The sequence below is a fragment of the Ideonella azotifigens genome, from assembly GCF_021043325.1.
Taxonomy (GTDB): Bacteria; Pseudomonadota; Gammaproteobacteria; order Burkholderiales; family Burkholderiaceae_C; genus Ideonella; species Ideonella azotifigens.
The window spans coordinates 676,331-732,898 of record NZ_JAJNKD010000001.1 but is presented as its reverse complement, the minus strand read 5'-3'; the positions used below and the strand labels follow the sequence as shown (position 1 = coordinate 732,898).

The following is a 56,568-nucleotide window of genomic DNA, read 5'->3' as shown; positions in this document are numbered from 1 at the left end:
GGATGACAGCCAGCGATTGCGCGGCAAACGCTTCGTTCAGCTCGATCCAGCCGATGTCCGACAGGCTCAGGCCGCCGTTCTTCAGCGCAGCGGGGATCGCGGCGATCGGGCCGATGCCCATGATCTCCGGCGGCACGCCACGGCTGGCGAAGCTGACGAAGCGCGCCAGCGGCTTCAGGTCGAACTGCTTGAGGATCTTTTCCGAGACCAGGATCAGCGCGCCGGCGCCGTCGGAGGTCTGTGAGCTGTTGCCAGCCGTGACGCTGCCTTTGGCGGCGAACACCGGGCGCAGCTTGGCCAGGCCTTCGAGCGAGGTGTCCGGGCGGGCGCCTTCGTCCAGGCTGACGGTGCGCACGTTCTTCGTGATCTCGCCGGTCAGCAGGTTGGGCACGCGCTCGATCACGTCGACCGGGCAGATCTCGTCGGTGAATTCGCCGGCGGCCTGGGCTTTCAGCGCCTTCTGGTGCGAGGCCAGCGCAAACGCGTCCTGGTCTTCGCGGCTGACCTTCCACTGGTCCGCGACCTTCTCGGCGGTCAGGCCCATGCCGTAGGCAATGCCGACGTTCTCGTCCTTGGTGAAGATCTCGGGGTTGAACGAGGGCTTGTTGCCACCCATGGGCACCATGCTCATCGACTCGGCACCACCGGCGATCATCAGGTCGGCCTCGCCAACGCGGATGCGGTCGGCAGCCATCTGGATCGCGCTGATGCCCGAGGCACAGAAGCGGTTGACGGTGATGCCGCCCACCGTGTGCGGCAGGCCGGCCAGCGCCACGGCGATGCGGGCCATGTTCATGCCCTGCTCGCCTTCGGGGAAGGAGCAGCCGATGACCGCGTCTTCGATCAGCGCCGGGTCCAGGTTGGGCACCTGGGCCAGGGCCGACTGGATGGCGCGCACCAGCAGGTCGTCGGAGCGGGTGTTCTTGAAGTAGCCGCGGCCGGACTTGCCGATGGGGGTGCGGCTGGCGGCGACGATGTAGGCGTCTTGCACTTGCTTGGTCATGTCAATCTCCTTGTCCTCTACCCTGGATCAGGGCGCAGACCATGTCTTAACCGGGTAGACGCCGCGGAACCGGCTTTGCCGGGCCGCTGGTGTCGCCCCCTTGAGGGGGAGCGGCGCTAGCCGCTCGGGGGTGGGTCAATTCCGGACCGGCTTGCCGGTTTGCAGCATGCCCATGATGCGTTCCTGGGTCTTGGGATGTTCCAGCAGCGCACAGAAGTGCTTGCGCTCCAGCGCCATCAGGTATTCCTCGGTCACCAGCGTGCCGGCGTCCACTTCACCGCCGCAGACCACGTCGGCGATCAGGCTGGCGATGTGGAAGTCGTGCTTGCTGATGAAGCCACCGTCGCGCATGCCGACCAGCTGGGCCTTGATGGTGGCGATGCCCATGCGACCAGCAACCGGGATCGGCTTGGCGACCGGTGCGCGGTAGCCGGCGTTGGCCATGGCCTTGGCCTGGCTGATGGCGATGTAGAGCAGCTCGTCCTTGTGCGGCACGACGATGTCGCTGTCCAGCAGGTAGCCCAGCTTCTTGGACTCCAGCGCACTGGTGCCGACCTTGGCCATGGCCGCAGCCTGGAAGCCTTCCTTCAGGAAGTTCAGCAGGTCCGCGCCGGCACCGGCCACCGCGTTTTCAGCGGCACGGCGGGCGATGTAGGTCAGGCCGCCACCGCCGGGGATCAGGCCCACGCCAACTTCGACCAGACCCATGTAGCTTTCCATCGCCACCACGCGCTGGCTGCAATGCACGGCCAGCTCGCAGCCGCCGCCCAGCGCGATGCCGCGCACTGCCGCAACCGTCGGCACGCTGGCGTAGCGCATGCGCAGCATCATGTCCTGCAGCTTCTTCTCTTCCGGTGCAATCCCCTTGGCACCCTTGGCCATGAAGACCGGCATCAGGGCTTCGAGGTTGGCGCCAGCGGAGAACACGTCGTCCGGCGACCAGATCACCAGGCCTTGGTAACTCTGCTCGGCCAGTTCCACAGCCTTGAGCAGGCCTTCCGTGACGGTCGGGCTGATCAGGTGCAGCTTGGCCGTGATGCTGGCGATGACGACTTCGCCGTCCAGCGTCCAGACACGCACTTCGTCGTTCTTGAACAGCTCGGTGCCGCTCTTGAGCGGATCCACCGCGCCGCTGCCCAGCACGGCTTCGGGGAAGTGCTGGCGACCGTAGACCGCGAGCTTGGAGACCGGCAGGTAGGTTGATTGCGCAGCCGACCACGAGCCTTCGGGCGTGTGCACGCCAGTGCGGCCGTCGAACACCCAGGCGGGCAGCGGCTCCTTGCAGAGCGCCTTGCCGGCTTCGATGTCGTCCTTGATCCAGCCGGCCACCTGCTGCCAGCCGGCTTCCTGCCACAGCTCGAACGGGCCTTGCTTGGCGCCGAAGCCCCAGCGCATCGCGAAGTCGATCTCGCGGGCCGAGTCGGCGATGTCCTTCAGGTGCACCGCGGCGTAGTGGAAGCCGTCGCGCAGGATGGCCCACAGGAACTGGGCCTGCGGGTTGGTCGACTCACGCAGCAGCTTCAGGCGCTCTGCGGCCGGCTTCTTGAGGATGCGGTCGACGATGGCGTCGGCCTTGCCGCCGCCCGGCACATATTCGCCCTTGACCGGGTCCAGGCGCAGGATGTCCTTGCCGACCTTCTTGTAGAAGCCGGCGCCGGCCTTCTGGCCCAGCGCGCCCTGCTCGATCAGCTTGGCCAGCACCGGCGGCGTGGCGTAGCTGCCGTAGAACGGATCGTCCTTGAGATTGTCCTGCAGGGTCTTGATGACGTGGGCCATGGTGTCCAGGCCGACCACGTCCGCGGTGCGGAAGGTGCCGGAACTGGCGCGGCCGAACTTCTTGCCGGTCAGGTCGTCGACCACGTCGTACGACAGGCCGAACTGCGCGGCTTCATGGATGGTCGCCAGCATGCCAGCGATGCCCACGCGGTTGGCGATGAAGTTGGGCGTGTCCTTGGCGCGCACGATGCCCTTGCCCAGCGTGCTGGTGACAAAGCCTTCGAGCTGGTCCAGGTAGCTGGCCACGGTGGTCGGCGTGGGGATCAGCTCGACCAGGCTCATGTAGCGCGGCGGGTTGAAGAAATGGATGCCGCAAAAGCGCGGCTTGATCTCTTCAGGCAGCGCTTCGCTGAGCTTGGTGATCGACAGGCCAGAGGTGTTGGACGCGACGATGGCGTGCGGCGCGATGAAGGGCGCAACCTTGGTGTACAGGTCCAGCTTCCAGTCCATGCGCTCGGCGATCGCCTCGATCACCAAGTCGCATTCCTTGAGCAGGTCAAGGTGCTCTTCGTAGTTGGCCGGCGTGATGCGGGCCGCGTCTTCCGGCACGCCCAACGGCGCCGGCTTCAGCTTGGCGAGATTGGCAATCGCCTTCAGCGCGATGCCGCTTTTAGGGCCCTCTTTGGCCGGCAGGTCGAACAGCACGACCGGCACCTTGACGTTGACCAGATGGGCGGCGATCTGCGCGCCCATCACGCCGGCGCCCAGCACGGCAACCTTGCGAACCTGGAACCTGCTCATTGCTTCTCCTTGTGTGTCTTATTCGACACGAATCCATGTTTGGGTGCGGCCGAACAGCGGCGCACCGATGTAGCCCCGGACTTCCAGTTTCTTGCCACCGTCGACGGGCTTGAGCCGGACCTTGTAGACCTTGCCGTTGTTCGGATCGAGGATGTCGCCCCCGTCCCACAGCTCGGCGTCATCCGGGTTGTGCTTGACGGCTCGGATGATGGTCATGCCCATGATGGCCTGGTCCTTGCGCTCGTCGCTGCACTTCTCGCAGACGGCGTTGGCCTTGGCCGGATCCATCAGCTTCTCGATCTTGCCACTGAAGATTCCCCCGTTGTCCGTCACGCGCACCAGCGACTTCTCGGTCTTGGTTTCGTCGTCGATGGTCTTCCACAAACCGGCCGGCGTGGCCTGTGCGGATGCGGCCGCCGCAAAGGCGGCCAGTGACAGGGCGATCAGGGTGTTCTTCATCGGTTTGTCTCCAGGACAATGGCACGGTGGCCGGGGGTGATGCGGCGCCGCTCTGCGGCGGCGCTCGGTGGCTTCTGGAACCTGTGACTTTAGAAAAGGGCCTCGTCCATCTCCAGCGGGGCCAAGCCGGCCCGGCAGGTGCGGATCAGGCTGGCCGTTTCAGGCAGCAGCTTGGCGAAGTAGAAGCGCGCGGTGATCAGCTTGGCCTTGTAGAAGGGGTCGCCCGAGTTCTGCCTTTCCAGCGCGACCTTGGCCATGCGAGCCCACATGTAGGCGAACACCAGGTGGCCGACGACGCGCAGGTAGTCCACCGCCGCGGCGCCCACTTCGTCGGCATTGCCCATGGCCTTCATGCCGACTTCCATCGTCAGCTTGGTGACCTTCTCGCCCAGGTCAGCCAGCGGGTTGACGAATTCCTGCATCTCTTCGGAGATACCTTCGTCTTCCACAAACTGGGCCACCATCTTGCCCAGCTTCTTCATCTTCTTGCCGTTGTCACCCAGGATCTTGCGGCCCAGCAGGTCCAGCGACTGCACGGTGTTCGTGCCTTCATAGATCATGTTGATGCGGGCGTCGCGCACGTACTGCTCCATGCCCCATTCGTGGATGAAGCCATGGCCACCATAGACCTGCATGCAGTGCGAAGTGGCAATCCAGGCGTTGTCGGTGATGAAGGCCTTGATGATGGGCGTCAGCAGCGCGACGGCGTCCGCCGCTTCGGCGCGCACGGCCTCGTCCGGGTGGTGCAGTTCCTTGTCCAGCTGGACCACGGTGTAGGTGGCCAGCGCGCGGGCGCCTTCGGCATAGGCACGCGCGGTCAGCAGCATCTTGCGCACGTCGGGGTGCACGATGATGGGATCGGCCGGCTTGTCCGGTGCCTTCGGGCCGGACAGCGCACGCATCTGCAGGCGGTCCTTGGCATAGGCCACGGCGTTCTGGTAGGCCACTTCGGTCAGGCCCAGCGACTGGTTGCCAACGCCCAGGCGGGCGGCGTTCATCATCACGAACATGGCTTGCAAACCCTTGTTCGGCTGGCCGACCAAGGTGCCGACGGCGTTCTCCAGCACCAGCTGCGCGGTGGCGTTGCCGTGGATGCCCATCTTGTGTTCGAGGCCGGCGCAATAGATGCCGTTGCGCTCGCCCAGCGAGCCATCGGCATTGACCATGAACTTCGGCACGACGAACAGCGAGATGCCCTTGGAGCCGACGGGCGCGTCCGGCAGGCGGGCCAGCACCAGGTGGATGATGTTGTCCACCATGTCGTGTTCGCCGGCCGAGATGAAGATCTTCGCGCCGGTGATCTTGTAGCTGCCGTCGGCCTGCGGTTCGGCCTTGGTGCGCAGCAGGCCCAGGTCGGTGCCACAGTGCGGCTCGGTCAGGCACATGGTGCCGGTCCACTCGCCGCTGGTCAGCTTGGGCAGGTAGGTCTGCTTCTGCTCGTCGGTGCCGTGTGCGTGCAGCGCTTCATAGGCGCCGTGCGACAGGCCCGGGTACATGGTCCAGGCCTGGTTGCCGCTGTTGAGCATCTCGTACAGGCACTGGTTGACCGTGTGCGGCAGGCCCTGGCCGCCGTATGCCGGGTCGCACGACAGCGCGGGCCAGCCACCTTCGACGTACTGCTTGTAGGCTTCCTTGAAGCCCTTGGGCGCGCTGACTTCGTGCGTGGTCTTGTCCAGCGTGCAACCTTCGGCGTCACCGCTCAGGTTGATCGGGAAGATCACCTGCGAGGCGAACTTGCCGCCTTCTTCCAGCACCGCATTGATGGTGTCGACGTCCACCTCGGCAAAGGCCGGGATCTGCTTGAACTCGCTGGCGACATCAAACAGCTCGTGCAGCACAAACTGCATGTCGCGCACGGGTGGGTTGTACTGGGGCATGGAAGTCTCCTGATGGACGTCGATTAACGATGGGCCGCGCGCGGCGCCAGAGGGGAAAGCGTGGCCTCGGCCGATTCGGGCGAGGCGGCGTAATCGCGAACGATGCGGGCGAAGCCGGAGCGCGCACGCTCCACGGCACCGGGGTGGCGAAGAAAACGGGCGTCGTGATGCAGCGCCAGGATCAGGCCGTGCACCTCGAACAACATTTGGCTCGGGTCGGTGTCGGTCCGCAAGTGGCCGGTTTCGATGGCCAGGCGGATGGCCCGCTCCATTGCCGCCTGCCAGGCCTTGACCATGCCGGCCAGCGCGTCGCGCACCGGGCCTGGCCGGTCGTCGAACTCGACGGCGCCAGAGATGTAGATGCAACCGGAGTCGATTTCGACCGCCACCCGCTTGACCCAGTTCTCGAACAGCGCCCGCACGCGCGGAAGGCCACGTGCCTCGCGGATGGCCGGGAAGAACACCTCTTCCTCGAACTTCGCGTGGTATTCCTTGATCACCGAGATCTGCAGTTCCTCGCGCGAGCCGAAGTGGGCGAACACACCCGACTTGCTCATGCCCGTGACCTCGGCCAGCGCGCCGATGGACAGGCCTTCCAGCCCCATGTTCGAGGCCAGGCCCAGCGCCGCATCGAGGATGGCGGCGCGGGTCTGCTGACCTTTTTGCATGGTGCGGGCGCTGGCGCGGCGAGGAGCTGGCTGACTGAGCACGGTGCGGGATTGCGGCTGGGTGTCGGATCGGAATGAAACGAACGATCGTGCTATTTTGCAGAAATCAGCGCCGACACGCGAGTCCTTGTCCTGATTTTTTTTGGGGAAAAGCACTGCCAGCAACCCAGCGCTTCACGTTTTGCCCGGAGACGCTCGCGAATTTCGGGTTTACCCGCAACCGTCGCGACGGCGACTACGTCACAGCGCGACGCTGGCAGCCACACGCCGGGCAAGTTATGCTTGACGGTTAAGGAGCGCGCCACATCATGGAGGTGCTACAGCTGGACATCTCGGGTCGCCCGCAGGCGTGGATGACGGTCAAGGAAGCCGCCGTTCTCTATGCCAGCAACGCCATTGCCTGGACCCTGGGCGATGCCTTCCATGTGATGCGCGGCGGCATGCAGCGCACCACCGGCCTGCAGTCTCGCATCGAGCTGCACCCCATCATTGCCGTGCGCGGCGCCATTCCCTCCCGCGCCTGGCGCCAGGCGCCGGCGCTGGCCAATCCCAAGCTGTTTGCCCGCGACCGCCACGTGTGCGCCTACTGCGGCCACCGTTTCGCATTCGACGAACTGACCCGCGAGCACATCATCCCGGTGTCTCGCGGCGGGCAGGACAGCTGGATGAACTGCATCACCGCATGCCGCGGCTGCAACGGCCACAAGGGCAACCGCCTGCCCGAAGAAGCCCGCATGGGCCTGCTCTACCTGCCCTACGTGCCCAGCCTGCACGAGGACATGATCCTGCGCGGCCGGCGCATCGTGGCCGACCAGATGGAGTTCCTGCTCGCAAGCGTCCCGCGCAGCAGCCGCTTGCACGGCTAGACATGACGTACCCGGGCTCGCGGGTACGCGAGCCCACCCGCCGAGCGGGTTGCGCTGCCAGCTTGGGGCGGCCCGGCGCCGGCAGCGTTTGTTTGCACCCGGACTCGCGGGTACGCAAGTCCACCCGCCAGGCGGGTAACGCTGCCGCCTTGGGACGGCCCGGCGGCGGCAGCGTAAGAACGGAGCGCCCAGCAAAAAGCCGCCCGAAGGCGGCTTTTGTTTGGGAGCGGCGCTCGCTCAGACCGAGAAGCTGGAGCCGCAGCCGCAGGTGGTCGTGGCGTTCGGGTTCTTGATCACGAACTGGGCGCCTTGCAGGTCTTCCTTGTAGTCGATCTCGGCACCGCTGAGGTACTGCAGGCTCATCGCATCGATCAGCAGCGTCACGCCGTTCTTGCTCATCTGCGTGTCGTCGTCGTTGACGATTTCATCGAAGGTGAAGCCGTACTGGAAGCCGGAGCAGCCACCACCCTGCACGAACACCCGCAGCTTCAGATCCGGATTGCCTTCTTCGGCCACCAGGTCGGCGACCTTGGATGCCGCGCTGTCGGTGAAGACGATGGGGGCCGGCATGTCGCTGGTGGCATCAGCAACAGGGACGAGGGTTTCGGCGACGGCGTTCATGGCAAATCCTTGGAAAAAATCTAAGCGGGGCGGCTGGGCGGGAACGGGTAGAGCGGTTCTCAGACCTCGTTCGAGGCCGCCAGCTTCAGGGTCGGCTTGTCTTCTACGGCAGACCGAGGCCTCAATTCTCCATCGATGGTGGCACCCTGGTGCATTTCAAGGGCTTCATAACGCACATCACCGACGATTCTGGCCTTGGGTTGCAGTTCCAGCAACTCGCTGGAATGCACGGGACCGTGCACCTGCCCGTTGATGATGACGTGTCCAGCATTGACCTTGCCCATGACCCGGGCATTTTCGCTGATCACCAGCAGGCTGGGGCCTTCGCCATCGGCGACCACGTCCCCGTGGACTTCGCCATCGATGCGCAAGCCATCCTTGAAGCGCAACTCGCCCGAAACGATGTTGCCCTCGCCGATCAGGCTGCGGATCGGGGGCTGCTTCTTCTTGCCGAACAACATGAACTGACACTCCTTAGCGGTGTTTTAGTCTTCAGCCCCGGCCGGCGGATGTGGGTCGCCTGTCCCGTGAACTGCCCAACGCGTGGTGCCAACGGATGCACGAAGCGTGCTCAGAGTTTCAGCGTCTGCGTGGCGCGAACGCCGCCCGCGCTGTCCGTCACCCGCAGGACGACGGATTTGACCACGGCATGCGCCGGGCCGTCGACCCGCCCTTCCACCCGCACGTACTGCTTGACCTGCAGCGGCTGCGCACCACCGGGCAGCGTCAGGGTCCAGGGTTTGCCGTCCTCGGTGCCGGAAAAGGTCAGCTCGTAATGGCCGCTGAAAGCCTGCGCCTGGCGGCCACTCTGCATCACCAGCAACTGGTAGCGCCAGTGGCCGGGCGACTCCTGATCGACCTGCAGGCCGCGCACCTGCAGCGACTCCGCGCCGGCGCTGGCCGTTGTCGGCAGCAGGCGCTCGAAGAAGCCCAGGTCGGCCTTGAGGCTCATCTTCTCGGCTTCGGACTGCTTCAACTGCTCGACCAGGCGCTCCTCGGCGGCGCGTTCGGTCTTCAGCAGGCTCTCTGCCGTGTTAGCAATGGACTGGGCGTGTTCGCGCTCCTCGCGCAGTTGGCTCAGCTCGTTGCGCAGCCGAACCAGCTCGGCCTGGGCGCCGCGGTCCAGCCCGGCGATCTCCTTGCCGAACTCGAAGGCCCAAAGCGCAATCGCCGCCGAGAAGCCCAGCACGACCGCAGCAGCGACCCAGCGCAAGGGCCAGGCCATCTGGCTGCGCACCGTCATGCGTGGCGACGAGATCGACAAACGGCGGCGAATCAGTTTCCAGCGCATACAACACTCACCGCGACAAGCACAAAGTGGAACGGCATCGGCACTTCAGCCCATGCTCCCTGGCAGCTTTTCCGCATGGCGCACCCAGAAACGACAAAGGCCGCATGAAGCGGCCTTTGCTGTTCGGCTTTCCCAGGGACACCGGGAAAGACGTGTCGGATGGATCAGCGCTTGCTGAACTGCTTCCTGCGACGCGCGCCGTGCAGACCGACCTTCTTACGTTCGACTTCACGCGCATCGCGCGTCACGAAGCCGGCGTGGCTCAGGTCAGGCTTGAGCGCCGCATCGTAATCGATCAGCGCACGGGTGATGCCGTGACGCACTGCGCCGGCCTGGCCGGACTCGCCGCCACCGTGCACGTTGACCTGGATGTCGAACGTCTCGTTGTTGCCGGTCAGCAGCAGCGGCTGGCGCACGATCATGATCGAGGTCTGACGGCCGAAGTATTCGCCGACGGCCTTGCCGTTGACGACAATCTGGCCAGTGCCCTTCTTGATGAAGACGCGAGCAACCGACGACTTGCGACGGCCGGTGCCATAGTTCCAATTACCGATCATTCAGCGCTCCTCAGATTGCCAGCGGCTTGGGCTGCTGCGCGGCGTGCGGGTGCTGGTCACCGGCATAAACCTTCAGCTTCTTGATCATCGCGTAGCCGAGCGGGCCCTTGGGCAGCATGCCCTTGACGGCCTTTTCCAGGGCGCGGCCCGGATGCTTGGCTTGCATGTCCTTGAACTTGGTGCCGTAGATACCGCCCGGGAAGCCCGAGTGACGGTAGTACACCTTGTCGTTGGCCTTGTTGCCGGTGACGCGGATCTTGTCGGCGTTCAGGATGATGATGAAATCACCGGTGTCGACGTGAGGCGTGTAGATGGCTTTGTGCTTGCCGCGCAGTCGGAGTGCCACTTCGCTGGCAACACGTCCGAGCACCAGATCGGTGGCGTCGAGCACAAGCCACTCGTGCGTCACTTCGGCCGGCTTGGCGCTGAAGGTCTTCATGAGAGGTTCTCTTTGAAAGAGAGGAAACGGCTGTTCGAACGGCTGGCCATTCACCATCGGAACCACTTGGAGACTGCCTTCACCCCGCCGCTCACGTGAAGCACGTGGCAGACTGGGATGCTTGCAGCCGGCGGCCTCTCAGGCTTCCGGTTGCCCTGCCTCTCTTGAGTTCTTTCAGGTTCAGTCATTGCTGGCTGAACATTGCAAGAACTTTGCAAAAGCATGACCCGTTCTCCCCGCCGATTGCGGGAAAGCCGACGAGTATAGCCGAAACCACAGTGCTCGCAAACAGGCCGCGGCCCGCAATCCCCCTGCAGCTCCGGGCTTCGGTGGCCGGCATCGCGGTTATACTAGGGTTTTCCCTTGGTTCTCATTGACCACCCCTCACTTGGGAGCGCGCATGGCTGACCCGGTCCAGGCGCAAACGCCTCAACCCCCCACGCCTTACCGCTGGATTCCGATCCGCTCGCTGGTCTCACGCCATCGCGGGCGCGTGCTGTCGCACCTGCTCGCGCTGAGCGCGGAAGACCGTTACCTGCGTTTTGGCTACATGGCCAGCGACGAGCAGATCAAGCGCTACGTCGAGCGACTGGATTTCCGCCGCGACGAAATCTTCGGCATCTTCAACCGCCGGCTGCAGCTCATTGCCATGGCCCACCTGGCCTACCTGAGCGAGGGCATGCCAGGGGTGGCTGCGTCCTCCCGGCACATGGCCGAGTTTGGCGTGTCGGTGGCCGTGAGCGCGCGCGGGCGGGGTTACGGCGCCCGGCTGTTCGACCACTCGGTGCTGCACGCCCGCAACCGCGGCGTGACCCAGCTGATCATCCACGCGCTGAGCGAAAACACCGCGATGCTGCGCATTGCCCGCAATGCCGGCGCCACCGTGGTGCGCGACGGCGGCGAGGCCGAGGCCAGGCTGCAGTTGCCGGGCGACTCGTTGGCCTCGCGTGTGGAAGCGCTGGTCGAAAGCCAGGCGGCCGAGTTGGACTACCGCTTCAAGAGCAATGCCCAGCACATGGACCGGCTGGTGAACTTCTTCAGCTTCGGCCTGTTGCGCAGCCGCAAGCAGGCGCCGGCCGCGAACAGCGAGCTGGACGCGCCCCACGATCCGCCCAAGCCCGGCGCCTGAGCGGCGGACAGCGCGGGCGTACCATGCCCCGATGCCTGTTTCTCCCTCGGACTCCCCTGCCGTCTCCCCCGCCACTTCCCCGTTTGCAACACTCGACCCGCAAGCGGTGCTGCAGGCGCTGACGCTGGCCGGCCTGCCGGCCGATGGCCGGCTGCTGCAGCTGAACTCCTACGAAAACCGCGTCTGGCAGGCGCACCTGGACGACGGCCGCGTGGTGGTCGCGAAGTTCTACCGGCCCGAGCGCTGGACGGACGCGCAGCTGGCCGAGGAACACGCTTTTTCCGCCGAGCTGGCCGACGCCGACCTGCCGGTGGTGCCACCGCTGGTGCTGGCGCCCCAGTGGGAAGACCCGGCTTTCAGATTGGTGGACGGCGTGCCGACGCTGGGCATTGCCGAGGTCAACGGCGCGACCTTCCGCATCGCCGTCAGCGAGCGCCGAGTCGGCAGAGCGCCGGAGCTGGAACAGCCCGAGACGCTGAGCTGGCTGGGCCGCTTGCTGGGCCGGCTGCACGCGGTCGGCAAGCGCAGCGCGTTTGCGCACCGCCGCACGCTGAACGCCCAGACCTACGGCCACGCAGCGCGCACACGGCTGCAGGCGCTGGGCCTCGTGCACCCGGACACCGAAGGCGTGTGGCTGCGCGCCAGCGAGCGCGCGCTAGCACTGGTGGACCAGGCTTTTGCGCGGCACGACAACCTGCGCCTGATCCGCCTGCATGGCGACTGCCACACCGGCAACGTGCTGTGGCGGGAGGAAGGCCAGTATGCCGGGCCGAACTTCGTGGACTTCGACGACTGCTGCATGGGCCCCGCGGTGCAGGACCTGTGGATGATGCTGCCGGGCGAGCGCGGTGCGATCGAAACCGCGCTGTACCACCTGCTGGACGGCTACCGCGACTTCGCCGATTTCGACGACCGCGAGCTGCTGCTGATCGAACCGCTGCGCACGCTGCGCATGATCCACCACAGCGCCTGGCTGGCCGAGCGCTGGTCAGACCCGGCCTTCCCCATCGCCTTCCCGTGGTTTGCCAGCCCCTCGTACTGGAACCAGCAGGCGACCGAGCTGCAGGAGCAGGTCGAGCGTATGAGCGACCTCTGATTCAAGCACCCCAACCGGAGCAGAAGCGCGGACGGCGCCGGGCCGCCCCAAGACGGCCGCGCCAACCCGCCCGGCGGGTGGCCTCGCGTACCCGCGAGACCGGGTGCCCCACTTCTGATCAGGCGCTGAGCAGGCGCGTCACGCGCTGCACATAGGCCGCCGCGTCTTCCAGCTGCCCACCTTCGGCCAGCACGGCCTGGTCGAACAGGATCTGCGCCAGGTCGTCGAAACGCGGGTCGTCCAGCATGCGCTTGACCAGCGCGTGTTCCGGGTTCACTTCCAGGATGGGCCGGGTTTCCGGCGCTTCCTGGCCAGACTGCTTCAAGAGCCGCGCCAGGTGACCGCTCATGTCGCCTTCCTCGACCACCACGCAGGCAGGCGAATCGACCAGCCGGTTTGACACGCGCACGTCCTTGGCGCGGCTGGCCAGCGCGGTCTTCAGCTTCTCGACCAGCGGCTTGAAGGCCTCGGCGGTTTCCTCGGCCTTCTTCTTCTCTTCCTCGTCCTGCAGCTTGCCCAGGTCCACCGAGCCCTTGGCCACGCTTTGCAGCTGCTTGCCTTCGAACTCGTGCAGATGCGAGAGCATCCACTCATCCACACGCTCAGCCAGCAGCAGCACCTCGATGCCCTTCTTGCGGAAGATCTCCAGCTGCGGGCTGCTCTTGGCGGCGGCCAGCGAATCGGCTGTGATCACGTAGATCACGTCCTGGCCTTCCTTCATGCGCGAAACGTAATCCGCCAGGCTCACGCCTTCGTCGGCATGGGTGGACGAGAAGCGCAGCAGCTTGGCCAGGCGCTCCTGGTTCTGGAAGTCCTCGCCAATGCCTTCCTTCATCACATTGCCGAACTCGCCCCAGAACTTCTGGTACTTGGCCTTGTCGTCGGCACTGTCGCTGTCGGCCAGGCTTTCCAGCATGGACAGGATGCGCTTGGTCGAACCTTCGCGGATCGCCTTCACATCGCGGCTTTCCTGCAGCAGTTCGCGGCTCACGTTCAGCGGCAGGTCGGCCGAGTCGATCACGCCCTTGACGAAGCGCAGGTAGACCGGCAGCAGCGTCTCGGCGTCGTCCATGATGAACACGCGCTTGACGTACAGCTTCACGCCGCCGCGCTTGTCGCGGTTCCACAGGTCGAACGGCGCCTTGGCGGGGATGTACAGCAGCTGCGTGTATTCGCTGCGGCCTTCGACGCGGTTGTGCGTGTAGGCCAGCGGCGGCTCGCTGTCGTAGCTGATCTGCTTGTAGAAGTCCTGGTACTCGGCGTCGGTCACCTCGCTCTTGCTGCGGCTCCACAGCGCGGCGGCCTTGTTGACCGTTTCCCATTCGTCGGTGACGATCTGCTTGGAGGCTTCCGCGTCCCAGGTCTCCTTCTTCATCAGGATGGGCAGCGAGATGTGGTCGCTGTACTTGCTGATGATGGACTTCAGGCGCCAGGTCGACAGGAACTCGGTTTCCTCGTCGCGCAGGTGCAGGATCACATCGGTGCCGCGCAGCGGCTTGTCAATCGTCTCCAGCTCGAACTCGCCGGTGCCTTCGGAGCTCCAGCGCACGCCCTGGTCGGCGGGCAGGCCGGCGCGGCGGCTTTCGACCGTGATGCGATCGGCCACGATGAAGCCGGAATAAAAGCCCACGCCGAACTGGCCGATCAGCTGCGCATCCTTCTTCTGGTCGCCGTCCAGCTTGGCCATGAACTCACGCGTGCCGCTCTTGGCGATGGTGCCCAGGTGGGCGGTGGCTTCCTCGGCACTCATGCCAATGCCGTTGTCGCGGATGGTCAGCGTCTTGGCCTCGGCGTCGAACAGCACGCGCACTTCGAGGTTGGGGTTGTCTTCGAACAGCTGCGGATGGTCCAGCGCTTCGTAGCGCAGCTTGTCGCAGGCGTCGGACGCGTTGGACACCAGCTCGCGCAGGAAGATTTCCTTGTTCGAGTACAGCGAGTGGGTGACGAGGTGCAGGATCTGCTTGACTTCGGCCTGGAAGGAATGGGTCTGCTTGCTCATGGGTCGCGAACGGGAAAAGGGGTTGGCAAAACGCCCCCACGAGCCAAGGCTCAGCGGGGGTTTGGCGGCCATCTGGGGCCGCGCTGTCGCTTTTCAAGCCCGCCAGTGTCGCCCCAGTTCAGCCGCTGCCCAATAACTTGAGATCAAAAACCCGCTCCGCCAGCCAGATCCCGGCCACGCTGGCGATCAGCACCGAGCCCACCGGCAGCACGCCATGCCGGTAGACGCGGCTGCCACGCAGCCACCAGGACAGCGGCAGCACGCAGATCACCACCGCCGCCTGGCCCAGTTCCACGCCCAGGTTGAAGCCCAGCAGCGAGCTGACCAGCGCGCCATTGCCCAGGCCCATGTCCTTCAGCACGCTGGCAAAACCGAAGCCGTGCACCAGGCCGAACACGAAGGTCATCTTCCAGCGGTCCTGGCCCTCAAGAAGATGCCGGGCCGCTCCCAAGTCTTCTTGACCCCCTCGGGGGGCCTGACGCGCAGCGGCAGGTTTGGGGGCACCAAGCAAGGGCCAGAGGTTGTTCAGCGCGGTGGCGATGACGCTGGCGGCAATCAGCGATTCGACCCAGCGGGTTGGCGGGTTGAAAACGTCCAGCACCGCCAGCGCCAGCGTGATCGAGTGCGCCACGGTGAAGGCCGTCACCACCTTGGCCACGCCGAGCAGCACCTCGCGCCCGTCCGGCGCCGGCTGCCACTCGCTGCGCAGCACCATCGGTGGATTGCGCCGCACGCGCAGCAGCACCGAAGGCAGCAGCAGCGACAGCAGGAACAGCACGTGGTCAGTGCCGATCAGGATGTGGTGCATGCCTTCGATGACAAAGCCAACGAAGCCGGACGGCGCTTCGCTGGCCGGCCCGGCCGCCACGCCCGAAGCCGCAGAAGCTGCCGGCGCCGCGCCCGGCACCAGCACCTGAAGCCGCTCGCCTGTGGGCGTGATCAGCCGCAGGACGCCGCGGTGCGTCGGGTCGCTGTCAGCAAACAGCTGGTAGCCGACCTGCAGTGCACTGGCCTCGCGCGGGCATTGCCACTGGCGCGTCAGCACCGCGTAGACGCCGTCGCTGTGATGCTCCAGCTGGGGCGGGCCGGCAGGGCCGGGCACGCAGGCCTCGCCGCCCACGCTGAGTTGCAGCCTGGACTGCACCAGCACGTCGATCTGCGTCCAGCGTGGCAGCACCTCGCCCCAGCTGAGCTCGCCGTTGTCGTCCTGGTCCAGCACCAGCTCGCGGTCCAGGTCGCGCAGCGCCACGTCCACCCTGGCCCGCACCGTTTGACCGCTCACGGTCATCTGCAAATAGGCATCGCTGGGCTTGTGCGCGTGGGCCAGGCCGCTGCAAAGCAGCAACAGCCACGCCAGCAGAACGCGGCTCATGCGCCAGCTCCCACGGTGCGCGACAGCCGGGCCAGCGTCGCATCCTGCCAGCCCTGCGCCTTCGCAAAGGCCAGCACTGGCGCCATCGCCTGGGGCTGGCCGGCGGCCTGCGCCGTGCGCACCAGCAGCCAGGCATCGGCCGGCTCCTTCTGGTGCGACCAGTTCAGCTGCGCCTGTTCCAGCGCCTGCGCCGGCTGGCGCATCAGGTCCAGCGCCCAGCGGGCCTGTTCACGCGCATGGCTGGGGTCGCCACGCAGCGCGGCGGCGGCGTAGCGCTCGCCGAGGTCGCGCACGGCGCCGTCCGCACGCGGGTCGTTCAGCGCGCGCCAAGCCAGCGCCAGGCGCAGCAGCAAGGTGTCAGATGCCTCCTGGCCGTCCAGCAGTTGCACGACTTGCGCGGCCTGGCCGTGGTCCAGCAGCCAGTCGGCATAGGCGGCGCGGGTGTAGACGTCGTCGTTCAATGCCAGCGCCTGCTTGAAGTGCTTGCCGGCGCTGGCATCGCCCTGACGCTGGGCCATCTCGGCGCGCAGCAGCCACAGCCAGGCGTCGTCCGGCCCGGCTTGCAGCAGCCTGGACAAGGCGGCCGATGCGCGGTGCTGCTGGCCCTGCAGGCTGTCCAGTTCGGCCAGCGCTGCCAGGGCGGGCTCGCTGACAGCGCGGCCCAGCGCGGCATAGCGCGGGCCGGCGAGTTGTTCGTAGCCGATGCGTGCAGCGGCCCAGTCACCGGTGACCTGAAGCACCGCGGCGCGGGTCAGCTCGGCCTGGGCCTGCAAGGGCAGCGGCGTGTTGCGGTCGGCCAGCAAGGCAGCCAGGTCCTGCAGCGCGGTGGCGAACTGGTGGTTGCGCTGCAGGATGGTGGCGCGCAGCAGGCGCACCGGCGCGGGCGGCGCGGGCAGCGCCCACCAGGTGGCCAGCGCGGCTTGCGCCTGGCCGAGTTCGCGCGGGTCGCCGCTGCGGCGGCTGCGTTCAATGGCCTGGCGGGCGATGTTCAGCGCCAGCGGCAGCGAGGCCGGCGCCTCGCGCAAGGCGGCGCGCTGAGCCCGCTCGGCACGGCGCTCGGCCTGGCCGCCGACACGGGTCGGCAAGGATTCGACCACCGTCGCATCGTTGGCCGGCACAAACGGCGCAGCCTGCAGCAGGGCATGGCAACTGAGCAGCAAGGCAGCGGCCAGGCGGGCGGATTTCCAGGTGGACATGGTGGCGAGGAACGAAAAATGGGGGGAGGCGACGCGGTGCGCCGCCTCCGCGAGTCACGGCGAGGGAGCCGTGATCAATCCAGCGCCACTGGCTCGGTGGTGTCGCTGGCCGGTGGCTGGTCCACCGCATCGAGGTTGACCGGCTCCTCGGTTTCGCTGGCCGGCAGCTTGGCCACGTAGTCGATGTAGGCCTCGGGCGAGGCGAGTGCGGAGGACGGGATGCTGCCGCCGCCCTGCGGGTCGGACGTGCCGTCGTCGCTGCCGCCATTGCAGGCAGCGAGCAGCGCCAGCGCACCAGCCGCCAGCGTCATGAGATGAACGCGCTTCATGGCCGCCCCTTACTTGGTGCCGCCGATGGGCGTGTTCAGGTACGGAAAGCCGGCCATCAAGGGCACGACCGCCTGGTCCACCGCGTCATGCAGCTTCAGCGAGGTTTCGCCCAGCGGCACGGCCGAGGGCTTGCACGCCGCGCCGAACTTCAGCGCGTCGGTGTCGCCATTGGCCATGCACAGGCCGCCCATCACCGCGACCAGCGACACGTCGACCACGTCGTCCTTCGGTCGGCGGCCGTTCGGGAAGCCGGCGAAGTCGTTGCCACCGGCCAGGATGTTGCCCACCACGCCCAGGCGGTTCTGCTGCGCGAACGGCACCGGCGCAATGGCAGTGTTCAGCCGCAGCTCTTCCGAAGCCACCACGTTCTTCGGCTGGTTCAGGCCGCTGATGCCGGTGAGGAAGGTTGTGACCAGGTCGTTGCGCGGGTAGTTGGTCGGCGCGGTATTCGGCAGCGCCAGCGCGATCTCGATCAGCTTGGGCAGCGTCGGGTTGGTCACGTACTTGGCGAACTGCGCGTCGTCCTTGGGCTTGGCGCTGTTGAAGCGGTCCTTGTCCTTCAGGCCGATGACCACCTCATTGACCAGGGGCATGCCCAGGCGCGAGACCTGGGTCCAGGCGCCGCCGTTCTTGTCGGTGGTCTGGTGGCCGGGTTTGGGGTTCGGGTCCAGCATGCGGGCCTGGCGCATGCTGGCCGTGGTCCAGCCGCCAATCACCGTCTCGGTGCCATTGGTCAGGCAGCTGATCGGCACTTCCAGCGCCAGCGTGGTCACGTTCTTGTCGGCCAGCTGGTTGGGCACCGCGCCGATCAGCGTCGGATCGGTGATCACCGAAACCGGCGCGTTGACCAGGTCGAAGATGGTGCCCAGGTTGACCGCAAACGGGTCCTGGCGCTGGCCGACGAACATCTTGCCCGCCGTGCTGCAGCCCGGAATGTTGACGCTGTAGATGTGCTTGGCAGCGTAGGCCGCGTAGTCCGGAATCGTCTTCACGCCGATGTTGTCCACCGGCTTGGCAAAGGTGCTGGCGCCGCCGCTGGCATTGGTCACCACCTGCGTGCTGCCGCTGCGGCGGTCACCGCGCACCACGCTGACGCTGTAGCTCTCGGCCACATTGAGGTTGGTGTCGTTGACATTCGCCACCTGGCCGGCCTGGATCAGCGGAATGCCCACGCTCTGGTCGCCCACCGTCAGCGCAATGCCGGCGGCCGTGTTCTTGAAGCGGAACTGGAACGTCAGGTCCTCGACCGCGTCGCCGTTGTTGTCGATGTGGATCTCGTAGAGCGCGTTCGGGTCCATCGAGAAGTAGTTCGGGCCGCCATACGCGTCCTGCAGCGGCTGGTAGTTCGCGATCAGCGTGACGTAGCCGTCACGGCCGGTCTCGTAGCTGCGGAACATGTAGAAGTCCGAGGCATCAACCTTGGGCGAGGTCGTGATGAACGGGGCTTCACGGTGACTGGAGGCCTGGGCGGTGCCGGCCACGGCCAGCATGGCCGCGGCCACCAGGGGCAGCAGACGCAGAGGGGAACGCAACATGGAAGTCTCCTGGAAGAAAGTGCGCCAGCGCGGGGCCGGCGGTTGGGCAGAGCCGGCGAAGGGGGGCCTGCGATGACCCTCAACCCTTCCGACGACTCAGGCCTTTACGCAGCCGACACAAAGCCGGATGCGACTTTCTTCACGGAGACTTGTAAGCGGGTGTTCTCTGCTCCTGTCCTCAGGCCGCTTCCCAGCGGGCTTCGTCGTCCATCTTCGCCTGGCCTTGCGCGGCCAGCTTCAGCAGGTTCGCGCTCAGCGAGCGGGCAGCAATGCCATGGCGCGAGGCCGGCACGTCGCCATAGACCTCGGGCACCAGCGCCTGCACCGTCACCGGCGCGGCCTGCGCCCGCAGCGCGGCCAGCACCTTGTCCTCACGCGCCTGGCGGTGCGCCAGCAGCCGGCGCACCTCGGCCTGCGGCTCGGCGATCAGGAAGCCGTGGCCGGGTGCAAACCAATCCAGGTCCAGCGCCAGCAGGCTTTCGAGTGCCGCGCAGTAGGCGGCCATGTCGCCATCGGGCGGGTTGATGACCACGGTCGAGCCCTGCATCACATGGTCGCCGGTGAACAGCAGCCGCTCTTCCTCCAGCAGCCAGCAGACGTGGTTGGATGCATGGCCCGGCGTGGGCACCGCGCGCAGCGTGCAGCCTTCGCCGAGCGACAGGCGCTCGCCGTCGGCCGGCACATGGTCAGGCACGAACGTGGCGTCCTGCCACATCGGGTGCGAGGCGACGCGGCCGACCAGCGTGGCGCCGGTCAGCGCCTGCAGCCGGCGCGCGGCGGGCGAATGGTCGGTGTGGGTGTGCGTGACGAGGATGCGCGTGATGCGGCCGGGCTTTGCCGCCGCCAGCACAGCCTGCAGGTGGGCCTCGGTATCGGCATCGTCCGGGCCGGGATCCAGCACCGCCACTTCATCGCCGCCCGGCGCGCGCAGCAGATAGGTGTTGGTGCCGGGGCCCGTCATCACGCTGCCGTTGTTGCAGGTGACCCGCGTCACGCGCTCGGACAAGGCCACCGCGCGCAGCGGCAACAGGTCGGCGAACACGTCGCCGCGGCCGGTCGGGTCCAGGCGGCCGATCTCGGCCCAGGCCCAGTGGTCGGGCAGGAACGGCCGGGTGCCCTTCTCGTCGCGGCCCAGGCGCGGCATGGTGCGGCGCACCGCCGCCTGCGCATCGGTGGCCTCCAGCGCGGCCTGCACGCTGGCGTGGCGGCTGAGCTGCTGCAGCGTGCGCTCGGTCACCGGCAGCAGCTTCAGGCCGGCGGCCAGCGCATCGGCCGGCCGCAGCCAGGCGACTTCCAGCGCTTCGGCGGCATCGGCCACGGCGGTCTGGCCCTCTGGCATGCGGGCGATGAAAAACCGGGTGTCGAAGCGCTGCTTCATGCCGGGCGGCGTCAGCCAGTGGCTGAAGTAGCGCAACTGGTCGGTCGCCAGGCGCAGGCCGGCGCCACGGCAGGCTTCGGCGAAGGCAGCGCCCGTCTGCAGTTGCGAGCGCTGCATTTGCACCGAGGACATGGCCTCGGCCGTGCCGTGTGCCAGCAGCAGGCCGACCTCCTCGAAACTCTCGCGCAGCGCCGCCACGGCGTAGTCCAGCCCGCCGGACGGCAGGCCCAGGCGCTGGTTCCAGGCCGCTTCATCAGCGGCCTCGCACAGCGCCTGCATGCCGGCGTCGGCCGGGTCCAGCGCGCCGCCGGGGAAGACCCAGACACCGCTGCGGCTGTCGCCACTGCGCTCGGCGCGGCGCATCAGCAGCACCTCGGGGCCGGCATCGCCGTCGCGCAGCAGGATCAGCGTGGCGGCGCGGCGGGCGCCCTGCAGGTCCGGGTCCACGCCCAGCGGCCCGCCGGGCGGGTGTTGCAGGGCGTTGGTGGAAGAGGAATCGGCAAGCATGGCGGCAGTCTACGGAAGCGGCGCCCCCAAGCGGGGCCTGGGGGCGGCCGTTGACCCGGGGTTTGCCCTCATAAGCGGCGCGCGGGCCAGAATCGTGCATGAGCAGCGAAGCCTCGCCCCCCACCGCAGACGCGCCCAGCGCGCGCTGGCTGGAGATCCAGCCGCAAGGCTGGCGGCTGCCGCTGCCGCCGGGCCTGAGCCTGCTGGAGGCCGCACAACAGGCCGGCGTGCGGCTGGCGCGCTCTTGCCGCAACGGCACCTGCCGCGCCTGCCGCTGCCAGTTGCTGGCCGGCGAAGTGCGCTACCGCGTCGAATGGCCAGGCATCAGCGCCGAAGAACGGGCAGAAGGGCTGATCCTGCCGTGCGTGGCCGAACCACTGGGCGACGTGCGCATCGAGGCACCTGCAGCGCAGAAGCTGTGATTTGTGGCGTGGCAAAGGTGTAAGGCAGGCGTACAAAATGGAACCTTTCTTTCATTTGACGGCTCGCTCAGGCCAATGCCCGCAACCTCACATGCCGCGGGCCCGATATTTGCAAAACGATGACTGCCGACGCGCCTTACCCCCGCGTTGCCCGCCGCCGCTGAGAAAGGATTGCCAATGCCTGGATCGCCGAGCCTCCCGCCACACCGGCCCCTGCGCCGGCGCCTGGCCGCGTGGACCGGCGCGCTGGCAGCGGCCTCCGGGCTGATGACCCTGGCCGGCCCCGCGGCGGCCACGGCGCCTTCGGTCAGCATCAGCCGGCTGGGCTTCACCGACGACGTGCAGCCCAGGCTGCAGGGCCCGGCCTTCTACCTGAAGGGCGACGGCGCGCCCGAGGCCCGCTCCTTCGAGGCTTTCGTGGACCAGCTCTCCCACGAGCCGGTCGACGTGGTGGTGATGGGCGCCAGCTATCGCGACTGGGAAGGCGAATGCCGCACGCTGAACGCGTTGCCCAATGTCAATTCCTGCACCACCATCGTGATCCGCGACGCACGCGACGCGGCCGACCCTGATGTGCTGGCCGCGCTGAAGCAAGCCGAGGTGGTGTACTTCCGCGGTGGCGACCAGTGCAACTTCGTGCAGTGGCGCAACAGCCCGATCCCGGCCGCCGTGCAGGCCGTGGTGGAGCGCGGCGGCGGCACCGGTGGCGGCAGCGCCGGGCTGGCGATCCAGGGCTCGCTGGCGGTCTATGACGGCTGCCGCGGCAGCGTCAACTCCTCGCTCGCGCTGGCCGACCCGTACCGCAACAGCGTCAGCTTCACCGAGAACCTGTTCAACTGGCCGGGTCTCGAAAGCACCTTGACCGACAGCCACTTCGTCAAGCGCGACCGCATGGGCCGGTTGCTGGCCTTCCTGTGTCGCCAACTCGGCAGCCGCGAGGTGGACGAGGCCTGGGGCCTGGGCATCAACGAAGGCACGGCCGTGCTGATCGACCGCGACGGCAAGGGCACGGTCTACGGCGACACCGCCTTCGTCGTGCTGGCCGACCGGCCCGGCTACGGCTGCCGCCAGGAAAACGACCCGGTGACCTACACCGGCTACAAGGTCTGGCGCCTGGAGCCGGGCAGCCTGTACGACTTCTCCGAGCGCCCACAGACCGGCTTCTACCGGCTGGACGTGGACCAGGGCGTGGTGCTGAGCCGCAACCCGTACATCGCCCCTGCCTTGAGCGAAGCCCACGCCACAGCCGGCCGGACCCCGGATCGTTTTGGGGGCCTTTGATCAGTCTTGGTGGCGGTGGGCCCAGAGCACGCCCACCATGTCGGCAACCTGCCGGCTCAGTTCGTCCACCACCTCGATGTCCTGCAGCCGCTCGGCGTCGGCAGGGCTGAGTTGGTCCGCGTCGCCGCCCAGAAGCGCCACCGGCACCAGCAGGGGTCCCAGCGCCGGGTCGTCGAACAGCGGTGACCAGGCTTCCGGGTCCAGGTCCACGGCGCTGAGGAAGCCGGCGCACCAGTCCTGCGCGCTGACGTATTCCTTCTCACCCTGCTCGGCCACGCTGAAGATCGGCTGCCAGTCGTCGGGCTTGTCGCGCAGCAGGCAGGCCAGGTTTTGCAGGTGGCGCAGCACCCACACCGTCGCCTGCTTGCGCTTGCGTCCGCTGGGGAACGGTGCATGGCTTTCGCCTTCGGCGTCACCGCCCCAGACCAGCGGCAACCAATCAGCGGTGGCCAGCTTGTCCAGCAGCGGCGGGCCAACCAGCAGCGCGGTCAGGTAGCCGTCCAGGCCTTCGATGTTCATCGCGCCGTCCAGCGGCAGCGCGTGCAGCAGGTCGTCCAGTGCCTGAAGTTCTTCGTCGCTCAGCGGCGTGTTGGCCGATTGCGGGTCATAGCGGGGATAGTCCACAACAGCGCTCCGCTCACCAGCTGCCGGTGTTGGGCATGCTGGCCCAGGGCTCGGCCGGTGGCAGCCGGCCGCCGGCCTGCAGCAGTTCGACCGAGATCTGGTCCGGCGAGCGCACAAAGGCCATGTGGCCGTCACGCGGCGGGCGCAGGATGGTCACGCCATGCTGCTGCAGCCGCTCGCAGGTGGCGTAGATGTCGTCCACCGCGAAGGCCACGTGGCCGAAGTTGCGGCCACCGGTGTAAACCTCCGGGTCCCAGTTGTAGGTCAGCTCGATCTGGGCGTCGTGGTCGCCCGGGGCGGCCAGGTAGACCAGCGTGAAGCGGCCCTGGGCGTGTTCGGTGCGGCGCACCTCTTCCAGCCCCAGCGCGTCGCGGAAAAAGCGCATCGACGCGTCCAGATCCGTGACGCGCACCATGGTGTGCAGGTATTTCATGCCCGCACTGTAATCCGCGCGGCGGCGGCGCTCCAGTTGCCGGGCGGCATGGCCGATATGTGCGGTTGGAGACCCGTCCCCCTGGGCGGAACCGCCGTCACCCGTCGCCATGCACGCCTTGCTCATCCGCCTCTGGCGGCCTTTTTCCCTGTCCGCTGCCAGCGCAATGGCGCTGGCCACGCTGCTGGCCGGCCTGCTGGTCACGGCCGCCGCCGTGTGGCAGCGCCAGGGCCAGCTGGCGGGCGAGGCCAACGCCCGCTACCAGCACCGGGTGGACCGGCTGGCGGGCGAGATCGCGCATCGCTTCGACAGCATTGCCGCCGGACTGCAAAGCCTGCAGGCGCTGCACAGCGCCAGCCATGAGGTCGAAGCGGCCGAATTCGAGCACTTTGTTGGCGACTGGGCGCTGAACGGCACCCTGCCGGGCCTGATCAGCTTCGGCCAGGCCGAACCAGTGCGCCGCGGGCGGCTGGCCGAGTTCATCGTGCACCAGCGCGAGCTGACGCCTGGCTTCGCACTGCGCAGCGACGGCGGCCAGCCGGTGCTGTGGCCCATGGGCCTGGTCGCACCGCTGGCCGAGCATTTCGAGGCCTGGGGCCAGGACCTGGCAGAAGAGCCCGGCCTGCGCGCCGCGCTGCAGCTGGCCGTTGCCAGCGGCCACCCCACGCTGGCCGCCCATCTGCCGCCAGGCAGCGCGCAGGGCCAGGCAGGCTTCAGCTACCTGATGCCGGTGTACCGCCGCGGCACCGACCCCGTGACCCCAAGCCAGCGCCAGGATGCACTGCGCAGCATGCTGGTGGCCTCGATCAGCGCCAACGGCCTGCTGGCCGGATTGGACAGTGCCGGCGAAACACCACTGGCCTTCTCGCTGCGCGACGGCGCGGGCGGCGCCAGCGACCTGCCGATCTACAGCCGGCCCAACAGCCCAGGCGCCATGCCAGCTTTCCTGGCCGAGCGCGGCCTGCTGGTCGGCCAGCACCCGCTGCGGCTGTCGGCCAGCAGCACGCCGGCTTTCGACGCCGAGCAGCAGCACACGCGGGCGCTGTCGCTGCAGGCCGCCAGCGGTCTGCTGCTGAGCCTGCTGCTGGCCGGCAGCATCTGGGCCATGGCCTCGGCGCGGGCCCGCGCGCTGGCGCTGGCTGCCAGCATGACGGCCGACCTGGACCGGCTCTCGCAAGTGGCAGAGCGCACTTCCAGCGCCGTGATGGTGATGGACGCCCAGGGCCGCATCGTCTGGACCAACCAGGCGTTCAGCACGATGTCCGGCCACAGTGCCGAAGCGGCGCTTGGCCAGCTGCCGCATGCGCTGATGCGGTCCAACCTGGGCACGTCCGAGGCGAAGGCCGCGCTGGCCCAGGCCTATGCCGCCGGGGACAACTTCGATGGCGAGATCGAAAACCGGCGACCCGACGGCCAGGTCTACTGGACCCGCACCGAAGTCCGTCCGCTGCGCAGCGCAGAAGGCCAGCTGACCGGCTTCATGGCCATCGACACCGACGTGACCGCGGTGCGCCAGGCCAACCAGGCGCTGCAGCGTGAGCGCCAGCGGCTGGACCATGTGCTCGAAGGCAGCGACGTGGGCAGCTGGGAGTTCAATGCACAGACCGGTGAAATCCTGGCCGACGCCCGCTGGGCGGCAATGTTCGGCTACGCGGTGGCAGAGGTGCAGCCCTTCAGCTTTGCTCGCTTCTGCGAGCTGGTGCATCCTGACGACGTGCCGGCGATGCTGGCGCAAGGCCGTGCCCACCACGCCGGAGCGCTGTCGCACTACGAGGTCGAGCAGCGGGTTCGCCATGCCGACGGGCGCTGGATCTGGACCCAGTCGCGCGCCAAGTTCGTCTCGCGCACGCCGGAAGGCCTGCCCGAATGGGCCGCCGGCACCCACATCGACATCAGCCAGCGCAAGGCCCACGAGGCCGAGCTGGCCGAGCAGCGCCTGCGCACCGACACCATCTTCGCCAGCCTGCCCGGCGTGGTCTATGAATTCGAGCGACCGGCCCAGGGTGAATCGCGCTTCGTGTTCCTCAGCGGCTCGGCCGCCAGCGTGCTGGGCCTGACCCCGGCCGAGCTGCTGGCCGACCGCCACCAGCTCTACCGCAATGTGCACGGCGACGACCTGCCTGGCCTGAACGAGGACATGAACGCCTCCAGCCGCGACCTGACGCCGCTGCGCAGCGAATTCCGGCTGCGCGTGGGCGAGGCCTGGCGCTGGATCGCGGTCGATGCGCTGCCCACGCGCCGCGAGGACGGCGGCATCGTCTGGTACGGCATGCTGATGGACGTATGCGCGCGCAAGCAGATCGAGGCCCAGCTGGCCGCGGCCACGCAGCAGGCCGAGGCCGCCAACCGCGCCAAGTCGGCCTTCCTGGCCACCATGAGCCACGAGATCCGCACGCCGATGAACGGCGTGATCGGCATGGCCGAGCTGCTGGCGCAGAGCGCGCTGACCGAGGAGCAGGCCGACGCGGTGCACACCATGCGCGACTCGGCCAGCTCGCTGCTGCGGCTGATCGACGACATCCTGGACTTCTCGAAGATCGAGGCTGGCCACCTGGTGCTGGAGCGCACGCCGGTTCGCCTGGCCGCGCTGGTCGAGCGCCTGTGCGACGCGCTGCAGCCGGTGGCCACCGCGCGCCAGGTCGAGCTGCAGCTGTTCTGCTCGCCCGCGCTGCCCGAGCTGGTGATGACAGACCCGGTGCGGCTGCGCCAGATCGTCAACAACCTGCTCAGCAACGCGATCAAGTTCTCCGCCGGCCTGCCCGGACGGCGCGGCCGCGTGGCGCTGCGCGTGGAGCCCGACTGCGCACAGCCCGGCCAGGTGCGCTTCGAGGTCAGCGACAACGGCATCGGCATGGACCCGGCCACCATCGACCGCATCTTCCTGCCCTTCACCCAGGCCGAGGTCTCGACCACGCGCCGCTTCGGCGGCACCGGCCTGGGCCTGACCATCAGCGAGCGCCTGATCAGCCTGCTGGACGGCAGGATCCAGGTTCGCAGCGAACCCGGCCTGGGCACCACCTTCGAGGTCGGCCTGCCGCTGCCAGCGGCCGATCCGGCCCTGGCCACCCGCCATGACAGCCACCTGCCAGGCCAGGATGGCGACCGGCTCGCCCCCGCGCCTGTGCTACCCGAGCCCGCCTGGCAGCCCAGCGCCACCCCCGAGCTGCATGGGCTGACGGTGCTGCTGATGGCTCAGGGCGCCTTGCCCACCGACGACCTTGCCGCCTATCTGGTGCCCACCGGCGCCCGCGTGCAGCGGGTCAACAGCCTGACCCAGGCCCAGGACCTGGCCGCGGCCCACGCCGGGCCGGTGGTGCTGGTGGACGCTGCGGACGACAGCCCGCCCGACTGGCGCAGCCCGCTGCCCGGCATGCCCGGCGACCTGCGCCAGCTGCTGATCGGTGGTGGCCGCCTGGGCCCGGCCCAGCTGGTGGCACCCAACGTTGGCGCGCTGGGCGTGCTGCGGCGCCAGGCCTTGTTGCGCGGCGTGGCCATGATGGCCGGCCGTGCCTCGCCAGAGTTGCGCGCCAACGTCACCAGCGCAGCCGCGCTCGGCCTGACGCCAGTGCCGGCGCCAGGGGCGCGCTCGCTGGTCCGGCCCGGCATTGCCGACGACCCGCAGCAGCCGCCAGCCCCGCCGCCGCTCAGCGTGGCCGAGGCGCGCGCCCGCGGCCGGCTGATCCTGGTCGCCGAAGACGATCCTGTGAACCAGAAGGTCATCCAGCGCCAGCTGGCTTTGCTGGGCCACACGGCCGAAGTGGTCGACGACGGCCGCCAGGCCTTGCAGCGCTGGCGCGAAGGCCAGCATGCGCTGCTGCTGACCGACCTGCACATGCCCGAGCTGGACGGCTATTCGCTGGCCACCCAGCTGCGGCGCGAAGAATCGCCCGGGCAGCACATGCCCATCGTGGCACTGACGGCGAACGCGCTGAAAAGCGAAGAGCAGCGCGCGCTGGCCGCCGGCATGGACGGCTACCTGACCAAGCCGGTGCCGCTGCGCGCGCTGCGCATTGCGCTGGACGCCTGGCTGCCGCCGCGCCACGAAGCCACGCCGCCCGCGGAGTCACTGCCGGCGCCATCGGCCACGTCGGCTCCGTTGGTGCCAGCCAGCCTGCCGCCCGAGGTGCTGCCGGTGCTGCGGCTGGACGTGCTGCGCGCGCTGATTGGCGATGCACCCGAAGTCGTCGATGAATTCCTGCGCGAGTTCCGCAGCTCGGCGCGCACGCTGGCCCATGAGCTGCGCCTGGCTCACGCCGCGGGCGATGCCAAGCAGGCGGCCGCGCTGGCGCACAAGCTGAAGTCTTCATCGCGCTCGGTGGGCGCGCTGGCGCTCGGCGAGCTCTGCGCCACGCTGGAGCAGCAGGGGCGGCGACTGGACCCAGCCGCGCTGACGCGTGGCCTGGCCGAATTCGAACAGGCGTTTGCAGCGCTGGAACAGGCGCTGGCCACGGCGCTGGGACAGGCCCGAGGGCAGGAGGAGGCATGGCCGTCATGACAAGACTCGAACACACGGTGCTGGTGGTGGACGACGAGCCGTTTGTGCTCAAGCTGCTGACCCGCCAGTTGCAGAACCTGGGCGCGCGCCAGGTCGTCGCCGTCGGCTGCGCGACCGAGGCGCTGGCGCTGCTGCGCGCCGCGCCGCCGCTGCCCGAAATCCCGGCTGCCGACGGCGCAGCCACGCCCGCCGGCGCCTCCATAGGCCTGGTCTTCTGCGACCTGCAGATGCCCGACATGGACGGCGTCGAATTCATCCGCCACCTCGGCGAAGCCGGTTACCAGGGCGACCTGGTGCTGATCAGTGGCGAGGCGCCACGCATCGTGCAGACGGCGGTGCGGCTGGCCCGCGCGCACGGGCTGAGCGTGCTGGGCGCCCTGGACAAGCCGGTCTCGCCCGAACAGCTGCGCCAGCTGCTGGACGGCCCGCGCACGCCGGCACCGCCGCGCCACGCCAACAGCCCGCGGCCCAGCAAGGTGCAGGCAGACGAGCTGCCACGCGCGCTGGCGCAGCACGAGTTCGTCAACCACTACCAGCCCAAGGTCGAGCTGGCGACCGGGCGCTGGGTCGGCGTCGAAACCCTGGTGCGCTGGCAGCACCCGGTGCACGGCCTGGTGAGCCCGGACCAGTTCATTGGCCTGGCCGAGGAGCAAGGCCTGATCGGCGAACTCACGCGCCAGGTGCTGCGCCGGGCGCTGCGCGATTCACGCGAATGGACCTCGCAGCAGCGCCACCTGCAGGTGGCCGTCAACATCTCGATGGACAGCCTGTCGGCACTGGACTTCCCGGACCAGATCGCCGCCGAGGCCGCCGCTGCCGGCGTGGCCTTGTCCAGCCTGGTGCTGGAAGTCACCGAGAGCCGGCTGATGGCGCATCCGCTGGCCACGGTGGACGCGCTGACGCGGCTGCGGCTCAAGCGCGTCAGCGTCGCGATCGACGACTTCGGCACCGGCCACTCGTCGCTGACGCAGTTGCGCGACATCCCGTTCGACGAGCTGAAGATCGATCGCAGCTTCGTGCACGGCGCCTGGCGCGATGCCTCGCTGCGCAGCATCGTCGAATCCAGCCTGGGCCTGGCCGGCCAGCTGGGCATGAGCACCGTGGCCGAAGGCGTGGAAGACGAGGCCGACTGGCAGCTGCTGCGCCAGGCTGGCTGCCAACTGGCCCAGGGCTATTTCATTGCCCGGCCCATGCCGGCCGAAGAGCTGGACGCCTGGCAGCTGCGCTGGGCCACACGCGCCGCCTGGCTGACAGGACGCTGACGCCAGACCGCCCGCTCGCCACCCACGTGCACATTGCCGCATGGGGGGTGAAGCATTTCAAAGTGCTTCCCCGGAACAGACGCTGCTGGCAAGCTTCATGCTTCGCTCAGCGAACGTTGGGGCCCGCACTTCAAGGCGCAGCAAGCGCATCAAAGTGCACGTTACATCTGGTGACCTGTCATGCGCTGCACTCACAATGCGGCCCGTGGCAGCGCAGGTCCAGGCGTTGTTTTGTCTGTTTCGTCTCCAGAGGTAATTTGTGAGTACACGCCCACTGACTGCATTGACGCTGGCCGGCATGACCCTGCTTGCGCCGCTTGCGGCCCATGCCCAAGCGCTAAAATCTGACTTCGCGCCCAATGAGACCCAGGCCGCGCCGCGCAAGGACCTGCTGGACCTCGAGTTCAGCCCCTCGCGCAGCATGTTCACCTGGTGCGACAAGAACGGTCAGCTGTGGGTGGGCACGCTGGACCCTGCGACCGGCAACATCCTGAAGCCGACCTACAAGCTGCTGGACACCGATGCCATCACGCCGCAGGAGATGAGCATCACGACCAACGGGCCGGAGTGGGTGTCGACCTCCACTGGCGACCACGTCGTCTACACCAAGTTCGTGGCCGATCCGGCCAAGCCCTCGGCCGCCCGGCTGGCCCTGGTCGAAGGCAGTGCCGACGGCACGACCTGGGGCGCACCCATCATGCTGGGGCCCAATGCGGGCCGCAACGCGCCGTATGCCAGCGATGACACTGGCGACACGCAGCCGCGCATCAGCTATGTCGATGCGAAGAACAACCACTACTGGCGCTACCTGTACGACGTCGCGTCGGAAGCGCCAGTGCTGGGCATGGCCCGCACGCCCAAGCCGGTTTCGGTGCGATTCACCAAGGGCAACAACGGCCTGGTCTATTCGCAGGACGTCAACGGCACCAATCAGGTGTTCATGGAACAGCTCGACACCGGCAAGCTGACCCAGATCACCAGCGACGACGGCGCCAAGGACGTGCGCACGGTGCCCTGGATGTGGCGCGCCCCGGAATACAACAACAAGCTGGTGCTGCTGAGCACCGTCAACGAAAACGAGCTGCGCTTCTACAAGGGTGACGGCTCGGGCAAGTGGGCGGTCATCAACAGCATCATGCTGCCTGCGGGAAGCACCGTGGCCTCGCCCGAGCCCTTCGTCTACCTGGGCAAGTCCTACGTGGTGCTGGCGGTCAAGAGCGAGCCCTACACCTACCCGACGGCCATCTACATCGCCGCGGTCTCGCCCACTGCCACCACCAAGCTGTGGAAGGTCAGCGACGACGCCGATGGCCACGAGCGCATCGACCCTGAAGTCTTCATCACCACCCAGAACGGCGTGGTGGTCTTCTACAACAAGTTCAACCCGGCGATGGACCCAACCGGCGAGCAGCCCACCTGCGCCGCCTGCTCCGAAGGCCTGTTCCGCGCCACCACTGGATTGTGAGAGCGCCCCCGGGCCGACGCCAGCGTCGTCCGCCCCCCGAGGGGGTCAGGGAAACTTGGGGCGGCCCGGCGTTTCCTTGAGACCGCGCGTCGCCAGGTCGATGGACTGTCCGCGGTTTCTTTTTGGGTACACACCCGCTTTTCAGGGCATTGAAGGGATGTGGGCCGGGCCAGACTGGCGGACGTCATGCCGCACCCTCCCCGTTTGCTGAAACTCGTCTGGCCGCTGTTCCTCGAACTCGGTCTCGGCATGGCCGTGAGCCTGATCGGCACTGCGCTGGCTGCCCGGCTGTCCGACGAAGCAGGCGCCGGCTTTGCGCTGGCCAACCATGTGTTCGCCACGCTGTTCATGCTGTTCCGCGTCATTGGCGCGGGCATCAGCGTGGTGCTCACGCAATGCCTGGGCAGCCAGCGCCGTGACCAGGCCGACGCCGTGGCGCGTGCCGCGCTGGGTGCCGCCACCTGGATCGGTGCCGCGGCAGCCGTGATGGCGCTGGTCGGCGCGCGCGGCATGCTGGGTCTGGTGAATGCCCCGGCCGAGGTGCTGGTCGTCGCCGTGCCCTTCCTGATGACGCTGGCGCCCTGCATCCTGCTGGACGCCTGGAATGCCTCGATGGCCAGCGTGATGCGCTCGCACCTGCACGCCCGCGAGGCGCTGTTCGTCATCATCACGATGCATCTGGTGCACCTGCTGCTGGCCGTGCCACTGATGCGCGGCTGGGGCCCGGTGCCTGCCCTGGGCCTGCCCGGCTACGCACTGGCCATGCTGGGCGCGCGCTTCCTGGGCGTGGCGCTGCACCTGCTGCTGTGGAAAGTGCGCCTGGGCCTGGTGCCCACCCGGCGCGACTGGTGGCACCCGCCGCGCCGCCAGCTGGCCGCGATCCTGCGCATCGGACTGCCCGGCGCCGCCGAGAACCTGAGCTGGCGGCTGTGCTTCATGGCCAGCGTGGCCGCGGCCGGCCACATGGGCGCGCAGGCGCTGGCCACCCATGCCTACGTGATGCAGGTCATGTACTGGCTGCTGCTGTTTGGCGCAGCCACCGGCCTCGCGGTCGAGATCGTGGTCGGGCACCTGATTGGCGCCGGCCAGCTGCACGAGGCCCACCAACTGGTGCGCAAGGCGCTGGGCCGGGGCATTGTCGTCAGCCTGTGCCTGGCCTTGCTGGCCGCACTGGCCGGCCGCCACTTGCTGGGCCTGTTCACCGAAGATGCGGAGATCCTGCGCAACGGCGCCTTGCTGCTGTGGCTCACGGTGCTGGTCGAACCCGGCCGCACCTTCAACCTGGTGGTCATCAACGCGCTGCGCGCCGCCGGCGACGCCCGCTACCCGGTGATCGCCGGCACCGGTTCGTTGCTACTGGTGCTGGCCGGCGGCAGCTGGCTGCTGGGCGTGCACCTCGGCCTGGGCCTGCCGGGCCTGTGGCTGGCCTATGCATGCGACGAATGGATACGCGGCCTGCTGATGTGGCGCCGCTGGGCCAAGCAAGCCTGGGTGCCCCACGCCCGCGCGACGCATCGCGCGTTGCGCCGGGATCGCCATGATGGCGACGTCAACCTGGCCGCAGCCTAGCGAGCCAGCAGCCGGCGCCGGGCCGCCCCAAGCGGCTGCGCAACCCGCTTGGCGGGTGGTCTCGCGTACTCGCGGGACCGGGTGCCTCAGCTCAAGCGGCGCGTCGCAGGCGGAGCAAAGCCGCGCCCAACTCACCGCGCAGCACCAGCACATCGCCTTCGAGCACACCCGAGCGGGTCTGCTCCAGCAGGCGCAGGAACTGGTCTTCGTTTTCCATCACCGGCGTGCCCATGCAGAGCTTGCGGGTGGCGGCCAACGGGCCGAAGCGCAGTTGCTCGCCTTCGATCTGCAGCTTGCCGCCAAAGCCGTTGCAGCCGCCCGAGCCGCTGACCTGCGTGGCGCTGATGAACTGCAGCGACGGCAGGCCGCCGCCAGGCGTGGCACTGCTGTCCAGGCTGATCGCGATCCAGCGACTGCCGACCAGCTCGTGCAATGCGCTTGGCGTCGAGACGGGCGCCTTGGCGCCACTGGCCGTCGGCGCGCTGCCGCAGCCCCCCAGCAAACCGGCACCGGCCCCGGTGCACAGCGCGGCGGTCAGGCCCCACCCGGCCATCCATCGCTTCATGATCAACCTCTTTCCGATGTGTCAGCGCTCACAAGAAGATGCAGGCTGCAGCACCATTTTCTCATCCCCTGGCGTTGTCAGGGCCTGGCCGCGCTGACCTCGATCTCCACCAGCCAGCCCGGGTTCACCAGCCCGGCGACCTTGACCGTCGAGCGCACCGGCAGGTTGGGCTGGGCTGCACTGCCGAAAAACTGGCGGTAGCCGTCCATGAAGCCGTCGAAATCCATCGCGCCGTTCAGCGCCGGGTCGCCGACCAGGAACACCTGCATGCGCACCACGTCCTTCATGCCCAGCTTCAGCGCAGCCAGCGTGGCCTCGATGGCTTTCAGCGTGCTGACGGTCTGCACGCGGGTATTGCCAAACGAGGCCACGCTGTTGGGCGCTGCGGCCGGATCGGCCACCGTCGGGCCGGCGCCGCTGAGGTGAACCATCGTCACGCCGGCCGGCACTTCGACCGCGCGGGCAATCGGAAAGTCGGAGTTCGGGATCTTGTAGCGGATGACTTCGGCGGCCTGCGTGGCGCCCGCCAGCAGCAATGCGGCGACGGCGAAGAGGGGGGCTTTGGGCATGAGGTTCTCCAATTCGAATTCAGCGCTGGCGCTTCACGTCCGCGGCCGTGACAGGCAGCGGCAAGGGCTCGCCAGCCGCGGGCCTGGGCCCGAACTGCTGGCGCACGAAGTTGACGACCGCCGCGACCTGCACGTCTTCCATGAACTCGCCGACGGGCGGCATCGCCCTGCGGCCGTGCAGCACGTTGTGGATCACGTATTCGGCCATGCCGGCGCGCACGTTGCCGCGCAGCGCCGGGTAGGCCCCCGCGCCTTGTGCGCCCTGCCCCTGGTCCATGTGGCAGCCCTGGCAGGCGGCGCGGTAGAGCGCGGCGCCATCGCGCTGCTGGAAGGTCCAACCCTGCGACAGCAGCGGGTCGACCGAATCGGCGTTCGCAGCCAACGGTGCCGCGAGCAGCAGCAACGGGAATGCAAGCCTGTTCATCATGACGTGGCCACCGCCTTGGCATGCAGCCGGCCCACCGCGTCCAGCGCCGACAGCACCGCGCCCTCCTGCCAGGCCGGCAGCAGCGAAGCGTGTTCGCCGGCCAGCACAACCCGGCCGTCGACGGCGCACAGGTTCGCGTAGTGCGCCGCGCGCAGCTCGTCGCGCCACTCGGCAAAACAACCCAGCGTGGCCGGCATGCGGTGCCAGGCGACCGACATCCCGTTCTCGAACTCGGCCGGGTACTGTGGGTGGATGCGGGCACCCTGTTCGAGCGCAATGCGCACCCGCTGCTCGGGCGCCATGCCGCTCAACTCGAAGGCATTGGGCCCCCACACGTAGGCGCCCAGCAGCACACCCTTGCCGCCGCGGTTGAAGTCGGTCGACGGGTAGCCGATCTGCGTGATCGGCAGGTCGGTGCGGGTGTTGCCGCCGAAGATGCGCTCGTCTTCCTCCCAGAAGCGGCGGCGGAACTGCAGCCCCACCTTCACCGCCGCGGCATACGGCACCGCCTCGATGGCGGCCTGCAGCGCCGGCTGCACCTGCAGCGCCAACTGTCCCAGCACCGACAGCGGCAGCGTGCAGACACACCAGTCGGCCTGCGCGACCTGCTCGCTCGCACCGTCGCGCAAATAGCGCACCGTCACGCCACGCCCGTCCTGCGCAATGCCGGTGACCTTGGCATCCAGCGTGACCAGCGGCGCCACCTCGCGGTAGATCGCCTGCGCAATGCGATCCATGCCGCCGACCGGCTGGAACATCGTCGTCTGGTACTCGTAGCCATGGCCATCGGCCAGCCCGCGCCACAGCCCGCTCTTGAGCAGGTCACTCAGCGCAACAGGCTGCGAAGGCACCGGCGCCGGCATCAACCCGCCGGCCGGCGGCACCTGCCAGCCGCGCCGGTCGGCGCTGTGGAAGCCCGCCGTGTAGCGAAAGTCCTTGTCCAATGCGCCCCAGCCCCGCAAGGCCTCGCGCAGCTGGTCCAGGTCGTCCTTGCTGACCGCTGCATCGAGTTTGGCGGCCGGCGCCAGCCGGGCCAGCAGTTCAGCGACCTGGCCGTTGAAGTCCGCCTGCACTTCGCGGAAGCGCTGCGGCCTGCCGCCAAACGCGTCGAGGCTGTGCAGGTAGGCGTTGTGGTTGACCTGCACAAACGGCTCCAGCGGCACCTGGAAACGCTTGGCGTAGTCCAGCACGCCATGGTGGTGGTGCGGAATGCGCCAGGGGCCGGGATTGAAGTACAGGCCCGGGTCGAACTGGCAGTGCTGCGTGGCGCCACCCAGCTCGGTGTAGCGGTCGCCGCCGCGCAGCGTCCAGGCCCGGCCACCGGCGCGCTGCTGGTACTCCAGCACCTGCACCTGGTAGCCGGCGGCACGCAGCTCCAGCGCAGAGACCAGCCCGGCCATGCCGGCGCCCAGCACCAGCACCCTGGCGCCGCGTGGCGCGCCCTGCAGTTTCGGCGGGCCGGCGTAGCCCGAAGGCTGGGCCTGGGCCAGGCCGCTCATGGCCTGCAGCATCGCACCGCTGCCGGCGGCCCGGGCGATCAGGCCCAGCCAGTCGCGGCGAGTCGGTGCGGCGGCGGTGCCCGGCATGCCGGGTGGGGGAGAAGCAGGATGGGACAAGGCGGCGGCAGGAAAAAGTCGCCGCCAGCGTACCTTGTTTCAGCCCGGCTTCAAGGCCATTTCATGTCCGGCACCAGCGCTGGCCGGCAGCTCACCGAGCTGGTCCTGCCCGACGGCAGACAGGCCCGGCGCCCGCCCTTTGCGCTCGGTGCAAAGCCGGCCAGCAACTGGCCGTCGTGGCCGTACAGGCCCGCCTCTTCAACACCCAGGTCGACACGGTCTCCCGTCTGCGGCAGCCCCTGCCAGCGCTCGCCCAGGTCCAGGCTCAAGGCCTCGGCATGGCCGGGCAGCAGCAGTTGGACCAGGCTGCGGCCACCGAGCAGCAGCACCTGCAGCACCCGGGCTTGCAGCACCAGGCCGGCTGTGCGCCGTTCGGTGGCTTGCCTCAGCACCTGCAGCCTGGCAGGCCGCAGGCCCAGCGCGATGACGCCTTCGGCCGGCAATACAGGCAGCGCCTCGGGCCAGACCGCCTGCCCCGCTTCCCCAGCCTCCAGCACCAGGCGCCCGTCCGCCGCGCGCGAAGCACGCACAGGCAGGTAGACCAGGCGCGGTGCCCCCAGGAACTCCGCCAGGTAGCGATTGACCTTTGCGCTGCGGTCCACCGCGACAGCCGCTTCGGCGGCGGGCGCCTTGCCCGCTTTCACGGCCCCGCCTGCGCAGCGATGAACTGCCGGTACCAGTGGGCGCTGTCCTTGGCGGTGCGCTGCTGGGTGGCGTAGTCCACATGGAACAGGCCGAAACGCTTGGCGTAGCCCGAGTTCCACTCGAAGTTGTCCAGCAGGCTCCAGTAGAAGTAGCCGCGCACGTCCACCCCGAGCTGCATCGCCCTGGCCAGGGCCTGCAGGTGGCTCTGCAGGTAGGCGATGCGGGGCGTGTCGGCCACGCGACCTTCGCGGAGTTCGTCCGCATTGGCCATGCCGTTTTCGGTGATGAAGATCGGCGGCGGCGCGTATTCGCGGGTCAGCCGCACCAGGTGCTGCGTGAGCACCTCCGGCACCACCTCCCAGCCCATGTCGGTGAAGCCTTGCAGGCCGGGCGCGGGCGGTGCCGGCGGGCTCGCACTGATGATGCTGCGGGTGTAGAAGTTCAGCCCCAGGAAGTCCAGCGGCTGCTGGATCGTGGCCATGTCGCCAGGCTGGACGCGCGGCGCATCCGCGCCCAGGTACGCCAGCACATCGGCCGGGTAGGTGCCGCGGAACACCGGGTCCATGTACCAGCGCACGTTCAGGCCGTCGTCGATGCGGGTGGCGATGCGGTCCGCCTCGTTGGGCGCCGCCGCAAAGGACGGCGTGTGATTGAGCACGATGCCCAGCGGCGTGCGGCAGACCGCCCGCATGGCCTGGATGGCCTGGCCATGGGCCAGCAGCAGATGGTGCGAGACCTGCGCGGCCTCGGCACGGCTGGTGTGGCCGGGCGCGAACTGCGCCGTCTCGTAGCCCAGCGTGGCCACGCACCAGGGCTCGTTGAGGGTGGCGATGGAGTGCAGGCGGTCACCGAAGCGGCGCGCCACCTCGGCCGCATAGTCTGCAAACAGCGGCGCGATGTCTCGGCTCAGCCAACCGCCGATGCTGTCCTCCAGCGCCGCTGGCAGGTCCCAGTGATAAAGCGTTGCAAGCGGCTGGATGCCGGCGGCCAGCAACTCGTCGAGCAGGCGGTCATAGAAGTCGAACCCGGCCTCGTTCCAGGCACCGCGCCCCTGCGGCTGCAGGCGGGACCAGGACAGCGAAAAGCGGTACGCGCCCAGGCCCAGCCAGCGCATCAGGCCCACGTCTTCGGCATAGCGGTGGTAATGGTCGCAGGCGACCTCGGGGGTGGACGCATCCTTGATGCGACCGGGCTGGGCGCAGAAGCGGTCCCAGATCGAAGGGCCACGGCCGTCCTCCCGGGCGGCCCCCTCGATCTGGGCGGCACTGGTCGCCGAACCCCAGAGGAAATCCGAGGGGAACTTGTCAGCGAGGGCCATCAGAACTCGATGCCGGCGTTCACGCCCAGGGTCAGCGGCGGCAGGTACTGCGACTGCCACGCGCCAAAGGCGTTCTGCGCATTCGTCTTGACCTTGGCGTTCTCGATGTTGCGCACCCACAGGTCCGTCCACCAGCCCTTGGCCGCGCTGTAGCGCAGCCCCACATCGGTCCGGGTGTAGGCCTTCTGCTTGTCCCCGTCGCCCAGGTTGAAGACGCTCAGCCAGCTGGCGGTCTCGTAGTGCAGCGCGATGCGCGGGGTCAGGGTGCCGCCGTTGTCAAAGCCGAAGGTGTGCTGGTATTGCACCTGCGCGGAGAAGCGCGGGGCGTGCGGCAGCTCGTGCCCGGTGACATCCAGACAATTGCTGATCAGCGGATCCGGGCAGGCCGGCAAGGCGTAGTCGTTGCTGCCCGCCAGCAGCTTGCCCAGCCGGGTGTGCGCGTAGGCAAGCGAGAGCTGCAGCCGGTCGGCCTCGGTCAGCTTGGCGGCCAGTTCGGATTCAACGCCGTAGACCTTGGCGCCTTCGGCGTTCGAGGTGGCCAGCGAGTGGCTGCCGTCCGGGTTGGTGACCGGCGCGCTGAACTGGAAGTCCTTGAAGTTCTCGTAGTAGATCGCGTTGTTGAACCTCACCGAGCCGCCCGCCAGCGTCATCTTGCTGCCGACCTCGTAGTTGGTCAGGGTCTCCATGCCATACGGGCGGCCACCGTCCTGCAGGCCGCCGGACTTGTAGCCGGTGGACACGCTGCCGTAGAACAAGGTGTCCTTGTCGACCTGGTAGCTCAGGCGACCCAGGTAGGTGGCCTTGTCGCCCTTGTAGTGCCCATCGTTCTTCTGGTAGCTGGAGAAGCCGGAGCCCGCCGCCAGCGGATCGCTGCCAGCATCCAGAGGTACCTGTTGCACCGTTGCGTCGCCGGTCCAGCCGTTGTTGGTGCCGCCTATGTTCTTGCGGTCGTCGTGGGTGTAGCGGGCGCCGCCGGTGAGGTGCAGCGCGTCGCTGAGGTTCCAGGTGGCCTGGCCGAACACCGCCTGCGAGTTGACCGTTTCCTTGGGCTGGATGAACGAGCCTTGCCAGCCCACGGTGCCCTGCTGGGTGCCGTTCATGATGGGAATGTCGAAGCGGATGCCGTTGTCCTCGGCCGCGTAGTACAGGCCCAGGATCCAGTCGATCTCGTGCTTGCCGGTGGACAGCAGCTCCAGCTCATGGCTGTGATTGGTGTACCTGGACCAGTTGGTGCGGTTCTGCTGGTAGGTGGCGCCAGTGGTGAAGCTGGTGGGTACCTTGGCGCCGCCATCCTGGTCATAGTCCGCCGAACCGGTGAAGCGCGACCAGCCGCCGATGTAGGCCAGGGCCAGGTCGGGGCTCAGCGCGTAGTCGATGCGGCTGCGGAAGGTGTTGCTGTCACGGTGCATGGCCGGCGCGGTGTCGATCAGCGCAGACCAGAAGCTCTCGCCCTCGCGCGGGGTCTGCATCAGGTTCATGCTGGGCGTGCCGCGGTCCAGGAATTTCTCGTAGGACAGGTCGATGCTCAGGGCCTCGCTGGGCTTCCACAGCAGGCTCAGGCGGCCGGCCGTCTGGTCCTGTGCGCTGTAGCGAGGGCCGCCCTGCACGAAGATGTTCGGGTTCAGCGGCTGGAAGGCGATCGGGTTAGCCGGATGGGCGGTGTTCCATGCGTCGATCACCGGCGCCGCAGCGGCCTGCTGGCTGGCCAGCGAAAGCTGCGGCGCGCGCTGGTAGGCCACAAAGCCGTCGTGCTGCTCGTGCACCAGGGCCACGCGCAAGGCCATGTCGTCGCTCAGCGGCAGGTTCATCGCACCGCGCACGCCAATGCGGCCGTAGTTGCCCAGCCCGCCTTCCACGCTGCCCATCAGCTTGCCCAGCACCGGCTTGGCCGTCTGCATGTTGACGGCACCCACCGTCGAGTTGCGGCCCCACAGCGTGCCCTGCGGCCCCCGCAGGACCTCCACCGACTCCAGGTCGAACATCAGTGCGGCAGCGCCTTCGGCGCGCGGTGCGTAGATGCCATTGACGAACATCGCGACCTCGGGGTCTGCGTACTCGGTCTTGGCACTGTCATTGCCAATGCCGCGCAACGTCATCGTGATGACCCCGTGGTCGCCCTGCGTGGTGGCCTGGAAGCTCGGCACCAGGTTGACCATGTCGGCAATGGTCTGCACGTGGTTGTCGTCCAGCTGTGCCGAATTGATGGCCGTGACAGCCACCGGCGTGCGCTGCAGCGGCGTGCTGCGCTTGGTGGCGGTGATCACCACTTGAGACAGCGCATTCACGCTGGTCTCAGCCTCGGGGGCCTTGGGTGCGGCGGGATCGGCGGCCTGCGCGTGTGCGGTGCCTGCCAGCAGGCTCAGCACCGCCAGAACAACGGGGGTCTTCAAGGCCAGGCGCGCTGGCTGGGCAACATGGGTCATCTTGTCTCCTGTCATGGGCACGGGCCGCGTCAGCGAAGGCTGCGCATGCTCTCCTGCGGACTGGCTCGTTGTTCGAGCCAGCAGCTCCCGGCCTTCGAGGGCTGTGCCTCGAAGTGCCGATGGGCCGGATCCTAACGACGCGATGACAGCGCTGTCAACGGTACAAATGACAGCGGTGTCAAAGATCGTTCTATGATGCTTTCCAGACACTCAGTGAGAACCCTCGGGTCCCTGAACAGCCGCCCTGAAGGGGCACGCTGCGGTGTCGCCCGCGCCCGTCACCCGGCGCACATGCATGCCACCCACCTCGTCATGGAAGCTGCGATGTCCACACAGATGCCACCGGTCCGGAACGTCCTCATCCTCGGCGGCGGAACGGCCGGCTGGCTCACCGCCTGCTACCTGGCTCGCCACCTGCGCAGCGACCGGCCGGACGGCATCCGCATCCGCCTGGTCGAGGCCAGCGACATCCCCATCATCGGCGTCGGGGAAGGCAGCTTCCCTTCGATGCGCGGTACGCTTGCGGCCATCGGCATTGACGAGGCCCGCTTCATCCGCGAGTGCGGCGCCACCTTCAAGCAAGGCATCCGCTTTGACGACTGGCAGCACGCGCCGGGGACCGCGACGACGCAGCCTCGCTCCTACTTCCATCCCTTCAGCACACCCAGCCAGCGCCCGGGTGCGCCCGAGCTGGTGCCCGCCTGGGTGGCAGGCGCGGCGCCCGGCGTGGCGCTGGCCGACGCGGTGACGCTGCAGGCCGCGGTGGTGGCCGCGCGGCGCGGGCCCAAGCGGCCGGGCGATGGCGACTTCAGCGGCGCGATGAACTACGCCTACCACTTCGATGCCGGCAAACTCGCCGGCCTACTGGGCCGCCGGGCCCGCGAGCTGGGCGTGCAGCACCAGCTCGCCCAGGTGGAACGCGTGGCGCTGCGCGCGGATGGCGGCATTGCCGCCGTTCACACCCGCTGCGGCCAGCAGCTGGAGGCGGACCTGTACATCGACTGCAGCGGCCTGCGCGCCGAGCTGATCGGCCGCAGCCTGGGCGTGCCGCTGAAGTCGGTGAGCGACCAGCTGTTCGTCGACAGCGCGCTGGCGCTGCAACTGCCCTACCCCGCAGCCGACGTTCCGATTGCCTCCTGCACCATCTCCGCGGCGCAGGAAGCCGGCTGGATCTGGGACATCGGCCTGCAGGAGCGCCGCGGCATCGGCCATGTCTTCTCCAGCCGCCACACCGACGCCACGCAGGCCGAGCGGGTGCTGCGCGCCTATGCCGGCCCCACGGCGGACGGACTGCCGGTGCGCTCGCTGCAGTTGCCGCTGGGCTACCGTGAACTGCAGTGGCAGCACAACTGCGTGGCCGTGGGCCTGTCCAGCGGCTTCCTGGAGCCGCTGGAGGCCTCGGGCATCGGCCTGATCGAGACGGCCGCCTACCTGATCGCCCACCTGTTCCCGTACGACGGACAGATGGCCCCGGTGGCGCGGCATTTCAACCAGTTCATGCGCCAGCGCTACGAGCGCATCGTCGACTTCATCAAGCTGCACTACGGCCTCAGCCAGCGCGAGGACAGCGCCTTCTGGCGCGACAACCGCGACCCCGCCAGCTTCAGCCCGCACCTGCGCGAACAACTGACCATGTGGCGCTGCCGCCCGCCGCACCGGCTGGACTTCATCACCGACGTGGAGATGTACCCGCCGTCCAGCTGGCAGTACGTGCTCTACGGCATGGGCTTCGAGACCGAGCGCCACGCGGCCTGGCAAGCGGGCCAGCCGCTCGCGGCGGCCTCGGCCGAGATGCGCCAGTTGCGCTCGCTGGCACCACATGCAGTGGCCGACCTGCCAGACCACCGGGCCCTGGTGACGGCGCTGTGCGGGCGTGCCGCCGAGCGCGAGCCAGTCAACGTGCGCGCTTGACCGCTGCCTTAGTGCCGGCCTTCGAAGCGGCCCTCGCCGCTGGCCGTGGCGCGGCTTGCGGCGCAAGCCCAAGCTCTGCCTTGCCGCCAGGGGCGCTGGTCGAGTCGCGCACCACCAGTTCATAAGGCAGGACCCGGTGCGGCGGACCGGTCTCGCCATCGTCATGGCGCGACACGGTGAGCATCTGCACCGCCTCGTGCGCCATCTCGTTCATCGGCTGCCGCACGGTGGTCAGCGGCGGCCAGACCAGGCTGGCTGCGGCGGAGTCGTCGAACCCGGCGATGGACAGGTCGTCCGGCACGATCTGCCCCAGGCGCTGGGCGGCCGCCAGCACGCCCAGCGCCATGTCGTCATTGCCGGCAAAGACGGCGGTCGGCCGCTGCCTGCGACTGAGCAGGTGGTGCGCTGCGTCAACGCCCGAGTCGAAGCAGAAGTCGCCGCGGTAGACCATCTCGGGGTCCACGGCCAGGCGGTGGGCCTTCATCGCCCGCAGGTAGCCCTGGTAACGCAGGCCGGACGCGGCCTGGTTCTTCGGCCCCTGGATGAAGGCAATGCGGCGATGGCCCAGGCTGATCAATAGGTTGGTGATCTCCTCGGCCGCACGGGTGTCGTCCATGCGCACGCTGGGCATGTCCGGCAGGTCGCGGGCGGGGGAGATCAGCACGCAGGGCGTGGCGCTGTCGCGCAGCGCTGCCAGCACCTGCGGGTTGTCGCACAGCGGCGGCGTCAGGATCATGCCGTCGGGCCGCAAGGCCCAGACCATGCGATCCACCTGCTCTGCCAGGTCCGGCGCGTCGTCATGCAGGGACTCCACCACCAGGTGATAGCCGGCCTCGCGGCAACGCAGCGTGGCGCCCTGCTGCACCCCGCCGACGAAGGCCGCGCTCGGATCGTAGTAAAGCAGCCCGATCAGGAAGGAGCGGGCACCGGCCAGGCTGCGGGCCGACTGCTTGGGCCGGTAGTTGAGCTCGGCCACGGCCCGCTGCACCGCCTCGCGGGTGTCTTCCCGCACCCCAGGCTCCTGGTTGACCACGCGCGAAACCGTCTTGATCGAAACCTGGGCCAGGCGGGCCACGTCATGGATGGTGGCGGTCGCGGTGCTGCGCTTGTTCACGGAAGGCATGCCTTGGAATGGAAGGGACGCATTCACTGTGCCACAGCGCGAGCCCGGGGGTGGCCGGGGGTGGCCGGCTGTTGCGCGGCGCGGAACAGCTCAGCGCGGCGGTAGGCGGCCTGGATCTTCCTCGACGTCCAGCGGACTGGCGGGCACCGCGCGGCCCATCTGCAATCGCCGGTCACGCCGCCGGTCCCATTGCTCGCGGCGGCGCTGGTAACTGCCCATCAGCGGCGTGGCCGAGACGCCGTGCACGCCGATGGACAGCGCAATGCAGGCCAGCGTGGCCGACACCAGCCGCTCGGCGGCCTCGCCCTTCACGCCCATCTGCAGCGCCATCGCCAGGTACAGCAGCGAGCCGACGCCGCGAATGCCAAACCAGGCCACCAGCCCGCGCTGGCCGCGCGGCAAGGGCCGCGGCAGCAGCCCCAGCACGACGCTCACCGGCCGCACGACGACCAGCATCGCCAGCGCGAACAGCAACACCCCCAGGCTCCACTGCACCCGCGTCATCGCCGCACCGATCAGCAACACCATCAGCACCTCGACCAGCCGCTCGCAGCGCGCACCGAAAGCCCGCAGCTGATGGCCCAGCGGCTGGGCCTCGGGCGCGGGCGATGCGGCCGGGTGGTGGCGCAGCAGCGTCGCACCCGCGGCAAACACCGCCAGGAAACCCGAAACCGCCAGCCACTGGGCCAGGCCCGAGGTCAGCCCGATGGTGCCCAGGTACAGCAGCTCGTCCCATTCGGTCGACGAACCCGAGCGCACGCGGCGCAGCATCAGGTGGCCGATGCCGCGCCCGCAGGCCGCCCCCAGCGCCACGCCGCCGCACAAGGACCAGGCCGTGTCCACCAGCGCCCAGCGCAAGGCGTGGTCGCCCAGTTCGTGCAGGCCGAGGAATCCCAGCGACAGCAGCACCAGCGGCGCCGCGGTGCCATCGTTCAGCGCACCCTCGACCGTCAGCGACATGCGCAGCGCGTCGCGGTCGCTGGCGTCATGCACCTGCACGTCCGAGGCCAGCACCGGGTCGGTCGGCGCCAGGATGGCCGCCAGCAGCAAGGCCATCGGCAAACTCAGCGGCAACAGCAGCCAGGCCAGCGCGCCGCCCAGCAGCCAGGTCCAGACCACGCCGGAAGTGGCCAGCAGCACGGGGGCGCGCCAGGCCTGCCAGTTCGCCGGAATGCGGATCTTCAGTCCGATGGCAAACAAGGACAGCAGCACCGCCAGCTCGCTCAGCACCCGCACCAGCCCGGCATGTTTGTGCGCCAGGTCCAGCCCGGGCAGCGGCGGCACCGCCACGGTCGCCATCACCCAGCCGACGATGAGATAGATCAGTGCCGGCGACAGCGGCAGCCGCCTCACCCACGGCTCGGCCAAGGCCATGGCCACCAGCACGGCCCCGACCAGCAAGAAGCTCGCGCACAACAGCGACATGTCCATGCAGCGCAGGACAGGCAAGCCCCATGCCGCGCATCGCGGCGGGCGCGAGGCCGGCATCGGACGGGATCTGTGCGCCGCCGTCAGCCGCCTCCGACAGCGCCGGGATTGCTTGCCGCAAAGCCGCCGGCCGGCGTGTGTAGTTTTGACAGGCCAGCATCGCCCAGCGCCGCCAGGTACGACCTGGTGGCGAAAGTTGCGACAAGATAGGCGGCAGTTCGCCGGAAAAGACAACAGCTCCGCGCCCACCCGGCCAGGCATGGACATTGCGCAGGCGCTTGTCATGAACACCCTGACGCTGCGCGGCGAACTTCGCCAGAAACAGACCTTGTCGCCCCGTTTGCAGCAAGCCGTGCGCCTGCTGCAGCTGTCGTCACTGGACTTCAATCACGAGGTCTCCGAACTGCTGGACCGCAACCCCTTCCTCGACACCGATGAAGCAGGGGATGCGGCGGCGGCAGACCGGTCGGACGGCGTGGCCGCCACCGTGCGAGACCGCCACGACGGCGGCGACGACGCGGCAGCCCACACCCAGGCGCTGGACAGCGACGACAGCCAGGCAGGCGAGCCGCTGCCTGAGGGCGCCAGCGGGCTGGACACGCCGCCGCTGGAAAACGCCTCCGACGCGCCCGAGCCTGGCGACTGGAACGACCTGCCCGAGGCGCGCCAGCGCAACGCCGAAGGGGGAGAGGCCAGCGCCCTGGACTTCGTGCCCGAGGCCACCACGCTGGCCGAACACCTGCACCGGCAGCTGGGATGCATGCGGCTGTCCGAGCGCGACCTGCTGCTGGCCCGCACCCTGATCGATTCGCTGGATGAAGACGGCTACCTGCGCCAGCCCATGGACGACCTGCTGCCGCCGCTCAGCGACGAGCCGCCAGTGCAGGACGTGGAGTGGCGCATCGCGCTGCGCCATGTGCAGTCGCTGGAGCCGCTGGGCATCGGTGCGCGCACGGTGCAGGAATGCCTGCTGCTGCAGCTGCCCTCCATCGTCGGAGCCGAGTTGCAGGCACTGGCCACGCGCATTGTTTGCGAAGAACTGGAGGGCCTGGCCAAGCGTGACCTGGCCGGCATGGCGCGCCGCCTGGGCGCCACGCAGAACGACGTGGAAGCCGCCTGCGCGCGGCTGCGCCGGCTGGACCCGCGGCCGGGCTGGCGCGTCGGCGGCAGCCGCATCCAGTACGTGACGCCGGACGTGGTGGTGCGCAAGCTGCGCGGCCGCTGGACCGCCATGCTGAACCCGTCCATCGTGCCGCGCGTGCGGCTCAACCACACCTACGCCGACATGCTGGGCCGCCAGCCCAGCCCGCATGCGGAGCTGAGCTCGCACCTGCAGGAAGCGCGCTGGTTGATGCGCAATGTCGCCCAGCGCTTTGCCACCATCGCGCGCGTGGCCCAGGCCATCGTCGACCGCCAGCGCCAGTTCTTCGACTACGGCCCGATGGCCATGAAGCCGCTGGGCCTGCGCGAAATTGCCGACGAACTGGGCATGCACGAATCCACTGTTTCGCGCGTGACCAACAACAAGTACATGGCCACGCCCGGCGGTGTGCTGGAGCTCAAGCATTTCTTCTCGCGCGCGATGGTCAGCCGCAACGGCAGCGCCTGCTCGCCGACCGCGATCCGCGACCTGGTCAAGCAGATGATCGAGCACGAGCAACCGCAGGCCCCGCTGTCGGACGCCGAGATTGCCCGCCAGCTCGCCAGCCAGGGCCTGGACGTGGCTCGCCGCACGGTCACCAAGTACCGCCAGCTCATGCACCTGGCACCGGCCAACCGCCGCACACCGGCCTGAGCCGGCGCGCAGGCATGGCACCTGCCCATGCAAGGCAACCCCCACCACCAGGAGTTGCCTTCATGCGCACCGCCAACCCGACCAAGACCCAAGCGCCCCATGCGCAAACCACGGCCAACCAGCAAGGGCAGGCCAAGCCCCAGCTGCCGCATGAGCGGGATGAATCGGCCGACACCGCAGCCGAGCCGGACCCGGTGACGCGCCAGGCCCACCAGGACGTGGTCAGCGGCAAGGTCGACACCGACAAGGGGCCGGTGCTGGAAGCGCTGAACCGCCGGCTGCCGCCATCGGCGCCCGGGCCCAAAGGCAAGCGCGACCCGGAACATCCGCCCCGCTGAGCGGCGTGTTCCGCGGCACACCACTTGCCGTGACCAGACCAAGTGCGCAACGGCCCGCCCGCTGCGCTTGTCTCTACCTTCTTCGCTGCGGCCCGCGCCGCAAGAAAGGCAAACCATGGCCATGCTCGACACCTTCCCCGGCAGCGCCGACCTGCGCGACCCGGCACTCGTCAACCCCGGCCTGCCGCCCGGCACCGTGACCCCCGTGCCCAACGGCCCGGGGCCGGGCCTGCTGACGGCCAGCACCATCACCGGCGACAAGATCCTGAACCTGCAGGAACAGACGCTGGGCACCATCGAGGAGATCATGCTGGACATGTCGTCCGGCCGCATCGCCTACGTGGTGATGGCCTCGGGCGGCTTCCTCGGCCTGGGGGAAAAGCTGTTCGCCCTGCCGTGGAGCGCACTGACGCTGGACGCCGACCGCAAGTGCTTCGTGCTGGATGCCAGCAAGGAAAAATTCGACCACGCGCCAGGCTTCGACAAGGACAGCTGGCCCAGCGAAGCCGATCGCGAGTGGCATGTGCAGGTGCACCGCTACTACAGCCGCCCGCCTTACTGGGAATGAGCCCAGGCCGGGCATGACCCGCTGCCGTTGCGGCAGACGCAAAAAGGGCGACCCGAGGGTCGCCCTTTTTGCTGGCCGCTCGTGCCAGGCACGAGCGCTTCCCAGCATCACGCGCTGCGCGGTTCGCCGCGGCCGTTCACGGTGATGGTCGGGCCAGGCGGATTGGTCGTCTGAACGTGGTGATAGATGCCGTTGTAGCGGTAGACCACGTCGTAGTAGTCCGGCGTGCGGTCGGGCACGTTCTGGCAACGCTGCACGTTCTGCACCGACTGCTGCTGGCCGCGGTCGATGTTGGCACCCAGCGCGCCACCCGCGACCACGCCCACTGCGGTGCCGGCATTGCCGCCGCCGATCTGGTGGCCCAGGATGCCGCCAATCACCGCGCCAGCCAGCGCGCCCGGCACATTCGGCTGGTCCTGGCGCACGACACGGTCACGCTCGATCCAGCAGCGCTGGTTCGGCTCGCCCATCACGGCCCGGACCTGCGTGACTTGGGCTTCGTACAGACGCTCGCCACCGCGGCGGTAGTAGTTGTAGGCGGGCGGCGGCGGCGGCGCATAGCGCGCCTCGTCGATCCGGTCATTGCTGCGCAACAGCCGTGCCGAGGTGACGCGGTCGTTCAGGCCCATGTCGCGCAGCGACGGGTAGCTGCCACTGCGCAGCACCACGCAGCGGCCACGGAAATTCGAGTCCTCGCAGACTTCCCAGCGCCCGCCGCGCACGTCGACCGAGGATGCGCGGTCATTGAAGCCATAGCGGTGCAGGTCATCGACGCGCGTCTGCACGCTGACCGAGCGGCCTTGGAAACGATCGTTTTGGTAGAAGGTCACTTGCGCCATCGCAGGCGCTGCCAGCACCAGGATGCCGGCAGCGGCGAGCAGCTTCTTGAGCGGCGAATTGATCAGGGATTTTTTCATTGGACTTCTCCAGACTTCAGGTAATAGAGGCACCTGATTTGCCGGCGATTTCGAATCGCCGCACCGGCAGGGGGACCGGGACCGCGGTGGTCAGTGGATCAGAGCGATCAGGATGATGATGGGAATGGGCACGCCCAGCGCCCAGAGCAGCAAGGAACGCATGGTGGAACTCCTTCTTCGTGCTTGCAGGTTCAACGTGTGGCGCGGCCAGTCGGTGGACAGCCGCGTGTGACGAATGGCTTCAGGCCCGGTCGCGTTCGCGCCCGCCGTAGGTCGCCGCCAGCGTGGCCGCGAACGCACCGATCAGCAGCGAGATGAACAGCCACAGCAAGGTCTTGGCCGAGGCGCCGCGGGCCTGGTCGGCGGCAACGCGTGCGGCGTTGTCGGCCTCGGCCGGCTGGGCCTGCAGCCGCGCATAGCCATCCGAAACCCGCTTCTCGGCATCCTGCGGCGCCAGCCCGGTCTGTTGCGAGACACGCTGGCCCAGGTAGCGCAGGTCGTCTGCCGGCAAGGCCCCGCTGCGCAGGTTGGCAACAAAGATGGCCGTGGCTTCCGCGGCCAGCGCGCGGTCGTTCGAGCGGTCCAGGCTGCCGCTGACGGGCATCACGGTGGGCACTACCGTGACGGTGCCTGGCAGCGCGTTGGCCGCGGCCGCAGTGGCCGTCGCCGCAGCGGCATTGCGCGCGGTCACCGCGGTGTCGGTGCTTTGGGGCGCGATGCCGTCAGGCGTGCGGAAGAGCTTGTCCACCGCATAGCGCGTCGGGTCCGCCGCAGCCACGGCCGAGCCGCCGCCCACCAGTGCCGCAGCACTCGCCTTGGCGCCGCTGCCGATAATGCTGGAGGCTGCACCGCCCAGCACCGCGGCGCTGACCAGTGTCGCCAGGCCCCAGGACAGGAAACCGTGCACCGTATCGCGGAAAAAGACTTCATCGCCTTGTGCATCGCGCCAGCGGCTGCGCAGCCGGCCGGCAATGTAGCCGCCCAGCGCCGAGGCGGCCAGGCTGGTCACGATGATCCACAGGATGGCCGCCACGCCCAGCGTGCCGACATCGGCCCCGTGCTGCGCCCAGGGCGACGCGGCGGACAGGCCCAGCCCGGAGCCGAGCATCAGCAGGATCAGCGACAGTGCCGCCGCGCCGGTCGCACCAGCGAAGACCGCCGGCCAGGACACGGCACCCAAGGGCGTGGCCATCACTGCCGGGGCGAGGGACAACTCGTCAGGCAGGGCGTTCAGCCTCGTCGCGGGATGGATGGTTCCCATGGAAGTCCTCTTGGGGTCATTGAAGCGATGCGGCATCATCCAACCCGCCCGGCTGCCAGGCCGTGGGAGCTGCGCTTGACACACTGTCAGCCGTGTCCCACAGCCGAACCCGCTGGCAGCCGATGGCAGCCAGGTGCCGGCACGGCACACTGCAATGCAAGATTGCCAAGGTGGGCCCGCTTGTTGCAGCGCCTTGTCGACGCCTCTTCGTGACGCGTCCAGTCACCCCATTCCGGCCCCCTTGAACGAGACACCCAGCAGCCCTGCGATGCCCGAACCCGAAGCGCCACCGCCAACCGACCCCGCCAAACGCCCGCGGCGCGCACCCAGGCCGCGGCCCCACTGGGTCACGGCGCTGGGCACCCGGGTGGCCGAAGCGGGCGCACGCACACGCTGCACCTGGGAGTTCATCGGCGACGTGCTGCTGGGCCTGGGCCGCCTGCTGCGCGGGCGCAGCACCATGCGCCTGAGCGACCTGGTCTACCAGATCGACCAGGCAGGGCCGCGCAGCGTGGCCATCGTCTCGCTGGTCAGCGGCCTGGTCGGCGTGATCCTGGCCTACATGGGCGCGGTGCAGCTGCAGCGCTTTGGTGCGCAGACCTACATCGCCGACCTGGTGACGATTGGCGCGGTGCGCGAGGTTGCCGCGCTGATGACGGGCATCATCCTGTCGGGCCGCATTGGCGCGGCCTATGCGGCGCAACTGGCCAGCATGCAGGCCAATGAAGAGATCGACGCGCTCAAGGCCATGGGCGTGAACCCCATCGATCACCTGGTGCTGCCGCGGCTGCTGGCGCTGACGCTGGTGGCGCCGCTGCTGACGGCCTATGCCGCCATCGTCGCGGTGGCGGCCGGCTGGCTGATCGCGGTGGCCATCTTCGGCGTGGCCCCGGCCGAATACATCTACAAGTCCAGCCAGGTGCTGACGCTGACGCACGTCAACGTCGGCCTGGCCAAGGGCACGGTGTACTGCCTGCTGGTGGCGCTGGCCGGTTGCCGCCAGGGCCTGAACGCCGGCCGCAGCGCCGAGGCGGTCGGCGAGGCCGTCACCAAGTCCGTGGTCCAGGCCATCGTCTGGATCGTCGTCGCCGCATCGGCATTGACAGTGGCGCTGCAGCGCCTGGGCTGGTGAAGATGAACGACATGCTGTTGCGCGTCGAGGACCTGACCATGGCCTACGGCCGCAAGCTCATCCAGCGCGACCTGAACTTCGACGTGCGCCGCGGCGAGGTGCTGGTCATCGTCGGTGGCAGCGGTTGCGGCAAGAGCACGCTGCTGCGCCACATGATCGGCCTGCAGGTGCCCGCCAAGGGCCGCGTGCTGTACACCGGCCCGCAAGGGGACCAGGACATTGCCACCGTCAGCCCCGAGGCGCAGGCCCAGCTGCGGCAGCGCTTTGGCGTGATGTTCCAGGCCGGCGCGCTGTTCAGCTCGATGACGGTGGGCGAAAACGTGATGCTGCCGATGGAGCTGTTCCCGGGTGCCCACGACGCCGGCAGCGCCGAGCAGCGCCACCAGCGCGCCGAGGAGAAGCTCGCACTCGTCGGCCTGTCGGATCAGTTCGACGCCGAGCCGTCCTCGCTCAGCGGCGGGCAGCGCAAGCGCGCCGCCATCGCCCGCGCGATGGCGCTGGACCCGCCGCTGCTCTACCTGGACGAGCCTTCCGCCGGGCTGGACCCGATCACCTCGGACCAGCTCGACCAGCTGATCCGCCAGCTGCGCGACGAGCACCAGCGCAGCATCGTGATGGTCTCGCACGAACTGGCCAGCATCTTCGCGGTCGCCGACCGCGCGCTGTTCCTGGACGCGCAGGACAAGACCATGACCGCACTCGGACCGCCACGGGAGTTGCTGGAACACGGGCCCGAAAGAGTGCAGACGTTTTTGCGCAGAGGAAAAGCAGCATGAAAAGAGGGAACGCAACGCTGATCGGCGCGTTTGTCGTCGTCGGCATCGCGCTGGTGCTGGTCGGGATCATCCTGGCCGGCGGCGGCAAGCTGTTCGCACGCAAGGAGCATGTGGTGATGTATTTCACCGGCTCGATCTACGGCCTGCAGGTTGGCGCGCCGGTGGTTTTCCGCGGCGTGCGGCTGGGCAGCGTGACCTCCATCGGCCTGGTCTACGACCAGCCGCATGGCGACTTCCTGATCCCCGTGAAGGCCGACCTGGAGCCCGAGGCGATCCGCGGCCTGGGCGACCAGAAGGACGACGACAAGCGGCCCCAGCCGGTGCTGCCAGGCCTGATCACCCGCGGGCTGACGGCCCAGCTGTCGATGCAAAGCCTGCTGACCGGCCAGCTCTACGTGGACCTGGACCTGCGGCCCGGCAAGCCGGCCAACCGCCGAGACAACAACGACGGGCTGGAGATCCCGACCAATGTCACGACCATCCAGAACCTGAAGAATCAGCTCGACGGCATGGACTTCCGTCGCCTGGTCGACGACGTCTCGGCGATTGCCGCGTCGGCCCGCGGCCTGGTCAGCGGCCCGCAGCTGAAGGAGGCGCTGGACAACATCGCCAAGATGACCGAGCACCTGCGCAAGATCACCGAGCAGGTCGACGGCCGCATCGGCCCGCTGGCCGACAACGCCAACGCCACGCTGAGCGCCGCACGCCAGGCGGCCGAGCGGATCGGCCCGGCCGCAGAGCGGGTCACCGACACGGCCAACCGCGTCGGCAGCGCGGCCGACCGCTACAAGGCCCTGGTCGCGCCGGACTCGCCGCTGCTGCAGCGCATCCAGAGCACCGCCGACGAGCTGTCCGCCCTGTCCGCCTCGCTGCGCCAGCAGGTCGGCGACGACGGCGGCCTGGTGCAGAACGCCGGCCAGGCAATGCAGGACCTCTCGCGCGCCGCACGCGCCGTGCGCGAGCTGGCCGATTCGCTGGAGCAGCAACCCTCGTCGCTGATCCGCGGCAAGTCGGCCTCGCCACCACCACCACCGCCATCCACTTCCGCCACCGAGGTGCGCCCATGACCAGGCCGACCCCCGCTTTTTCCGCGCTTTCCGCCCTGCTGCTGAGCGCCTGGCTGGCCGGCTGCGCGAGCAGCGCGCCACCGCCGCGCTTCTACCGCCTGCCACTCGACACCCCGACCGCCGCCACCCTCGCGCCGGCAGCGACCCCGCGCCCCGGCGCCTGGCTGCTGCAACTGCCGGTGCGCATGCCGGAGTACCTGGAGCGAGACGCGCTGTGGCTGCCCACCGGCGGCAGCGACCTGACCCCGCTGCCCGACCAGCGCTGGGCCGAGCCGCTGCGCGAGGCCGTGCCACGCCTGCTGCGCCATGACCTGGCGCAGTTGCTGGGGAACGACAAGGTCTGGAGCGGCAGCGCACCCACCGGCGTCGCCGTGGCCGGCACCCTGAAGCTTGAGCTGCTGGCACTTGAAGCCACGCCCGAGCGCAACGGCGTGCGCCTGTCGGCCCGCTGGAGCCTGGTGGACCCGCTGAACAAGCAACCGCCGCAGGTAGGCCAGGCTGACCTGCTGGCGCCCAGCGCCGGCCCGGCCCCCGGCCAGCTGGTGGACGCCCACCGGCTGGCGCTTTGGCAGCTCGCGCAGCAGCTGGCACGCGGCCTGCCCTGACCCGCGTAGGACAGGGCCCACAGGCGATCGCGGGGGCGTCTGAAAGACCCTGCGGGAGGGCGTCGGTAGATTAGGACTCTAATCGCGTCCCCCGCCCCCTACCGAGAACAACGCCATGACCACCGCTGCCGCCCCCATCGCCGCCCGTCTGCCGCATGACCAGTCCGCCGCATTGGGTCGGCACCTGCAGCAGTGCGAGCAGGCGCGCGGCCCGTGGTTTGTCGCAGCCCAGGTCGCCGAGCGGCTGCATAGCCTGGTTGCCCCACGATTCGCCACCACCGTGGCCCTGCTGGCGCTGGGCCTGACACTGGCCGGCGGCTGGTGGTGAAAGGGAACCCCGGCGCTGCCGATGATCGGCAGGACGCCGCCGACGACTCGTCAGACAGCTCGCCCCCTTCTTCCGCCCCCCGCACGCTGCGCGAAAGCGCAGCACGCACAGGCGTGCTCAACGAGCAAACGCTGCTGAGCCCGGCCATGGGCCCGCTGGAGCCCGCCATCCGCTCGGTGCTGTTTGGCCCGGCCCGCTTCGAGCAGCACGGCCAAAGCCTGGCGCAGGCGCACGAAGTCGTGCCCAGCCAGACCCACGGCTCGACCTTTTTTCCGCGCCTGCGCGAAAACGTCGAGGCCTTGCAGCAGGCCCGCCATCTGCTGGAGCGCCGCGCGGTGGACGGGCGCCACCTCGGCCCGGCCGCCCACTGGCTGCTGGACAACGCTGCGCTGATCGACGAGCAGCTGCACGAGATCCGCCGCAGCCTGCCGCGCAACTTCTTCCGCCTGCTGCCGCGCCTGCGCGACGAGCCGCTGGCCGGGCTGCCGCGCATCTACGGCGTGGCCTGGGCCTGGGTGGCCCACACCGACAGCGGCTTCGACACCGAGCTGCTGAAGACCTACCTGAGGGCCTACCAGGGCGAGCGCGAACTCTCGCTGGCCGAGCTCTGGGCCCTGCCGACGACGCTGCGCGTGGTGCTGGTCGAGAACCTGCGCCGGCTGGCCGAGCGCGCCGCCACGCTGCAGGCCGCGCGCGACGCCGCCCACCAATGGCTGGACCAGCAGGCCGACGCCATCAACATGGCCCAGCTCGACGCGCTGGCGCCGCAGATGGCCGCCCGCGGCGTTGGCGAAGCCTTCCTGCTGCAGCTGGACCAGCGGGTGGAGGAACTCTCGCCCGAGATGAGCGCCGCGCTCAATGCCTGGCTCAGCACCCGCCTGCCTGACCCGGCAGGCGCGCTGGCACGCCAGCAGAACGAAGCCACCAAGGACCAGCAAAGCATCCGCAACGCGATCACCACGCTGCGCTTCATCGCCCGCGCCAACTGGCGCGAGCTGATTGCCGATGCCAGCGCGGTGATGCGCATCCTGCAGGTCTCGCCGGTGTACGCCGCCGAGGCCGAGACCACGCAGGACGACACGCTGCACGCGGTCGAACGGCTGGCGCGGCGCTCGGCCCACCACAGCGAGACCGACGTGGCGCGGCTGATCGTCGAACTCGCCGAGGGCCAGCCGGACCTGGCGGCGCCAGAGGCTGCGCCCGCCTACTGGTGGCGCGGCCCCGGCCAGGCCAGGCTGCTGGCCGCGCTGGACCTGCCAGCCTCGCGCTGGCCGCCGCGCGACAGCGCCGCCCGTCGCCAGCTCAACACCGCCGCCTACCTGGCCGGCCTGATGCTGCTGACGGCCCTGGCCATCACCTGGCTGCTGCACTTCGCCACGCCGCCGGCGCTGCCGGTGGCGCTGCTGGTGGTCACCGGGCTGTTGCTGCTGGGCCCTGTCAGCGAGGCCGTGGTTGCACTGGTGAACCGGCTGATCAGCGAATCGGCCCGCCCGGCCCGGCTGCCGCGGCTGGCCTTCCCGCTGGGCCTGCCGGCGAGCGAAAAGGTCATGGTGGTGATCCCGGTGATGCTGACCAGCGAAGCCGCGATTGCCGCGCATGCCGCACAGCTGGAACAGCACTACCTGGCCAATGCCGAACCGCATGCGCAGTTCGCGCTGCTGAGCGACTTCGCCGATGCCGATGCCGAGCACAGCCCGGCAGACGGCGGCCTGCTGGCCCGCGCCCAGCGCGAGATCGAACGCCTCAACGCCCGTTATCCGCGCACCGAGGGCGCGGACGATGGCGACGACGACAGCGACACGGCGCCGCCGCGCTTCCTGCTGCTGCACCGCGCCCGCCGCTGGAGCGAAACCGAGCAGCGCTGGATCGGCTGGGAGCGCAAGCGCGGCAAGCTCGAAGCGCTGGTCGAACAACTGGCCTGGCACAGCAGTGAAATGCCGCCCGAAGGCATGGCCACCTCGCCCTCGCCATTCGCCGACCTGGGCGCGCTGTCGCGCCTGGCGCCGGACACCCGCTACGTCGTCACGCTGGACGCCGACACCGACATGCCCCCGGGCCGCCTGCGCCGCCTGGTCGGCAATGCCGCGCACCCGCTGAACCGGCCGCGGCTGGATGCCAGTGGCCGGCGCCTGCTGTCGGGCTACGCCATCCTGCAGCCGCGTGTCTCCACACCGCTGCCCAACCCCGGCACCGCCACGCCGTACCACCGGCTGTTCAGCGGCCAGTGCGGCATCGACCCGTACAGCATCGCCAGCTCGGAAATCTTCCAGGACCTGTTTGGCGAAGGCACCTTCAGCGGCAAGGGCCTGCTGCATGTCCAGGCCTTCCGCAGCCTGCTGGCCGGCCGCCTGCCCGAGGGTCAGGTGCTCAGCCACGACCTGCTCGAAGGCTCGGTGGCGCGCTGCGCCGGCGTCAGCGACGTGACCTTGCTCGAAGCTGCGCCTGTGCACCCGGACGTCGCCGCATCGCGGCTGCACCGCTGGACCCGCGGCGACTGGCAGCTGCTCCCTTTCCTGCGCCATGGCTCGGCCTGGGGCCTGGTCAGCATCAACCGCTGGAAGATGCTGGACAACCTGCGCCGCTCGCTGGTGGCCCCGCTGTCGCTGGCGCTGCTGCTGTGGGTGCTGGCGACCGGCGCGATGCCGCTGGGCATGGCGCTGGCCGTCGTCGCCGCGGCCTTCTGCACCGGCCCGCTGATCGGCGCCGTGGCCGGCCTCGCACCTTCGCGAGACGACATCGCGCTGGGCCTGTTCTACCGCCGCGCCGGGGCCGACGTGCTGCGTGCGCTGGCACTGGCCGTGTGGCACATCGGCCAGCTGCTGCAACTGGCCTGGCTGTATGGCGACGCGATCGTGCGCGCGCTCTATCGCCAGCTCGTCTCGCGCCGCCACCTGCTGGCCTGGACCACCGCGGCCGCGGCCGAAGCCTCGGCCCGGACCGCGCTGCGGCCGCTGCTGCTGCAGCACTGGCGCGTGCCAGCCGCTGCGCTGGGGCTGGGCCTGCTGCTGGCCGTGGCCGCCGCGCTGGGCGCGCCGGTGCAGGCCGGCGCTGCCGCCGTGCTGCTGCTGGTGTGGGCTGCCTCGCCGCTGTGGACCTGGCTGGCCGCCCGCCCGCTGCACGGCCATGCCCAGCAACTGGACGAAGACGGCCGCGATTACCTGCACGGCGTGGCGCGCGACACCTGGCGCTACTACGAGAGCCACGTCACCGCGTCCGACCGCCACCTGCCGCCCGACAACGTGCAGCAGACGCCCTACCAGATCGTTGCCCACCGCACCTCGCCGACCAACATCGGCCTGTACCTGCTGACCGTGGCCTGCGCCCGCGAGCTGGGCTTCATCGGCCTGGCGGCGATGACCGAGCGC

General features: G+C 68.8%; 48 protein-coding genes (2 of these 48 only partly in view). 19 read left to right on the top strand and 29 right to left on the bottom strand.

The window, feature by feature from the left end; genetic code table 11:
• The 5 genes from LRH25_RS03375 to LRH25_RS03355 all read right to left on the bottom strand — a co-directional run.
• Window positions 1-1,003, bottom strand: partial view of an acetyl-CoA C-acyltransferase gene (locus LRH25_RS03375; RefSeq protein WP_141285754.1) — the 5' portion only. Its footprint begins 197 nt before the window's first position; 1,003 of the gene's 1,200 nt are visible here — the first part of the coding sequence; the start codon lies at window positions 1,001-1,003; its stop codon lies off the left edge, out of view.
• 135 nt (window positions 1,004-1,138) lie between these two features.
• Window positions 1,139-3,520 carry a 3-hydroxyacyl-CoA dehydrogenase/enoyl-CoA hydratase family protein gene (locus LRH25_RS03370; RefSeq protein ID WP_141285752.1) on the bottom strand — a complete coding sequence of 794 codons (2,382 nt, stop codon included), beginning with the start codon at window positions 3,518-3,520 and terminating at the stop codon, window positions 1,139-1,141.
• 18 nt (window positions 3,521-3,538) lie between these two features.
• Window positions 3,539-3,979: a DUF2147 domain-containing protein gene (locus LRH25_RS03365; protein ID WP_141285750.1), complete on the bottom strand. Its 441-nt coding sequence runs from the start codon at window positions 3,977-3,979 to the stop codon at window positions 3,539-3,541.
• Window positions 3,980-4,068: 89 nt separating this feature from the next.
• Complete coding sequence (locus LRH25_RS03360; protein ID WP_141285748.1) at window positions 4,069-5,856, bottom strand: acyl-CoA dehydrogenase C-terminal domain-containing protein; 1,788 nt, start codon at window positions 5,854-5,856, stop codon at window positions 4,069-4,071.
• A 23-nt stretch (window positions 5,857-5,879) separates the two neighbouring features.
• Window positions 5,880-6,524: a TetR/AcrR family transcriptional regulator gene (locus LRH25_RS03355; protein WP_141285746.1), complete on the bottom strand. Its 645-nt coding sequence runs from the start codon at window positions 6,522-6,524 to the stop codon at window positions 5,880-5,882.
• Between the two features lie 308 nt (window positions 6,525-6,832).
• On the opposite strand from LRH25_RS03355, the gene LRH25_RS03350 reads away from it, so the two are divergent.
• Window positions 6,833-7,390, top strand: coding sequence for an HNH endonuclease (locus tag LRH25_RS03350; RefSeq protein ID WP_141285744.1), 558 nt, complete (start codon window positions 6,833-6,835; stop codon window positions 7,388-7,390).
• Window positions 7,391-7,627: 237 nt separating this feature from the next.
• Here LRH25_RS03350 and erpA read toward each other — a convergent pair whose 3' ends face one another.
• From erpA to rplM, 5 genes are all read right to left on the bottom strand, one after another.
• On the bottom strand, window positions 7,628-8,011 hold the full coding sequence (erpA, locus tag LRH25_RS03345) for an iron-sulfur cluster insertion protein ErpA (protein ID WP_141285742.1): 384 nt from the start codon (window positions 8,009-8,011) through the stop codon (window positions 7,628-7,630).
• Window positions 8,012-8,070: 59 nt separating this feature from the next.
• Window positions 8,071-8,469, bottom strand: a complete 399-nt coding sequence (locus tag LRH25_RS03340) for a bactofilin family protein (RefSeq protein ID WP_141285740.1) — start codon at window positions 8,467-8,469, stop codon at window positions 8,071-8,073.
• 113 nt (window positions 8,470-8,582) lie between these two features.
• On the bottom strand, window positions 8,583-9,302 hold the full coding sequence (locus tag LRH25_RS03335; RefSeq protein ID WP_141285738.1) for a DUF6776 family protein: 720 nt from the start codon (window positions 9,300-9,302) through the stop codon (window positions 8,583-8,585).
• Window positions 9,303-9,466: 164 nt separating this feature from the next.
• Window positions 9,467-9,859 carry a 30S ribosomal protein S9 gene (rpsI, locus tag LRH25_RS03330; RefSeq protein ID WP_141285736.1) on the bottom strand — a complete coding sequence of 131 codons (393 nt, stop codon included), beginning with the start codon at window positions 9,857-9,859 and terminating at the stop codon, window positions 9,467-9,469.
• 10 nt (window positions 9,860-9,869) lie between these two features.
• Entirely contained in the window at window positions 9,870-10,298 is a 429-nt protein-coding gene (rplM, locus tag LRH25_RS03325) for a 50S ribosomal protein L13 (protein WP_141285734.1), read from the bottom strand.
• A gap of 400 nt (window positions 10,299-10,698) precedes the next feature.
• Between rplM and LRH25_RS03320 the strand changes: the two genes are divergently transcribed.
• Complete coding sequence (locus LRH25_RS03320; protein ID WP_141285732.1) at window positions 10,699-11,427, top strand: GNAT family N-acetyltransferase; 729 nt, start codon at window positions 10,699-10,701, stop codon at window positions 11,425-11,427.
• A 31-nt stretch (window positions 11,428-11,458) separates the two neighbouring features.
• On the top strand, window positions 11,459-12,523 hold the full coding sequence (locus LRH25_RS03315) for a serine/threonine protein kinase (RefSeq protein WP_231010170.1): 1,065 nt from the start codon (window positions 11,459-11,461) through the stop codon (window positions 12,521-12,523).
• 118 nt (window positions 12,524-12,641) lie between these two features.
• On the opposite strand, the gene htpG is transcribed toward LRH25_RS03315, so the two are convergent.
• The 6 genes from htpG to LRH25_RS03285 all read right to left on the bottom strand — a co-directional run bounded on the left by htpG (window position 12,642) and on the right by LRH25_RS03285 (window position 20,840).
• Window positions 12,642-14,522 carry a molecular chaperone HtpG gene (htpG, locus tag LRH25_RS03310; protein WP_141290398.1) on the bottom strand — a complete coding sequence of 627 codons (1,881 nt, stop codon included), beginning with the start codon at window positions 14,520-14,522 and terminating at the stop codon, window positions 12,642-12,644.
• 118 nt (window positions 14,523-14,640) lie between these two features.
• Window positions 14,641-15,894 (bottom strand): HupE/UreJ family protein, encoded by a 1,254-nt coding sequence (locus tag LRH25_RS03305; RefSeq protein WP_231010169.1) that lies wholly within the window; start codon window positions 15,892-15,894, stop codon window positions 14,641-14,643.
• Entirely contained in the window at window positions 15,891-17,090 is a 1,200-nt protein-coding gene (locus LRH25_RS03300; protein WP_231010168.1) for a tetratricopeptide repeat protein, read from the bottom strand. Before LRH25_RS03300 ends, LRH25_RS03305 begins: the two co-directional genes overlap by 4 nt.
• 74 nt (window positions 17,091-17,164) lie before the next feature.
• Window positions 17,165-17,419 (bottom strand): hypothetical protein, encoded by a 255-nt coding sequence (locus LRH25_RS03295; protein ID WP_141290996.1) that lies wholly within the window; start codon window positions 17,417-17,419, stop codon window positions 17,165-17,167.
• 9 nt (window positions 17,420-17,428) lie between these two features.
• Window positions 17,429-18,955 (bottom strand): DUF4331 domain-containing protein, encoded by a 1,527-nt coding sequence (locus LRH25_RS03290; protein ID WP_141290994.1) that lies wholly within the window; start codon window positions 18,953-18,955, stop codon window positions 17,429-17,431.
• 178 nt (window positions 18,956-19,133) lie between these two features.
• On the bottom strand, window positions 19,134-20,840 hold the full coding sequence (locus LRH25_RS03285; RefSeq protein WP_231010167.1) for an MBL fold metallo-hydrolase: 1,707 nt from the start codon (window positions 20,838-20,840) through the stop codon (window positions 19,134-19,136).
• Window positions 20,841-20,938: 98 nt separating this feature from the next.
• Between LRH25_RS03285 and LRH25_RS03280 the strand changes: the two genes are divergently transcribed.
• Both LRH25_RS03280 and LRH25_RS03275 read left to right on the top strand, forming a co-directional pair.
• Window positions 20,939-21,262: a 2Fe-2S iron-sulfur cluster-binding protein gene (locus LRH25_RS03280; protein WP_231010166.1), complete on the top strand. Its 324-nt coding sequence runs from the start codon at window positions 20,939-20,941 to the stop codon at window positions 21,260-21,262.
• 177 nt (window positions 21,263-21,439) lie between these two features.
• Window positions 21,440-22,543: a cyanophycinase gene (locus LRH25_RS03275; protein ID WP_231010165.1), complete on the top strand. Its 1,104-nt coding sequence runs from the start codon at window positions 21,440-21,442 to the stop codon at window positions 22,541-22,543.
• On the opposite strand, the gene LRH25_RS03270 is transcribed toward LRH25_RS03275, so the two are convergent.
• A complete protein-coding gene (locus LRH25_RS03270) occupies window positions 22,544-23,167 on the bottom strand; it encodes a UPF0149 family protein (protein ID WP_141291026.1) in 624 nt (207 codons plus the stop codon). It abuts the gene before it with no gap.
• 13 nt (window positions 23,168-23,180) lie between these two features.
• Window positions 23,181-23,600: a VOC family protein gene (locus LRH25_RS03265; RefSeq protein WP_141291025.1), complete on the bottom strand. Its 420-nt coding sequence runs from the start codon at window positions 23,598-23,600 to the stop codon at window positions 23,181-23,183.
• A 109-nt stretch (window positions 23,601-23,709) separates the two neighbouring features.
• Between LRH25_RS03265 and LRH25_RS03260 the strand changes: the two genes are divergently transcribed.
• The 4 genes from LRH25_RS03260 to LRH25_RS03245 all read left to right on the top strand — a co-directional run bounded on the left by LRH25_RS03260 (window position 23,710) and on the right by LRH25_RS03245 (window position 32,391).
• The gene (locus tag LRH25_RS03260) at window positions 23,710-28,095 is read left to right on the top strand and encodes a CHASE domain-containing hybrid sensor histidine kinase/response regulator (protein ID WP_231010164.1); all 4,386 of its coding nucleotides are present in this window, start codon (window positions 23,710-23,712) and stop codon (window positions 28,093-28,095) included.
• Window positions 28,092-29,357 (top strand): EAL domain-containing response regulator, encoded by a 1,266-nt coding sequence (locus LRH25_RS03255; protein ID WP_231010163.1) that lies wholly within the window; start codon window positions 28,092-28,094, stop codon window positions 29,355-29,357. Before LRH25_RS03260 ends, LRH25_RS03255 begins: the two co-directional genes overlap by 4 nt.
• 259 nt (window positions 29,358-29,616) lie before the next feature.
• Window positions 29,617-30,822, top strand: a complete 1,206-nt coding sequence (locus tag LRH25_RS03250) for a hypothetical protein (RefSeq protein WP_231010162.1) — start codon at window positions 29,617-29,619, stop codon at window positions 30,820-30,822.
• A gap of 186 nt (window positions 30,823-31,008) precedes the next feature.
• Window positions 31,009-32,391, top strand: a complete 1,383-nt coding sequence (locus LRH25_RS03245; protein ID WP_231010161.1) for an MATE family efflux transporter — start codon at window positions 31,009-31,011, stop codon at window positions 32,389-32,391.
• A 91-nt stretch (window positions 32,392-32,482) separates the two neighbouring features.
• On the opposite strand, the gene LRH25_RS03240 is transcribed toward LRH25_RS03245, so the two are convergent.
• From LRH25_RS03240 to LRH25_RS03210, 7 genes are all read right to left on the bottom strand, one after another.
• Window positions 32,483-32,956, bottom strand: a complete 474-nt coding sequence (locus tag LRH25_RS03240) for an META domain-containing protein (protein WP_141291429.1) — start codon at window positions 32,954-32,956, stop codon at window positions 32,483-32,485.
• Between the two features lie 77 nt (window positions 32,957-33,033).
• A complete protein-coding gene (locus LRH25_RS03235) occupies window positions 33,034-33,525 on the bottom strand; it encodes a RidA family protein (RefSeq protein WP_141291427.1) in 492 nt (163 codons plus the stop codon).
• A 19-nt stretch (window positions 33,526-33,544) separates the two neighbouring features.
• Window positions 33,545-33,952 carry a c-type cytochrome gene (locus LRH25_RS03230; RefSeq protein ID WP_231010160.1) on the bottom strand — a complete coding sequence of 136 codons (408 nt, stop codon included), beginning with the start codon at window positions 33,950-33,952 and terminating at the stop codon, window positions 33,545-33,547.
• Window positions 33,949-35,538, bottom strand: coding sequence for a flavin monoamine oxidase family protein (locus LRH25_RS03225; RefSeq protein ID WP_231010261.1), 1,590 nt, complete (start codon window positions 35,536-35,538; stop codon window positions 33,949-33,951). The genes LRH25_RS03230 and LRH25_RS03225 overlap by 4 nt, the downstream gene beginning before the upstream one ends.
• An 80-nt stretch (window positions 35,539-35,618) precedes the next feature.
• On the bottom strand, window positions 35,619-36,212 hold the full coding sequence (locus tag LRH25_RS03220; RefSeq protein WP_141289564.1) for a TOBE domain-containing protein: 594 nt from the start codon (window positions 36,210-36,212) through the stop codon (window positions 35,619-35,621).
• Window positions 36,209-37,531, bottom strand: coding sequence for a GH1 family beta-glucosidase (locus LRH25_RS03215; protein WP_141289563.1), 1,323 nt, complete (start codon window positions 37,529-37,531; stop codon window positions 36,209-36,211). Before LRH25_RS03215 ends, LRH25_RS03220 begins: the two co-directional genes overlap by 4 nt.
• On the bottom strand, window positions 37,531-39,954 hold the full coding sequence (locus LRH25_RS03210) for a TonB-dependent receptor (protein WP_141289562.1): 2,424 nt from the start codon (window positions 39,952-39,954) through the stop codon (window positions 37,531-37,533). Before LRH25_RS03210 ends, LRH25_RS03215 begins: the two co-directional genes overlap by 1 nt.
• 324 nt (window positions 39,955-40,278) lie before the next feature.
• Between LRH25_RS03210 and LRH25_RS03205 the strand changes: the two genes are divergently transcribed.
• Window positions 40,279-41,865 (top strand): tryptophan halogenase family protein, encoded by a 1,587-nt coding sequence (locus tag LRH25_RS03205; protein WP_231010159.1) that lies wholly within the window; start codon window positions 40,279-40,281, stop codon window positions 41,863-41,865.
• Here LRH25_RS03205 and LRH25_RS03200 read toward each other — a convergent pair.
• Window positions 41,849-42,988 carry a LacI family DNA-binding transcriptional regulator gene (locus tag LRH25_RS03200; RefSeq protein WP_141291142.1) on the bottom strand — a complete coding sequence of 380 codons (1,140 nt, stop codon included), beginning with the start codon at window positions 42,986-42,988 and terminating at the stop codon, window positions 41,849-41,851. The genes LRH25_RS03205 and LRH25_RS03200 overlap by 17 nt on opposite strands.
• 90 nt (window positions 42,989-43,078) lie before the next feature.
• The gene (locus LRH25_RS03195; protein ID WP_231010158.1) at window positions 43,079-44,419 is read right to left on the bottom strand and encodes a cation:proton antiporter domain-containing protein; all 1,341 of its coding nucleotides are present in this window, start codon (window positions 44,417-44,419) and stop codon (window positions 43,079-43,081) included.
• A gap of 280 nt (window positions 44,420-44,699) precedes the next feature.
• On the opposite strand from LRH25_RS03195, the gene rpoN reads away from it, so the two are divergent.
• The 3 genes from rpoN to LRH25_RS03180 all read left to right on the top strand — a co-directional run bounded on the left by rpoN (window position 44,700) and on the right by LRH25_RS03180 (window position 47,117).
• Window positions 44,700-46,211: an RNA polymerase factor sigma-54 gene (gene rpoN / locus LRH25_RS03190; RefSeq protein WP_231010157.1), complete on the top strand. Its 1,512-nt coding sequence runs from the start codon at window positions 44,700-44,702 to the stop codon at window positions 46,209-46,211.
• Between the two features lie 62 nt (window positions 46,212-46,273).
• A complete protein-coding gene (locus tag LRH25_RS03185) occupies window positions 46,274-46,549 on the top strand; it encodes a hypothetical protein (RefSeq protein WP_141288980.1) in 276 nt (91 codons plus the stop codon).
• A 115-nt stretch (window positions 46,550-46,664) separates the two neighbouring features.
• On the top strand, window positions 46,665-47,117 hold the full coding sequence (locus LRH25_RS03180; protein ID WP_141288978.1) for a PRC-barrel domain-containing protein: 453 nt from the start codon (window positions 46,665-46,667) through the stop codon (window positions 47,115-47,117).
• A gap of 107 nt (window positions 47,118-47,224) precedes the next feature.
• On the opposite strand, the gene LRH25_RS32965 is transcribed toward LRH25_RS03180, so the two are convergent.
• Window positions 47,225-48,034, bottom strand: a complete 810-nt coding sequence (locus LRH25_RS32965; protein WP_310733347.1) for a beta/gamma crystallin-related protein — start codon at window positions 48,032-48,034, stop codon at window positions 47,225-47,227.
• A 241-nt stretch (window positions 48,035-48,275) separates the two neighbouring features.
• Window positions 48,276-49,295, bottom strand: a complete 1,020-nt coding sequence (locus LRH25_RS03170; RefSeq protein ID WP_231010156.1) for a hypothetical protein — start codon at window positions 49,293-49,295, stop codon at window positions 48,276-48,278.
• 268 nt (window positions 49,296-49,563) lie between these two features.
• Between LRH25_RS03170 and LRH25_RS03165 the strand changes: the two genes are divergently transcribed.
• From LRH25_RS03165 to LRH25_RS32960, 6 genes are all read left to right on the top strand, one after another.
• The gene (locus LRH25_RS03165; protein ID WP_231010155.1) at window positions 49,564-50,427 is read left to right on the top strand and encodes an MlaE family ABC transporter permease; all 864 of its coding nucleotides are present in this window, start codon (window positions 49,564-49,566) and stop codon (window positions 50,425-50,427) included.
• Window positions 50,428-50,429: 2 nt separating this feature from the next.
• The gene (locus LRH25_RS03160) at window positions 50,430-51,203 is read left to right on the top strand and encodes an ABC transporter ATP-binding protein (protein ID WP_141288963.1); all 774 of its coding nucleotides are present in this window, start codon (window positions 50,430-50,432) and stop codon (window positions 51,201-51,203) included.
• Window positions 51,200-52,270 (top strand): MlaD family protein, encoded by a 1,071-nt coding sequence (locus tag LRH25_RS03155; protein WP_231010154.1) that lies wholly within the window; start codon window positions 51,200-51,202, stop codon window positions 52,268-52,270. Before LRH25_RS03160 ends, LRH25_RS03155 begins: the two co-directional genes overlap by 4 nt.
• Entirely contained in the window at window positions 52,267-52,875 is a 609-nt protein-coding gene (locus LRH25_RS03150) for a PqiC family protein (protein WP_231010153.1), read from the top strand. The genes LRH25_RS03155 and LRH25_RS03150 overlap by 4 nt, the downstream gene beginning before the upstream one ends.
• A gap of 115 nt (window positions 52,876-52,990) precedes the next feature.
• Window positions 52,991-53,203, top strand: coding sequence for a hypothetical protein (locus LRH25_RS03145; protein ID WP_231010152.1), 213 nt, complete (start codon window positions 52,991-52,993; stop codon window positions 53,201-53,203).
• On the top strand, window positions 53,200-56,568 hold the 5' end (the start) of the coding sequence (locus tag LRH25_RS32960; protein ID WP_231010151.1) for a GH36-type glycosyl hydrolase domain-containing protein. It continues 5,601 nt past the right edge of the window; only the first 3,369 of its 8,970 coding nucleotides appear in the window; its start codon is at window positions 53,200-53,202; its stop codon lies beyond the right edge, outside the window. Before LRH25_RS03145 ends, LRH25_RS32960 begins: the two co-directional genes overlap by 4 nt.

Excerpts from the sequence above, each read along its gene's own strand:
- LRH25_RS03150 (WP_231010153.1), top strand. The coding sequence starts at position 52,267 with ATGACCAGGCCGACCCCCGCTTTTTCCGCGCTTTCCGCCCTGCTGCTG.
- LRH25_RS03210 (WP_141289562.1), bottom strand. The coding sequence starts at position 39,954 with ATGACCCATGTTGCCCAGCCAGCGCGCCTGGCCTTGAAGACCCCCGTT.
- LRH25_RS03300 (WP_231010168.1), bottom strand. The coding sequence starts at position 17,090 with ATGTCCACCTGGAAATCCGCCCGCCTGGCCGCTGCCTTGCTGCTCAGT.
- LRH25_RS03290 (WP_141290994.1), bottom strand. The coding sequence starts at position 18,955 with ATGTTGCGTTCCCCTCTGCGTCTGCTGCCCCTGGTGGCCGCGGCCATG.
- LRH25_RS03350 (WP_141285744.1), top strand. The coding sequence starts at position 6,833 with ATGGAGGTGCTACAGCTGGACATCTCGGGTCGCCCGCAGGCGTGGATG.
- LRH25_RS03205 (WP_231010159.1), top strand. The coding sequence starts at position 40,279 with ATGTCCACACAGATGCCACCGGTCCGGAACGTCCTCATCCTCGGCGGC.
- rpsI (WP_141285736.1), bottom strand. The coding sequence starts at position 9,859 with ATGATCGGTAATTGGAACTATGGCACCGGCCGTCGCAAGTCGTCGGTT.
- LRH25_RS03255 (WP_231010163.1), top strand. The coding sequence starts at position 28,092 with ATGACAAGACTCGAACACACGGTGCTGGTGGTGGACGACGAGCCGTTT.
- LRH25_RS03260 (WP_231010164.1), top strand. The coding sequence starts at position 23,710 with ATGCACGCCTTGCTCATCCGCCTCTGGCGGCCTTTTTCCCTGTCCGCT.
- LRH25_RS32965 (WP_310733347.1), bottom strand. The coding sequence starts at position 48,034 with ATGAAAAAATCCCTGATCAATTCGCCGCTCAAGAAGCTGCTCGCCGCT.
- LRH25_RS03245 (WP_231010161.1), top strand. The coding sequence starts at position 31,009 with ATGCCGCACCCTCCCCGTTTGCTGAAACTCGTCTGGCCGCTGTTCCTC.
- LRH25_RS03355 (WP_141285746.1), bottom strand. The coding sequence starts at position 6,524 with ATGCAAAAAGGTCAGCAGACCCGCGCCGCCATCCTCGATGCGGCGCTG.
- LRH25_RS03185 (WP_141288980.1), top strand. The coding sequence starts at position 46,274 with ATGCGCACCGCCAACCCGACCAAGACCCAAGCGCCCCATGCGCAAACC.
- LRH25_RS03195 (WP_231010158.1), bottom strand. The coding sequence starts at position 44,419 with ATGGACATGTCGCTGTTGTGCGCGAGCTTCTTGCTGGTCGGGGCCGTG.
- LRH25_RS03305 (WP_231010169.1), bottom strand. The coding sequence starts at position 15,894 with ATGAGCCGCGTTCTGCTGGCGTGGCTGTTGCTGCTTTGCAGCGGCCTG.
- htpG (WP_141290398.1), bottom strand. The coding sequence starts at position 14,522 with ATGAGCAAGCAGACCCATTCCTTCCAGGCCGAAGTCAAGCAGATCCTG.
- LRH25_RS03170 (WP_231010156.1), bottom strand. The coding sequence starts at position 49,295 with ATGGGAACCATCCATCCCGCGACGAGGCTGAACGCCCTGCCTGACGAG.
- LRH25_RS03320 (WP_141285732.1), top strand. The coding sequence starts at position 10,699 with ATGGCTGACCCGGTCCAGGCGCAAACGCCTCAACCCCCCACGCCTTAC.
- rplM (WP_141285734.1), bottom strand. The coding sequence starts at position 10,298 with ATGAAGACCTTCAGCGCCAAGCCGGCCGAAGTGACGCACGAGTGGCTT.
- LRH25_RS03275 (WP_231010165.1), top strand. The coding sequence starts at position 21,440 with ATGCCTGGATCGCCGAGCCTCCCGCCACACCGGCCCCTGCGCCGGCGC.
- LRH25_RS03285 (WP_231010167.1), bottom strand. The coding sequence starts at position 20,840 with ATGCTTGCCGATTCCTCTTCCACCAACGCCCTGCAACACCCGCCCGGC.
- LRH25_RS03235 (WP_141291427.1), bottom strand. The coding sequence starts at position 33,525 with ATGCCCAAAGCCCCCCTCTTCGCCGTCGCCGCATTGCTGCTGGCGGGC.
- rpoN (WP_231010157.1), top strand. The coding sequence starts at position 44,700 with ATGAACACCCTGACGCTGCGCGGCGAACTTCGCCAGAAACAGACCTTG.
- LRH25_RS03180 (WP_141288978.1), top strand. The coding sequence starts at position 46,665 with ATGGCCATGCTCGACACCTTCCCCGGCAGCGCCGACCTGCGCGACCCG.
- erpA (WP_141285742.1), bottom strand. The coding sequence starts at position 8,011 with ATGAACGCCGTCGCCGAAACCCTCGTCCCTGTTGCTGATGCCACCAGC.
- LRH25_RS03160 (WP_141288963.1), top strand. The coding sequence starts at position 50,430 with ATGAACGACATGCTGTTGCGCGTCGAGGACCTGACCATGGCCTACGGC.
- LRH25_RS03215 (WP_141289563.1), bottom strand. The coding sequence starts at position 37,531 with ATGGCCCTCGCTGACAAGTTCCCCTCGGATTTCCTCTGGGGTTCGGCG.
- LRH25_RS03200 (WP_141291142.1), bottom strand. The coding sequence starts at position 42,988 with ATGCCTTCCGTGAACAAGCGCAGCACCGCGACCGCCACCATCCATGAC.
- LRH25_RS03225 (WP_231010261.1), bottom strand. The coding sequence starts at position 35,538 with ATGCCGGGCACCGCCGCCGCACCGACTCGCCGCGACTGGCTGGGCCTG.
- LRH25_RS03295 (WP_141290996.1), bottom strand. The coding sequence starts at position 17,419 with ATGAAGCGCGTTCATCTCATGACGCTGGCGGCTGGTGCGCTGGCGCTG.
- LRH25_RS03365 (WP_141285750.1), bottom strand. The coding sequence starts at position 3,979 with ATGAAGAACACCCTGATCGCCCTGTCACTGGCCGCCTTTGCGGCGGCC.
- LRH25_RS03265 (WP_141291025.1), bottom strand. The coding sequence starts at position 23,600 with ATGAAATACCTGCACACCATGGTGCGCGTCACGGATCTGGACGCGTCG.
- LRH25_RS03360 (WP_141285748.1), bottom strand. The coding sequence starts at position 5,856 with ATGCCCCAGTACAACCCACCCGTGCGCGACATGCAGTTTGTGCTGCAC.
- LRH25_RS03280 (WP_231010166.1), top strand. The coding sequence starts at position 20,939 with ATGAGCAGCGAAGCCTCGCCCCCCACCGCAGACGCGCCCAGCGCGCGC.
- LRH25_RS03165 (WP_231010155.1), top strand. The coding sequence starts at position 49,564 with ATGCCCGAACCCGAAGCGCCACCGCCAACCGACCCCGCCAAACGCCCG.
- LRH25_RS03240 (WP_141291429.1), bottom strand. The coding sequence starts at position 32,956 with ATGAAGCGATGGATGGCCGGGTGGGGCCTGACCGCCGCGCTGTGCACC.
- LRH25_RS03315 (WP_231010170.1), top strand. The coding sequence starts at position 11,459 with ATGCCTGTTTCTCCCTCGGACTCCCCTGCCGTCTCCCCCGCCACTTCC.
- LRH25_RS03145 (WP_231010152.1), top strand. The coding sequence starts at position 52,991 with ATGACCACCGCTGCCGCCCCCATCGCCGCCCGTCTGCCGCATGACCAG.
- LRH25_RS03335 (WP_141285738.1), bottom strand. The coding sequence starts at position 9,302 with ATGCGCTGGAAACTGATTCGCCGCCGTTTGTCGATCTCGTCGCCACGC.
- LRH25_RS03370 (WP_141285752.1), bottom strand. The coding sequence starts at position 3,520 with ATGAGCAGGTTCCAGGTTCGCAAGGTTGCCGTGCTGGGCGCCGGCGTG.
- LRH25_RS03155 (WP_231010154.1), top strand. The coding sequence starts at position 51,200 with ATGAAAAGAGGGAACGCAACGCTGATCGGCGCGTTTGTCGTCGTCGGC.
- LRH25_RS03230 (WP_231010160.1), bottom strand. The coding sequence starts at position 33,952 with ATGATGAACAGGCTTGCATTCCCGTTGCTGCTGCTCGCGGCACCGTTG.